Origin of the sequence: Proteiniborus sp. DW1 (assembly GCF_900095305.1) — a bacterium.
Classification (GTDB): Bacteria; Bacillota; Clostridia; order Tissierellales; family Proteiniboraceae; genus Proteiniborus.
Window position 1 is genome coordinate 1 of sequence record NZ_FMDO01000056.1, and the last position, 57,671, is coordinate 57,671.

48 protein-coding genes, 2 pseudogenes, 3 riboswitches and 1 other annotated feature (1 of these 54 running past the window's edge) are annotated in these 57,671 nt (G+C 32.7%); of the genes and pseudogenes, 7 read left to right on the forward strand and 43 right to left on the reverse strand.

Going from position 1 to position 57,671, the window contains the following annotated elements; genetic code table 11:
* Nucleotides 1-90: 90 nt before the first annotated feature.
* Complete coding sequence (locus DW1_RS13490; protein WP_074351310.1) at nucleotides 91-1,266, reverse strand: ABC transporter substrate-binding protein; 1,176 nt, start codon at nucleotides 1,264-1,266, stop codon at nucleotides 91-93.
* Nucleotides 1,267-1,399: 133 nt separating this feature from the next.
* Nucleotides 1,400-1,628, reverse strand: a binding site (T-box leader).
* 432 nt (nucleotides 1,629-2,060) lie between these two features.
* Here DW1_RS13490 and DW1_RS13495 point away from each other — a divergent pair.
* Complete coding sequence (locus DW1_RS13495; protein WP_074351315.1) at nucleotides 2,061-3,626, forward strand: FAD-dependent oxidoreductase; 1,566 nt, start codon at nucleotides 2,061-2,063, stop codon at nucleotides 3,624-3,626.
* Nucleotides 3,627-3,822: 196 nt separating this feature from the next.
* Here the strand turns inward: DW1_RS13495 and DW1_RS13500 are convergent, their stop codons facing one another.
* The 3 genes from DW1_RS13500 to eam form a co-directional block, all read right to left on the reverse strand.
* Nucleotides 3,823-5,466: a cobalamin-dependent protein gene (locus tag DW1_RS13500; protein WP_074351317.1), complete on the reverse strand. Its 1,644-nt coding sequence runs from the start codon at nucleotides 5,464-5,466 to the stop codon at nucleotides 3,823-3,825.
* Complete coding sequence (locus tag DW1_RS13505; RefSeq protein ID WP_074351319.1) at nucleotides 5,466-6,584, reverse strand: NAD/NADP-dependent octopine/nopaline dehydrogenase family protein; 1,119 nt, start codon at nucleotides 6,582-6,584, stop codon at nucleotides 5,466-5,468. Before DW1_RS13505 ends, DW1_RS13500 begins: the two co-directional genes overlap by 1 nt.
* Before the next feature lie 99 nt (nucleotides 6,585-6,683).
* A riboswitch (cyclic di-AMP (ydaO/yuaA leader) is annotated at nucleotides 6,684-6,810 on the reverse strand.
* Nucleotides 6,811-6,976: 166 nt separating this feature from the next.
* The gene (gene eam / locus DW1_RS13510) at nucleotides 6,977-8,239 is read right to left on the reverse strand and encodes a glutamate 2,3-aminomutase (protein ID WP_074351320.1); all 1,263 of its coding nucleotides are present in this window, start codon (nucleotides 8,237-8,239) and stop codon (nucleotides 6,977-6,979) included.
* A 275-nt stretch (nucleotides 8,240-8,514) separates the two neighbouring features.
* A riboswitch (cyclic di-AMP (ydaO/yuaA leader) is annotated at nucleotides 8,515-8,640 on the reverse strand.
* A 264-nt stretch (nucleotides 8,641-8,904) separates the two neighbouring features.
* On the opposite strand from eam, the gene megL reads away from it, so the two are divergent.
* Entirely contained in the window at nucleotides 8,905-10,107 is a 1,203-nt protein-coding gene (megL, locus tag DW1_RS13515) for a methionine gamma-lyase (RefSeq protein WP_074351322.1), read from the forward strand.
* Nucleotides 10,108-10,291: 184 nt separating this feature from the next.
* Here megL and DW1_RS13520 read toward each other — a convergent pair whose 3' ends face one another.
* The 3 genes from DW1_RS13520 to DW1_RS13530 all read right to left on the reverse strand — a co-directional run bounded on the left by DW1_RS13520 (nucleotide 10,292) and on the right by DW1_RS13530 (nucleotide 12,155).
* The gene (locus DW1_RS13520; RefSeq protein ID WP_074351324.1) at nucleotides 10,292-11,149 is read right to left on the reverse strand and encodes a helix-turn-helix domain-containing protein; all 858 of its coding nucleotides are present in this window, start codon (nucleotides 11,147-11,149) and stop codon (nucleotides 10,292-10,294) included.
* 82 nt (nucleotides 11,150-11,231) lie between these two features.
* Nucleotides 11,232-11,738 carry a DUF6591 domain-containing protein gene (locus DW1_RS13525; RefSeq protein ID WP_074351326.1) on the reverse strand — a complete coding sequence of 169 codons (507 nt, stop codon included), beginning with the start codon at nucleotides 11,736-11,738 and terminating at the stop codon, nucleotides 11,232-11,234.
* Between the two features lie 63 nt (nucleotides 11,739-11,801).
* Nucleotides 11,802-12,155 (reverse strand): magnetosome magnetite crystal formation protein family, encoded by a 354-nt coding sequence (locus DW1_RS13530; protein ID WP_074351328.1) that lies wholly within the window; start codon nucleotides 12,153-12,155, stop codon nucleotides 11,802-11,804.
* Nucleotides 12,156-12,441: 286 nt separating this feature from the next.
* Here DW1_RS13530 and DW1_RS13535 point away from each other — a divergent pair, with 286 nt between their 5' ends.
* Both DW1_RS13535 and DW1_RS13540 read left to right on the forward strand, forming a co-directional pair.
* Nucleotides 12,442-13,839, forward strand: coding sequence for an ABC transporter substrate-binding protein (locus DW1_RS13535; protein WP_074351329.1), 1,398 nt, complete (start codon nucleotides 12,442-12,444; stop codon nucleotides 13,837-13,839).
* Nucleotides 13,840-13,864: 25 nt separating this feature from the next.
* Complete coding sequence (locus tag DW1_RS13540; protein WP_074351331.1) at nucleotides 13,865-15,490, forward strand: LuxR family transcriptional regulator; 1,626 nt, start codon at nucleotides 13,865-13,867, stop codon at nucleotides 15,488-15,490.
* Between the two features lie 165 nt (nucleotides 15,491-15,655).
* On the opposite strand, the gene DW1_RS13545 is transcribed toward DW1_RS13540, so the two are convergent.
* The 9 genes from DW1_RS13545 to DW1_RS13585 all read right to left on the reverse strand — a co-directional run bounded on the left by DW1_RS13545 (nucleotide 15,656) and on the right by DW1_RS13585 (nucleotide 26,607).
* Nucleotides 15,656-16,807 carry a double-cubane-cluster-containing anaerobic reductase gene (locus tag DW1_RS13545; RefSeq protein WP_074351333.1) on the reverse strand — a complete coding sequence of 384 codons (1,152 nt, stop codon included), beginning with the start codon at nucleotides 16,805-16,807 and terminating at the stop codon, nucleotides 15,656-15,658.
* A gap of 244 nt (nucleotides 16,808-17,051) precedes the next feature.
* Entirely contained in the window at nucleotides 17,052-17,996 is a 945-nt protein-coding gene (locus DW1_RS13550) for a magnesium transporter CorA family protein (RefSeq protein WP_074351334.1), read from the reverse strand.
* 81 nt (nucleotides 17,997-18,077) lie between these two features.
* Nucleotides 18,078-19,190, reverse strand: coding sequence for an ATP-NAD kinase family protein (locus tag DW1_RS13555; RefSeq protein WP_074351336.1), 1,113 nt, complete (start codon nucleotides 19,188-19,190; stop codon nucleotides 18,078-18,080).
* A 417-nt stretch (nucleotides 19,191-19,607) separates the two neighbouring features.
* Nucleotides 19,608-21,449 carry an ABC transporter ATP-binding protein gene (locus DW1_RS13560; protein ID WP_074351338.1) on the reverse strand — a complete coding sequence of 614 codons (1,842 nt, stop codon included), beginning with the start codon at nucleotides 21,447-21,449 and terminating at the stop codon, nucleotides 19,608-19,610.
* Nucleotides 21,446-23,698, reverse strand: coding sequence for an ABC transporter ATP-binding protein (locus tag DW1_RS13565; protein ID WP_074351339.1), 2,253 nt, complete (start codon nucleotides 23,696-23,698; stop codon nucleotides 21,446-21,448). The genes DW1_RS13560 and DW1_RS13565 overlap by 4 nt, the downstream gene beginning before the upstream one ends.
* Nucleotides 23,699-23,923: 225 nt before the next feature.
* Nucleotides 23,924-24,367, reverse strand: a complete 444-nt coding sequence (locus tag DW1_RS13570) for a MarR family winged helix-turn-helix transcriptional regulator (protein WP_074351341.1) — start codon at nucleotides 24,365-24,367, stop codon at nucleotides 23,924-23,926.
* A 318-nt stretch (nucleotides 24,368-24,685) separates the two neighbouring features.
* Entirely contained in the window at nucleotides 24,686-24,889 is a 204-nt protein-coding gene (locus DW1_RS13575; RefSeq protein WP_074351342.1) for a hypothetical protein, read from the reverse strand.
* A 185-nt stretch (nucleotides 24,890-25,074) separates the two neighbouring features.
* A complete protein-coding gene (locus tag DW1_RS13580) occupies nucleotides 25,075-25,980 on the reverse strand; it encodes a peptidylprolyl isomerase (RefSeq protein WP_074351344.1) in 906 nt (301 codons plus the stop codon).
* 234 nt (nucleotides 25,981-26,214) lie between these two features.
* Nucleotides 26,215-26,607 (reverse strand): hypothetical protein, encoded by a 393-nt coding sequence (locus tag DW1_RS13585; protein WP_074351345.1) that lies wholly within the window; start codon nucleotides 26,605-26,607, stop codon nucleotides 26,215-26,217.
* 333 nt (nucleotides 26,608-26,940) lie between these two features.
* Here DW1_RS13585 and DW1_RS13590 point away from each other — a divergent pair, with 333 nt between their 5' ends.
* Nucleotides 26,941-28,110, forward strand: coding sequence for an amino acid kinase family protein (locus tag DW1_RS13590; RefSeq protein WP_074351347.1), 1,170 nt, complete (start codon nucleotides 26,941-26,943; stop codon nucleotides 28,108-28,110).
* 121 nt (nucleotides 28,111-28,231) lie between these two features.
* Here the strand turns inward: DW1_RS13590 and DW1_RS13595 are convergent, their stop codons facing one another.
* A complete protein-coding gene (locus tag DW1_RS13595; protein ID WP_074351349.1) occupies nucleotides 28,232-29,137 on the reverse strand; it encodes a DMT family transporter in 906 nt (301 codons plus the stop codon).
* 165 nt (nucleotides 29,138-29,302) lie between these two features.
* On the opposite strand from DW1_RS13595, the gene DW1_RS13600 reads away from it, so the two are divergent.
* Nucleotides 29,303-29,863: a cupin domain-containing protein gene (locus tag DW1_RS13600; protein WP_074351350.1), complete on the forward strand. Its 561-nt coding sequence runs from the start codon at nucleotides 29,303-29,305 to the stop codon at nucleotides 29,861-29,863.
* A 121-nt stretch (nucleotides 29,864-29,984) separates the two neighbouring features.
* On the opposite strand, the gene DW1_RS13605 is transcribed toward DW1_RS13600, so the two are convergent.
* From DW1_RS13605 to DW1_RS13725, 26 genes and pseudogenes are all read right to left on the reverse strand, one after another.
* Nucleotides 29,985-31,814, reverse strand: coding sequence for an ABC transporter ATP-binding protein (locus tag DW1_RS13605; protein ID WP_074351352.1), 1,830 nt, complete (start codon nucleotides 31,812-31,814; stop codon nucleotides 29,985-29,987).
* Nucleotides 31,811-33,535: an ABC transporter ATP-binding protein gene (locus DW1_RS13610; protein ID WP_242942502.1), complete on the reverse strand. Its 1,725-nt coding sequence runs from the start codon at nucleotides 33,533-33,535 to the stop codon at nucleotides 31,811-31,813. Before DW1_RS13610 ends, DW1_RS13605 begins: the two co-directional genes overlap by 4 nt.
* Before the next feature lie 11 nt (nucleotides 33,536-33,546).
* Entirely contained in the window at nucleotides 33,547-34,002 is a 456-nt protein-coding gene (locus tag DW1_RS13615; protein ID WP_074351353.1) for a MarR family winged helix-turn-helix transcriptional regulator, read from the reverse strand.
* A gap of 274 nt (nucleotides 34,003-34,276) precedes the next feature.
* The gene (locus tag DW1_RS13620) at nucleotides 34,277-35,257 is read right to left on the reverse strand and encodes a D-alanyl-D-alanine carboxypeptidase family protein (protein WP_074351438.1); all 981 of its coding nucleotides are present in this window, start codon (nucleotides 35,255-35,257) and stop codon (nucleotides 34,277-34,279) included.
* 262 nt (nucleotides 35,258-35,519) lie between these two features.
* Nucleotides 35,520-36,497 (reverse strand): lysylphosphatidylglycerol synthase transmembrane domain-containing protein, encoded by a 978-nt coding sequence (locus tag DW1_RS13625; protein WP_074351355.1) that lies wholly within the window; start codon nucleotides 36,495-36,497, stop codon nucleotides 35,520-35,522.
* Nucleotides 36,494-37,075 carry a class I SAM-dependent methyltransferase gene (locus DW1_RS13630; protein WP_074351357.1) on the reverse strand — a complete coding sequence of 194 codons (582 nt, stop codon included), beginning with the start codon at nucleotides 37,073-37,075 and terminating at the stop codon, nucleotides 36,494-36,496. The genes DW1_RS13625 and DW1_RS13630 overlap by 4 nt, the downstream gene beginning before the upstream one ends.
* 13 nt (nucleotides 37,076-37,088) lie before the next feature.
* On the reverse strand, nucleotides 37,089-38,183 hold the full coding sequence (locus tag DW1_RS13635) for a nucleoside recognition domain-containing protein (protein WP_074351359.1): 1,095 nt from the start codon (nucleotides 38,181-38,183) through the stop codon (nucleotides 37,089-37,091).
* A gap of 26 nt (nucleotides 38,184-38,209) precedes the next feature.
* The gene (locus DW1_RS13640) at nucleotides 38,210-38,878 is read right to left on the reverse strand and encodes a FeoB small GTPase domain-containing protein (protein ID WP_074351361.1); all 669 of its coding nucleotides are present in this window, start codon (nucleotides 38,876-38,878) and stop codon (nucleotides 38,210-38,212) included.
* Between the two features lie 5 nt (nucleotides 38,879-38,883).
* The gene (locus tag DW1_RS13645; protein WP_083605683.1) at nucleotides 38,884-39,135 is read right to left on the reverse strand and encodes a FeoA family protein; all 252 of its coding nucleotides are present in this window, start codon (nucleotides 39,133-39,135) and stop codon (nucleotides 38,884-38,886) included.
* Between the two features lie 163 nt (nucleotides 39,136-39,298).
* Nucleotides 39,299-40,378 carry an MFS transporter gene (locus DW1_RS15960; RefSeq protein WP_347499853.1) on the reverse strand — a complete coding sequence of 360 codons (1,080 nt, stop codon included), beginning with the start codon at nucleotides 40,376-40,378 and terminating at the stop codon, nucleotides 39,299-39,301.
* 123 nt (nucleotides 40,379-40,501) lie between these two features.
* Nucleotides 40,502-40,744 (reverse strand): annotated as a pseudogene (locus DW1_RS15965) (PucR family transcriptional regulator ligand-binding domain-containing protein); the annotation flags it as partial.
* A 121-nt stretch (nucleotides 40,745-40,865) separates the two neighbouring features.
* The gene (locus DW1_RS13655; protein WP_074351365.1) at nucleotides 40,866-41,837 is read right to left on the reverse strand and encodes a linear amide C-N hydrolase; all 972 of its coding nucleotides are present in this window, start codon (nucleotides 41,835-41,837) and stop codon (nucleotides 40,866-40,868) included.
* A gap of 352 nt (nucleotides 41,838-42,189) precedes the next feature.
* The gene (locus DW1_RS13660; protein ID WP_074351367.1) at nucleotides 42,190-42,714 is read right to left on the reverse strand and encodes an HDIG domain-containing metalloprotein; all 525 of its coding nucleotides are present in this window, start codon (nucleotides 42,712-42,714) and stop codon (nucleotides 42,190-42,192) included.
* Nucleotides 42,662-43,387: a putative ABC transporter permease gene (locus DW1_RS13665; RefSeq protein WP_074351369.1), complete on the reverse strand. Its 726-nt coding sequence runs from the start codon at nucleotides 43,385-43,387 to the stop codon at nucleotides 42,662-42,664. The genes DW1_RS13660 and DW1_RS13665 overlap by 53 nt, the downstream gene beginning before the upstream one ends.
* An 87-nt stretch (nucleotides 43,388-43,474) precedes the next feature.
* Complete coding sequence (locus DW1_RS13670; RefSeq protein WP_074351370.1) at nucleotides 43,475-44,050, reverse strand: TetR/AcrR family transcriptional regulator; 576 nt, start codon at nucleotides 44,048-44,050, stop codon at nucleotides 43,475-43,477.
* 461 nt (nucleotides 44,051-44,511) lie between these two features.
* A complete protein-coding gene (locus tag DW1_RS13675) occupies nucleotides 44,512-45,531 on the reverse strand; it encodes a hypothetical protein (protein WP_074351371.1) in 1,020 nt (339 codons plus the stop codon).
* A gap of 197 nt (nucleotides 45,532-45,728) precedes the next feature.
* A pseudogene (locus tag DW1_RS13680) lies at nucleotides 45,729-47,102 on the reverse strand (aldehyde dehydrogenase); the annotation flags it as partial.
* Nucleotides 47,103-47,302: 200 nt separating this feature from the next.
* A complete protein-coding gene (locus tag DW1_RS13685) occupies nucleotides 47,303-47,989 on the reverse strand; it encodes an NAD(P)H-dependent oxidoreductase (RefSeq protein WP_083605684.1) in 687 nt (228 codons plus the stop codon).
* Nucleotides 47,990-48,414: 425 nt separating this feature from the next.
* Nucleotides 48,415-49,146, reverse strand: coding sequence for a thiamine phosphate synthase (locus DW1_RS13690; RefSeq protein ID WP_074351373.1), 732 nt, complete (start codon nucleotides 49,144-49,146; stop codon nucleotides 48,415-48,417).
* Nucleotides 49,147-49,332: 186 nt separating this feature from the next.
* On the reverse strand, nucleotides 49,333-50,169 hold the full coding sequence (thiM, locus tag DW1_RS13695; protein ID WP_074351374.1) for a hydroxyethylthiazole kinase: 837 nt from the start codon (nucleotides 50,167-50,169) through the stop codon (nucleotides 49,333-49,335).
* Between the two features lie 187 nt (nucleotides 50,170-50,356).
* Nucleotides 50,357-50,455, reverse strand: a riboswitch (TPP riboswitch).
* A 341-nt stretch (nucleotides 50,456-50,796) separates the two neighbouring features.
* Nucleotides 50,797-51,468, reverse strand: a complete 672-nt coding sequence (locus tag DW1_RS13700) for an ABC transporter ATP-binding protein (protein ID WP_242942503.1) — start codon at nucleotides 51,466-51,468, stop codon at nucleotides 50,797-50,799.
* A gap of 23 nt (nucleotides 51,469-51,491) precedes the next feature.
* Nucleotides 51,492-52,697 carry an ABC transporter permease gene (locus tag DW1_RS13705; protein ID WP_159433596.1) on the reverse strand — a complete coding sequence of 402 codons (1,206 nt, stop codon included), beginning with the start codon at nucleotides 52,695-52,697 and terminating at the stop codon, nucleotides 51,492-51,494.
* A gap of 2 nt (nucleotides 52,698-52,699) precedes the next feature.
* Nucleotides 52,700-53,164 carry a DUF4418 family protein gene (locus DW1_RS13710; protein WP_074351377.1) on the reverse strand — a complete coding sequence of 155 codons (465 nt, stop codon included), beginning with the start codon at nucleotides 53,162-53,164 and terminating at the stop codon, nucleotides 52,700-52,702.
* 99 nt (nucleotides 53,165-53,263) lie between these two features.
* The gene (locus DW1_RS13715) at nucleotides 53,264-54,319 is read right to left on the reverse strand and encodes an ABC transporter substrate-binding protein (protein WP_074351378.1); all 1,056 of its coding nucleotides are present in this window, start codon (nucleotides 54,317-54,319) and stop codon (nucleotides 53,264-53,266) included.
* A gap of 11 nt (nucleotides 54,320-54,330) precedes the next feature.
* Nucleotides 54,331-55,095, reverse strand: a complete 765-nt coding sequence (locus tag DW1_RS13720; protein ID WP_242942504.1) for an ABC transporter ATP-binding protein — start codon at nucleotides 55,093-55,095, stop codon at nucleotides 54,331-54,333.
* Complete coding sequence (locus tag DW1_RS13725) at nucleotides 55,095-56,105, reverse strand: ABC transporter permease (protein WP_074351380.1); 1,011 nt, start codon at nucleotides 56,103-56,105, stop codon at nucleotides 55,095-55,097. The genes DW1_RS13720 and DW1_RS13725 overlap by 1 nt, the downstream gene beginning before the upstream one ends.
* 689 nt (nucleotides 56,106-56,794) lie before the next feature.
* On the opposite strand from DW1_RS13725, the gene DW1_RS13730 reads away from it, so the two are divergent.
* Nucleotides 56,795-57,671 carry the 5' portion of an MATE family efflux transporter gene (locus DW1_RS13730; protein ID WP_242942505.1) on the forward strand. It continues 443 nt past the right edge of the window, so only the first 877 of its 1,320 coding nucleotides appear in the window; the start codon lies at nucleotides 56,795-56,797; its stop codon lies beyond the right edge, outside the window.

The following is a 57,671-nucleotide window of genomic DNA, read 5'->3' on the forward strand; positions in this document are numbered from 1 at the left end:
ATAATGGTTCAGCAATAGTTTAACTATTGCTGAACTATCGTTACTATATGCTTTCACCACTGTAGACATAATTCTCAATTTTCAATCAATTCATTGTGGATCTAATTTCTTTAAGAAGGTCGGTTGTCCTTCCTTTACTTCTATAATAGTTACTGATTTTACCGGATTATGACTTCCATCTATGGATATACTTCCTGTCACACCAGTGAAATTCTTGGTTGAAGCTAGGGCCTCTCTTAGCTTTTCAGGGTTAACTTCTCCAGTTCTCTCTAATGCATCTGCTAAAAAATATGCTAAATCATATCCTAAAGCATTGAATGCATCAGGGTCCTTGTCATATTTTGCTTTAAATGCTTCCTTGAATTTGACTACATTTTCTGAATCGTCCATTGGAGAATAATGACTTGAATAATAAACATTATTTAATGAGTCCTTACCTGCTATCTCTAATAGTTTCGGAGATTCATATCCGTCACCACCAAGTATAGGTATATTAATCCCTAATTCTCTTGCCTGCCTAATAATAAGTCCTACTTCCTCATAATATCCTGGCACAAATAATACTTCTGGATTTTTTCCTTTTATATTTGTTAAAACAGCTTTAAAGTCTGTATCCTTTGCTTGATAAGCTTCTTCGCTTATGACCACTCCTCCAAGCCCTGTAAAAGTTTCATTAAATGCTTTTGATAGTCCTTGAGCATAGTCACTAGTTGTATCAGCTAGAATAGCTGCTTTTTTATAGCCTAGATCAGTATAAGCAAACTCTGCCATCATAATTCCTTGGAAAGAGTCATTGAAGCATGTTTTAAAGACATAGTCTTTTACCTTCCCATGACTATCAACTGTAACATCATCCGAAGTTGCTGAAGGAGAAATTATTGGTATTTTATTTTGCATTGCAGCTGGGATTGCAGCCTTAGTACTTCCAGATGTATCTGAACCTAGTATAGCTACAACTTTATCTCTAGTGGCTAATTTTGTAGAAACATTAGCTGATTCTGTGTCTTCAGACTTGTTGTCATACTTAGCTAGTTCTATTTGTTTCCCTAAAACTCCACCATTCTTATTTATCTCTTCAAAAGCTAGTTCAATACCTTCTACAGAACCTTGACCATATGTTGCTGCAGCACCAGAAAGTCCGAAGTTCAAACCTACCTTTATTGTATTTCCACTCTCTGCTTTACTATTTACTCCTCCAGAGGAACATCCCGCAATAAGGCTTAATGCAAGAAATAATGAAAGTACTACTGTCAATTTTTTATTCATTTTAACCACCTCTACTCTTATTATTTTTAGAAATAATTTTCCTCGCTTATAATCTCAACTTCATCTTGGCTCATTTAACATTCCTCCCCCTTGAAAAAACTGTATAAATAAAGCCTCTGCACGTATATATACATGCAGAGGCAATTCATGCGGTACCACTCTACTTTATAATTATCTCACGATAATTAACTCAACAGGTTCAATTAAACCTTAGCCTTCTAACGGGGCTTACCGCTATAGCTTACTGATTTCAGCTATATAACTCCGAAGTGATGTTCCCTATGAAATCTATGCTAGCTCTCAGCTACCCTAGCTCTCTGTAATAGATTTTTATATAGTTCACTCTTCATCATTGTTTTTTGCATTATTATTAATTTCATTGTTCTTTTGCATTTAATATTGAATAATATAACATGTAAAAAAACTATTGTCAACATAATTTTTGCAATATTCTTTAAACAACATTTCAAAATATTAACTATTTCAAAAATTAACTTGAATTTTTTGTATTAACTCTAAATATTAACTAGCATAATTTGCTTATTTTAAAGTTATTTATTGCATTTTTTATACTTCGGCAAACCTTTTCCCTTGTTGGTTTTGCAATAAGCAAATTATTCTATTGCAATTTTCTCACAATTATTTGATTTCATTTTATACCTCTCAAAATTTTACTTAACTAAAATTTATAGCATCTAAAACTCTAATAAAAATAGAAGTTTGCTGAATAATTTATACTGTGTTGTCAGAAAATAGATTTGAAGAAAACTATATCTATTTTTTGGAGGAATAATATGAATATAGACAATTATACAAGTTTTAGAGAACTTCCTAAATCTTATTGGAAATCATCTACTGAAGATACAAATTATCCTACTCTAACAAAGGATTTAAATGTAGATGTAGCCATAATTGGGGGCGGATTAGTAGGTATCCAGTGTGCTTATTTTTTAAAAAAAGAAGGGCTAAAGATTGCTGTCCTTGAAGCAAGGCGCATAGCTACTGGTACTACAGAATATACTACTGCTAAAATTACATCTCAACATGAATTAATCTATAATAAGCTAAAAATCCAGATGGGAGAAGAACTTGCAAGACAATATGCAGAAGCTAATGAATATGCTATACAGGAGTATAAAAAAATAGCAGAAGAAAATAATATCCAATGTGATTATATATCTCAATCTGCATTTGTATATACTATGCAAGATAACTACATCCAGCAAATTAGCGATGAAGTCAAAGCAGCTTCAAGTTTAGGAATTAAAGCATCATATGTAGAAGAAATACCTTTTCCCATGCCTATAAAGGCTGCAGTACGTTTTGATAACCAAGCCCAATTTCACCCACTTAAATACATCCTTGCTTTAGCAAAAACTATTCCTAGTAATGACTGTCACATTTTTGAACAAAGTAGGGCAATTACTCTTGATGAAGGTGATAACTACATAATAACTACTGCAAAGGGAAACAAAGTAACTGCAAAAAAGGTAATCATTGCATCTCATTATCCCTTCTACAATAAAAAAGGAATGTACTACTCTAGAATTTATCAAGAAAGGTCCTATGTACTTGCTGTAAAAGCAAAAGAAAAATATCCAGGGGGAATGTATATAAATGCTGAAGATCCTGCTCGTTCACTTAGACATCAACCTTATGAAAATGGTGAACTTATATTAGTTGGTGGTGACCATCACAAGACAGGACAAGGTAAGGATACATTTAAGCACTATGAGACACTAGTTAGCTTTGCAAAAGATATCTTCACTATAGAAGATATTCCTTTTAGGTGGTCTACTCAGGATTGTATGACATTAGATGGAATCCCCTATGTAGGACACTATGCTTCTGACACACCTAATCTTTACATTGCTACAGGTTTTCAAAAGTGGGGTATGACAAATAGTATGGTCTCTGCAATGCTCATTCGAGATTTAATCGTGAAAGGTGAAAGTCCTTGGCAGGATGTATACAATCCTTCTCGTAAAACTATTTTAGCTTCTGCAAAGAATTTTGTTGTAGAAAATCTAAATGTAGCAGAACAACTCATAGATGGTAAGCTTTCTCCTCTCCCTACTGACATAGACGTTAAACCTGGTGAAGGAAAAGTTTGCATGATTGATGGAAAGCGAGCTGGAGTATATAAAGATGAAGAAGGTAATTTACACTTGGTAAATACTACTTGTACACATATGGGCTGTGAATTAAACTGGAATTCTGCTGAAAGAACTTGGGATTGTCCTTGTCATGGTTCTAGGTTTTCATATGACGGGGAGATAGTTGCAGGCCCCGCCACAAAACCACTAAGCTTTTCTAATGATGTAAATACTTTAAAGAAGCTCCTTCAGGAAGATTTTTAAATAAGATATTAAACTATGTAAAAATCACTATTTTATCATTCTAGACGTAGTGAAGAATCTCATGTTATAACAATAGTTAAATAATAATAAGCAGTAGTTAAACAATCATTAAACTATTGTTTAACTACTGCCAACTATTGCTTAACGAGATCCTTCGCTAACGCTCAGGATGACATACGTCAAAAGTGTAGTTAATTTAAAAAATGGCATTAGAGTTTCTTAGGATAGCTTCTACTCTCTCCTTCTCAGGTATTATTCTAGTATTTTCTTCGTCGTAGGCATACAATGCGCCACTTACCATTCTTGTTTTTAATTCTCCTTTTGCTGTACCTATACCTTTTAGCTGAGGAGCATCTAATATTCCTAGTTCAACTGCTTTTACTAATGTATCTGGGTCTATTAAAGGGTCTTCCACTTTAAAATTAAGTATTCTTATGCTATCTATGATAAGCTTTGCTTCTTCTATTAGCTCATTTTTTCTTCTTTGAACATTTGCATCCTTAGTTAAGTTTATAGAACCTAAAAACTCGTTTTTGATTATTCCTCTGACTATTTTACAGGATTCTATAACATCCTCTGCCTCTGCTGCATGATGTGCTTCACAGAAGCCCACTACATGATATATATGAGGCTTTATAGCCATAGCTAAATATGCAGATGCAGCCAATTGCCCCTTTGCTTGACTTAAATCTGCTGGGAAGCTGGCTAAGCCTGCTCTAGCTTGACGATATACTCTAAAATTCTCATCAATTAAGCTTTCTATTAGCTCTATCTTAGCTAACATTTTACCTAAGTCGTTCTCAGCCGAAATATGAGCTGGCACATTAAACATAAATTGTGCTATGTAATCCCTTACCCCCATTTTTTTCGCATTATATGCAGCTAAATATGCAGCAGCAACTCCTATAGCATCATGGGCATCTCTTAGACTCCAATGATGAGGATCATTTACTTCTACTGGTATGTTTCTTTCTCCATGCCAAGCCATTACCTGTTGATTTTCTATTATGGCATCTCTTAGGGTTCTTGGCCCCCTTTTATCTAGCTCTGAGTACCAGAAAAGAGGCACTGCACACCAAGCATTGTTTATGGTATCCTTTAAAACCTCTGCAAATTTAATTATGTTCTTAGTTCCACTATAAGACCTTAATAGGGGATAATTCCCTCTTTGAGCTGCAGAATATAACTTCCTCAAATCCTCACAAGTTCTTACAGGCACTCCCCCAGCTCCTCTTAAGTTCTCATCCATATTTTCCTGATCAAAGAAAAACTCTTGTGCATTTTGATCTGGGGCAATGGATATTATATCTAGCACCCTAGCTTCAGCAATCTTTTCTATGGCTTCTATAGTCTTCTCTATAGAAGTAAGTCCTAAATGATGTCTCAGTACAGGATATGGATACTTAGCCTTTATTCTATCTATGAGATTTTTAGGATACACTTCTTCTTCTTGATTTTCTTGACCTTTAATATAAGCTATTACCTCATCAATATCCTCAGTACCATAAAATATCTTATGAAATATATTATATTTCTCTGCCACTAAGGCTGTTGGCTCCGTGCCTCCAAATAGCCAAGTTATGGCCTTAAGCTCCTTTTTTTCTTCGATATTTTTCTTCAACTCTTCAAGTATCTTATGAAGCGGTTCTGGTGAAAGCCTATATGATAGTCCTACAATGTCAGGCTTCTTTTCTTCAATAATCTTAATAATCTCTTCAACGCTTATTCCTATACCTACAAATTCTGTTTTATAGTTTTCCTTTTCTGCTAAACTTAAAAAATTCATTGTCCCTGCTACATGAACACAATTTCCAAGTGTTAATCCTATAATTTTCTTCATTAAACCACCTCTTCCAACCTTCTCTTAACTATTGTTCCTCTTCTCGCTAGCATATGCATTTCAGCAATAGTTAGACCTTCTAAGCCAAGCCTATCTGCTGTTCTACCTTCTAATCTAAAATCAATATTTGTCATTAATTGAGCCACGTTGATTATAGAAGATATGGCCGGAGTTTTCATGCCTAAGCTATGGGCAATAGACTCTAATGGCACAAGACTGTAGGGAACATCTTCATAAATATATCTAATATGTAAACCCTGAGGTGCTTGCAATCCTTTATATGCAGGGTTGCTCTGAACTGCCTCAAAAATACTGTCACCCTTTGCTCCATATGTCTCCCTTAACCATTCAGTAGCAGACAATGTCTCTACCTGAAGCATTCTTCCTAACTCCATTCTCTCTCTATCTATTTTCTCAAGAAAATTACCTATTGATGGTGTTATCCCCTCAGTATAGTATTCAAAAGGTGCCCCTCTTTCAATATGTCCACTATTTAAAAGTGTTGGTGCTGGATGAAATATTGCTCCATAGTTGTTGATACTAGTTTCTAAAACATCCTTGGCTGGAATGAACTGCGGGTATGCTTCATTGATAAGTTCTAAAACATAATTAGTTTTTATAGCTGGTATAGCTGCTAAGGTTACTTCCTTTTTAGATTTAAAAATATGTGCATGATTATATTTAGTAGCTCTACAAGCATAAATGAAAGTTTGAGCTTCTGCTACTATAATATTGTTCTTCTTTCTTTCTCTTAATAGAGTTTCATATACCTCTAGAGCCCCTCCAGTCCGTCCAGGATTTAATACTATTATCTGCCCATCTTTTAAATAAGGAGCCATTTCCTTAGCTATATCATAATGTCCCATAGCCGGTATGGTTACCATTATTATGTCAACATCTTTAACCGCCTCTTCAATGTTGTTTGTAACTTTATTTAGTACTCCGTATCCATTTTCTTCGCCTGTAAGGTAAATGGTTTGTTCCTTCATTAAAGGGAATATCTTTTCTAATGTTCTATTATACAGGTTTACCTTATATCCAATCATCGCAAGGTAGCCTGCCATTGCAATTCCTCCATTGCCTGCCCCAATAATACAATACCTAAGACTCCTATCCATATACCCATCCTCCCAAAATCAAATTTCCGAATTATGTTAACTAAAATTTTGGGGTCAAAAAAAACCATGGGGTTCCATAGTTTTTACATCAGTATACTATACTGCCCCCTTATACGCTTACGAGGTTAGCTGTCGGGTTAGGGCTAAAGGGTAGCCCCTCCTAAATAGGATTCACCCCTAAAAATTGGTTCCCCCGCTTCTTAAGAGAATTCAGCGATTCTATATTTATTTTAGTCATAATTATTATGAAAATTATAACATATACTTCCATCCTTTACAATAGAAATATTTTTATCTATTTATAAATTATATTATTTTCATGTCCAAAAAATTAATACTATTTTTTAATTAGATAAATAGGAAACTAAGTATTTTCGCTAACCTTTATACTTTTAAATAAAATCCCTTATATTTTGAGTCGGATAATTCTCATATCTTACCACTTTACCTTCCCAAGTTCTAAACATGATATAGTCTTTTCCTCTGGAAACTAGATACTGTGGCAATAAAGGTGTTTTTCCTTTTCCTTTTGGTGCATTTACTATATATGTTGGTATAGCCATACCTGAAGTATATCCTCTTAAATACTCCATTATCTCTAATCCATCATCTACAGAAGTATTAAAATGCGAAGTTCCTATAACATGCTTAGCATGGAAAATATAATAAGGCTTTACCCTGATTTTAAGTAATTCCTGATTCAACCTTCTCATAACAAACTTGTCGTTATTTATTCCATTTAGCAATACTGCCTGGTTTCCAAGTGGAATTCCAGCATTGGCTAGCTTTTCACATGCCGCCTTTGATTCCTCAGTTATTTCTTTAGGATGATTAAAGTGAGTATTTATATATACTGGATGATATTTTTTAATTATATTTACCAAGTCATCTGTAATTCTCTGAGGCATAGTAACAGGAACTCTAGAGCCAATCCTGATATAGTCAACATGAGGTATGGAACTGATTTCCTTTAGTATCCAATCTAACCTATTATCCGGTAATGTAAGCGGGTCTCCTCCAGTAATAAGCACATCTCGAATTTCTTTATTGTCTCTTATATATTTAATAGATTCCTCAATCATCTCAGTGGATGAATGTTCATCTTTTTGTCCAATATTTCTTCTTCTTTGACAATGTCTACAATACATTGCACATTCATTTGTTACATTTAATATTAGCCTATCTGGATATCTTCTAGTTAAACATCCTGCTGGGTTAGTGTATTCTTCCGCCATGGGGTCAGCATCTCCTGAACTCTCCATCACTTCCATAATTGAAGGAATACAAAGTAGTCTTATGGGATCATACTTATCATCCTTGTCTATCAAACTTGCATAATATGGTGATATAGCCCACCTATATTTTTCCCCAATTTTTCTAATATTGGATTTTTCCTTTTCGCTTAGGTTTATAATTTTACTTAATGTATCTACATCACTTATTCTATTGGTAAGTTGCCACCTATAGTCATTCCAGTCCTCATCAGTTCCATTTAGTAATCCTAATATCTTGAGCTTTGCCTCCTTATATTCTTCTGATAAGTTTAAGCCAACTGGAATACTATCCTTAATATCTAAATAATCCTGAATTTTAGATTTTAACTCCTCTGCTCTTTTTAATGAAATTTGTTTTTTCCTGTTCAAAGTTTCTTTCATCAAATACGCTCCTTTCACTTTTAATATCTTTATTATCTTGTAACATAACAAAAAATAGGAAATGAATCCTAGGTATATAAATCAACACATCCTCATTAATAATTGAAAAGTTAGGATAAGAGTAAGGATATAAAATAGTTGAATCGATAACAACTTTCATGATATGCATAGATTGGACTTTAGAAATGTTATCAAAATCTATGTTGCTATATTATGTAAACTGCTTTTTTCAATAAAAAAACCACGAGGCTTCATGGTTTCTATACAAGTAAAATTACTGCCCCTTTCTACGCTTACGAGGTTAGCTGCCGGATTAGGACTAAAGGGTAGCCCCTCCTAAATAGGATTCACCCCAGAAATTGGTTCCCCCGCTTCTTAAGAGAATTCAGCATTATTTTTTATATTATCATAATAAAATTTGTCTATAATTATACCACAAGACATTGAAAAATGCAAATTTATTTTCTAACTCTTACTTGGTACTTCTCCCAGTAATTTTAAATTTTTCTTAATCTTTAAAGGGTTTTTACTAGACAAATTGAATATTATCAATGTAGCTTTAATACAAAATAGTAGTGACTTAATCTCTTTTTTGTTGTTCCTATTTTAGATTTTATTAGTTCCTATAATAGCAATACATAACTATATTTAGGGGGGCATATATTATGGAAAGAAAAAAATTGGAGTCTATGGGGTTTGGAACCAAAGCTATACATGGAGGTCATAAAACTGATGCTGCTACTGGTGCACTAGTAACTCCTATTTATCAAACCTCAACCTTTGTATTTGATACTGCCGAACAAGGGGGAAGAAGATTTGCTTTAGAGGAAGAGGGCTACATCTATACTAGGTTAGGTAATCCTACAAACTCTCAAGTTGAAGAAAAGGTTGCTATATTAGAAGGTGCAGAAGCTTGCGTATCCACTGGCTCTGGTATGGGAGCAGTATCTTCAACTTTATGGACAACATTAAAAGCTGGGGACCATATAGTAGCTGCTGAAACTCTATATGGATGTACTTTTGCCTATATAAATCATGGGCTTACTAGATTTGGTGTGGAGGTTTCTTTTGTAGATACTAGTGATCCTGAAAATGTGCGAAAAGCTATGAAGGAAAATACAAGAGTAGTATATTTAGAAACACCTGCAAATCCAACACTGCTTATTACAGACATTAAAGCAATATCTGATATAGCCCATGAAAAAGAAGACTGTATAGTAATAGTAGACAACACCTTTGCCACACCTTATATCCAAAGACCTATAGAGCTTGGAGCTGACGTTGTTCTTCACTCTGCTACAAAATATCTAAATGGTCATGGAGATGTAATAGCAGGTTTCGTAGCAGGAAAGCAAGAATTTATAAATGAAGTACGTCTCTTTGGGATAAAAGATATGACTGGCTCATGCTTAAGCCCCTTTGATGCATTCTTAATTATGAGAGGCATGAAGACTCTTGAGATAAGAATGGAAAAACACTGCCAAAACGCTATGGAAATTGCTAAATTCCTTGAAAGTCATCCAGCAGTTAAGAAAGTTTACTATCCAGGACTAGAAAGCTTTGAACAATATGAATTAGCTAAAAAACAAATGAAATTACCAGGAGCAATTATTGCCTTTGAGTTAAATGGTGGGATAGAAGAAGGTAAAAAAGTTATCAATAATACTCACCTTTGCAAAACAGCTGTAAGCTTAGGAGATACAGAAACACTAATACAACATCCTGCTTCTATGACTCACTCTCCTTATACGCCTGAAGAAAGAGCAGCTGCTGGTATTAGTGAAGGCCTGGTTAGATTATCCGTAGGTCTTGAAACTTGCAGTGATATAATAAATGACTTAAAAAATGCTTTAGATATGATATTATAAATTTATGATAGAGGATGTTGCTTAACTAAATAAAAAGAGATTCTTCCCTTACGTCTAGTGTGACAGCTTGCAAAGCACGTCATTCTGAAAACGCAAGTCCGAAGAATCTCTTGATTTTTTATATAAAACTATATATTGTATATAATGCAATTGCCCCTTATATTAAAATCTATTTAGATTTTTGTCATAGCTGTTTTCTATAGAGTGAGGGACTTATACCAATTCTTTTTCTAAACACCGTGCTAAAATGACTTTGACTGATAAAGCCACATAATTGGGCTATTTCATTTAATGAATACTGCTTACCCTCAATTAACTTTATAGCTTCTTCAATCTTCTTATCTAGTATATATTCATGTGGAGTTTTTCCAGTTTCCTGCTTAAATATTCTAATAAAGTGATACGGACTTAGATTACATACTTTACACAAGTCCTCAATACTAATATTGCTGTTGTAATATTCCTCGATAAATTCTATAGCTTTGTTTATATGAGGCTTATCTGAATAAACTTTCTTGCTGATTTTACTTGTTATGTTACTATCTATTTCCCTAAGTAACTGTACCGCAATCTGAATACTAAGGCTATCTAACATCAATGTAAAATTAGATAATTTGTTAGTTGCCTCATATATAAACTCTTCTATAGAATTCATAAGTCTTCTACTTACTACATAATTATCTAAGATAAATTGCACATCTGTCTTACCACAGGCATTGTATGCAATTTCCTGCATGAATTTTTTATTAACAACTATTGCTATATATTCTTTTGTGGGGACATCCTCAGTGACTAAAATTGGCTGACCAGGATTCAGTACCATAGCCCTGTTCGCCTTAAATTCATAAACCCTATTTCCTATTTTTGTCGGAGGAGGAGTAACTGTTGGGATTGAAATATGATAATTATTGAAGCAGGATTCTACGTTTGTAATAAATTTATCTGGTTTAGCAATGGATATATTATTGCTTGCGTATATTTTTAAGTCTGAAGTATATTCATCAGGTAACTTCTTAAATAATATATCGTCTAACTTTAACATAGTAACTCCTCCAGTAAATAATTATTAAATTCTATCAACAGTAGAGATCGCATTTAAACATTGCTTTTACCGTTCATAACCTCTATTCATTAACCTGAACACTTATATTAATACTTTTATCTTCCACACTGTATATTACTTGCACATAAGCATTTTCATCTAGTGTTGCATAGTAGCTTTTGGTTGAGTTGTCAGAAAACTCAGAGATGTCATTCTCAAAACCTTTATCCTTTAGCTCTTCTATATACTCTTTAAAGACCTTTTCATCTATTCCTTCTATGCTAATCATAGATAGGTTGTTAGAACTAATTACCGATGTTATATTGCCCTTTTTAAGCTTTGGTAAAAGATTAGCAGCTTTCCCTTCTGGCCATTCAGAACCACCAAAAGTAACTTCTTGCCCATCTTCTTTTATTGTTAGTCCTCCTTTATCAAAATCTATATCAGCCTTGCCACCTGTAATTTTACTTACTACTCCTTCTGTTATTTTTTCCGATATCTTTTCATCTACTTTTTTTCTAATGCCACAGGCTCCTAGAGTAAATAGGATAACAAGTACAAGTATTATTGCTAGGATTCTCTTAACCATTTCTTCCCTTCCTTTCTCAGTTATATTTATAAGCTATACAAATCTGAAATTATACAGGATTTATTACTTCAATATCTTATATTTACCTATAATAGGAAGTTCCTTTACCTTTCCACCAAGCCCATTAACAAGACCTATAATAGCAAATATGAATACTACTACAGTAAAAATGGGCAATAACAACCACCCAATAATTGGTATTAAACTTAAAATAATGCTACCTGCAAAACTTACAATCAATAATATTAACCCTTGATTAGCATGATATTTTGCAAACTTAGAATCTGGGCAAGCTAATAAAGGTAAGAAGAAGATAATATAAGCAAGTCCTGCCATTACCTTGTTTTTTTCAATATCCTCTTGTTCAAAGACTGGAACTGTATCCTTGGTTTGATTGTAATTATTTTGTTCTGTCATTTTAATACCTCCTCATTTTTTCAGTTTATTATATTTTCACTCTTAGTTTACATATTTTCCACTAAAAAAGTAATCACTCTAGGGGTGATTTTAGGCTAGAAACCGCATCATCTCTTGAGTGATTTTTAAATAATGGGGTTGGTCTATTCCATAAGCGCCTATATTGGTAAGTTAACCTTTATATGTTATAATAAGGTTATTACTAAGTATTTTATTAATAGCAATATTCCATATCATAACTTTGATACAAATAATACTTTGAAATAATTTTAATTAGGGGTGTAATATGAAAAAGTTATTATTTGTCTTTATAATTTTATTTTCTATACTTATGATAGTATTAACTGGCTGCAATGAAAGTACAAAAGTGAGCTCGAAAAACCCAATAACTCTAGATCTTTGGCATAATTATGGTGGTCAGCTAAAAGAAACTATGGATTATATGATTGATGAGTTTAACGAAACAATAGGTGCTGAAAAAGGCATCATAATAAATATCACGTCCATCTCAGGAAGTTCAACGCTTCACGAGAAGCTTGTTATGGCTGCAAATGATGAACCTGGAGCACCATCTCTTCCTGACATAACCTCTGCCTACCCTAGAACAGCTCTAGTACTGGCAAAGAAAGGACTTCTTGCTGATCTTAATAAGCAATTTACTTCTGAAGAACTTTCTAAATATATACCAGAATTTATACAGGAAGGGCAAATACAAGATGATGGTCTCTACGTTTTCCCAACTGCTAAGTCTACGGAAGTTTTATTTGTCAATACTTTTTTGTTTGATAAATTCGCAAATGATACTGGTGTTAAGCTAGAGGACTTACAAACATTTGAAGGAATTATAAGAGTAGCTAATCTTTATTATGACTGGACCGATAGAAAAACACCAGATATTGAAAATGACGGTAAGACTTTTTTCATGGCAGATTCCCTTTTCAATTACTCTCTAATAGGGTGCAAACAACTAGGTGGAAATTTTATTGAAGGCAATTCATTTAATCTTACTTCTAATCAATACAATAAGATATGGGAAAATTATTTTGAGCCTGCTGTTTTAGGGCAGGTAGCTATATTTGATGGATATGCAACTGATTTGGCTAAAACAGGGGATATAGTTTGTTCAATAGGATCAACTGCAGGTGTATCTTTTTTCCCTACTACAGTTACATACTCAGATAATACTTCAGAGCCAGTCAAACTTGTTATATTACCGTACCCTATATTTGAAGGCGGTCAAAAAATAGCTATACAACGTGGTGCCGGCATGAGCGTAATTAAGTCAACAGAAGAAAAGGAATATGCAGCAGGTATTTTCTTAAAATGGTTTACAAGTCCTGAAAATAATATTCGCTTTATATCATCAACTGGGTATCTCCCTGTTACAAAAGAAGCTTTTGGTGAAATAATGTCAAAAGAAATAAATAATATACCAAATGAAAATGTTAAAAAACTACTTATGACTTCTAAGCAGATGCAAAAAGAATATACATTTTATATCCCTCCACTATTTGATGGAGTTGATGAATTACAGAAGCAATATGAGAATAAATTAAGGGAAGCCGCAACAAAAGGTAAGCAAGCCTACATTGAACTTCTGATAAACAATGAGTCAGAAACAGCATATAAAGCTGTCTCTAAGAACATGTATAATGATTTTATTAACTGCTTTCCTATAAGATAGAATCTAGAAAGAAGGAATGTTTTAGTTGAAGGGAATATTATCTAGTAAAGAAAAAATTAATATATTAAAGCATAAGCTCCAGAAATCTGCCGAGCTTGGTATACCTATGGGCCAGAGACTTTTTCTATTTTTGATAGTTCTTGTGTTCACTATTATTCTTGGAGTTATTGGAATTCTTATGATAACAGGAACACTTACTGCTGGATTAGTAGAAAGTGAAGAACTTGTTGAAAATGAATTGATACATGCTTATAAAGAAATTAGACAACAATATGGTCAGTTTTCAACTCATGCTATAAATTTTTCAAGGGAATTATCTAGAAGTATTGAAAAAAAAGCAGATGATTTAGGCATATCTTTATCAAACTTACAAGAGCACCCTGAAGCTCTAGAAGAAATCATATCTAATGAGCTTGAACAAGCCTTGTTTTTTCTACAAATATCTAAGGGTAGCGGTGTATTCTTTATTCTAAATGCTACCGTCAATCCTAATCTTGACAATTCACATGATTCAAGAGCAGGATTATATATAAAGAATATGGAGCCTAACATAATTAATTCCTCTTCACCAACTATAATAGTATTACGTGGCTTTCCAAGTATTAGTCGAAACAATTTCCTTTCACTCCATGCTCAGTGGAAAATGGAATTCGACATTAGTAATGCTCCATATTATTATGAACCTATGGTTGAAGCTAATTTACATAAAGGGCTTCCTATGTCTAGGTTATATTACTGGAGTAGTTCATTTGTGTTTCCTAATACTAGCGAGGAAGTAATGCTTTGTTCTGTGCCTTTAATAGACTCAAAGGGTAATGTCTTTGGTGTAGGTGGACTTGAGGTAAGCTCTATGCTTTTTAAGCTAACCCACGCTCCAAATAACCGTGATTTTAAGCGCTTATTCTGTGTTCTGTCACCAGTAAAAAATGAATCCATAGACTTCGATAAGTCTTTGATTGCTGGTAGTTTTTCAGCTAGAGTAATATCAAGAAATGAAAGTATGCTTAGGATAGTTGAAAACAAGAATTCTTTTTATTCATATAAGCAGAATGAAGGTAACTCATATTGGGGAACCCATATGCCTATAAAATTATATCCAGAGGACTCTGTTTTTCATGATGAAAACTGGGTAGTTGCACTTATGATGCCAAATGAAGATATTGTAGCCTCTGTAGCTCAGCTTAATTTGATGCTATTCTCTTTATTAGTTTTGCTTTTTGTGCTGGGTATATTTGCTTCATTTTTCCTAAGCAAAAGATTTATTAAGCCCATTTCTGAGGGTTTGGACATCATAAAATCCTCACATCTAAGTGAGGCACCTAAAACTAAAATTCCCGAGATAGACGATATAATTGATTTCCTTTCTAATAATAGAGAATCAATTGAAAATACAGCTACTGAGGTTTTTTCATTTTCAATACTGGATGAATTTATAGAAAACACTAAGAAACTCTCTCCTGCAGAACGCTCTGTTTTTGACCTCTATGTAAAAGGTCACACAGCAAAAGAAATAGCCGAAATACTCTATATAAGTATAAACACAGTAAAGACTCATAGCAAACGTATTTATAGTAAGCTTAATGTCTCTTCAAGAGATGAACTTCTCTTATATATCAGTATGTTAAAGGAAGTAGGAAAGGAATTTGAATAGCGTAAGAGGCACACTACTCCACATTTAAAATTACTGCCCATAATATTCATTTTAATACATTAATTGGAATATTATGGGCGAAGTAAAAATGTAAACTATTTAATTGATATTAATACAATCTAAAACTAGTTCTATTATTAGCTTATCTATAATAATCGAAGTAGCTTAGGGCATCATTTCTAAAAATGTTCCAATTCTTGTTCCAATCTGTCCCATATCGCTTTGAGAATAATCCGTTTCTATACTTATATAGGGTTTATTCTTCTTTTCAGTTATAAATCTCTTTATGGAGTAGCTCTCAACATTATAAGTATGACATGCCTGAAGTATTACCTCCACAACCCCATCTATTTTATATTCATCAATTACTTTTGAGAGCAAATCTAGCCTATCCTGATTAGGCGACATTACTGAACAAGGTATACTCAAGTATTTTTCTGCTATTGCATCTATAGGATCTTTGCTTTCATCTACCTTTGTATATGTAGCCTTTACTCCGCCACAGTTTTCATAGCATACTACTACTCCACCATTATCCTCTATGGCTTTAATAACCTTTTCAGATGCTCCACCTATAGGGCAACCTGTTACTAATATCCTTGGTGCATTTTCAGATATAGTTCTCTTGCCTGATTCATATTCTTTTCTAATATTTGCTGTAAGCTCTCTTAGATTATTTATATTTTCTTTTATATCCATCTTAAACTGCGAACCATAAAGAACTTTCTGCATTTCTAATCCACTCATTGGTGGTGGACATAATTTGCCTAACTCATAAAACTCTTCTTTTGCTCTTCTTTCTTCGTTTACAACTTTTATTGCTTCTTTCAACTTTTCTGTGGTAATCTCTACTCCAAACTCACTCTCTATGCGTTCCTTTAGTTTTATCACTTCATTCTTCCATAGTCTTAGTGACTCTTCATCTTTATTATTCTGTGGAAGCTGCATTACATGAACATGCTTTATTTCACCAAGTAATTCATACATTTTTTTCTTTCCATCACAGGTAGTTTCTCCAACTATTAAATCTGAAAAATAAAAATAAGGACACTTATCAGTTATAGCAAACCCATAGCTCGATTTAATTAAAGGACAAAGATTTCTAGGCAAATCACGTTCCGCATCTTGTATAGGTTCTTCACTAGTGCCACAAAGACTTACAGATATAGCTCCTGCTGCTTCCATTATTTCCTTAGGAGTATAAGTACAAAATGTACCAACTATCTTTTTCCCCTGTTCTTTGTAGCCTTTTACTTTAATAAATCCTTCCTGTCTAGCTTCATCATATTCATTAAACAATTTAGGTAAATCGTGCATCCACTAAACCTCCTATATCTTCTCTATTATATTTGTTAGCTTCTAGCTTATTAGACCTGTATGACATAGCTACTTCCTTTATATTTGTTACTGATTTAACAACACACTAAAAATATAACACATTTATGTCAATTCTTATTATTGTAAATATCTATAATTAAATCTATATTTATAGGTATCTCTATGCGGGCATTAAAATAGCTGTTTAAAAAAACAGCTATTTTAAAATTATTCTATGGGTTTTTCATAACCACTTTTTCTTTCTCATAAAAATATATAAGCCAAAACTTACAACAATCATAATTCCAATAACTATTGGATAACCGTATTTCCATTGTAACTCAGGTATATTTGTGAAATTCATTCCATATATGCCTGTTATTACAGTTAATGGTGCAAAAAATGTAGCTATAATTGTTAATCGCTCACTTATTCTATTTCTCTCTGTAGATATTGTACTATCATATAGATATTGAAGATTGTTAATCCTCTCCGCTAAATCTGTTATAAAATCATATAGCTTATTTAAGCGTATATCTATATTCTTGAAGTATTTAATATACCCCGTTGCAATAAACTCATTTTCATTAACTACTATTTGATCTCCTATGTATAATAGAGGACGAAGGCTTCTTTTCATTGTATTGACTACTAAGCGGTAATGATTAATCCTTGCTAGCTTTTCTTGATTCGCCTCTTGTATAATCAAATGCTCTAATATTTGTATCTTACTTTCCATTTCTTCAAGTGTTGAAAACAGATCAGTCAATAGCCTATCAAATATTATATAATATGCTCTACTAAGTCTGCCTTCTATCTTATATGACTTTTCAAGCTTTTGAAATATACTTTCCATTATGTCTTTTCTGAGGACACTTTCCTGGTCTAATACCAATATAAGATAGTTTTCCCCAAAATATATATTAAGCTCTTCAAATACTAAATTTTCTTCTATTAAGTAAAAATAATTCAAGTTTATATAGTCATAATTATCGTAAATTTCCATTTTAACATAATCATCAAAATGGATACACTCTTCAATAGTTTCTGGGGCAAAGTCAAATATATTCTGAATTTCAAGTATTTCTTTTCCTGAGCATACTATGAAATAAATGTTGTCTTTATTATACCAATTCTCAGTAAGTTCCTGTTCCTCAATAACTTCATTAGTAAGATTGAATATATTCATATTATATCTCCTTATCTAGCTACTACATAAGGGACTTTCAGTGAATCCACAGTTTTGGAATAAATTTTTTCTTTTTTGCTATTATAAACCTTCTACTCTTTCAACTGACTCCATATAATGAGAAATAAGTACCTTTATATATCCATTAAACATTTTATTTACTTCTTCATTGCCTGTATCTACTAAGAGAGGTCGCCCTTTTAATGACATAAGTTTGTTTTTAGTCGCAATAACACGTATATTCTCTTTTCCTACTTTCCTTATAACCTCTGCACTAATTTGCTGATTTCCTCTTCCAAATATATAGCCTTGACCACCTATAACAGTAACTATTATTTTAGCCTTATTTCCTTCGATAATATCTAGGATTTGCTTTTCGTTCACATCAGATGCAACTAACTCTTTATTTTTTACAATATCTATTCCTAATAGGGTATTAGGTAGTCCTAGTCTTTCCATTATAGGTCTAGTAGATGTTCCAGAACCAATTATATAATATACATCAGGTTCCATATCCTCAACGATTTTTTCTGCAATGCCTTCTAGTGCATCTTCCTCAGAACCTATACCACTAGACTTACTTGTTTGAACTAGTTCAGGCTCTAGAGGTATTCTCATATATCCATATAACCTTGCAGTCACTATGCCTTCTCTAAATGCTTCTTCATCTATATCCATTACTTCTACTTCTTTAGTCTTCATGTCTTCATTTTGAAAATATTTTAAAACAATTTCCCCTGCTGCTTTAGGATGACTTGCATATACTGCTGAATGAATCTTAACTCCTGCTGGAATCCCAATAACAGGTACCTGTGTGCCTATTGCATTGTAGATGTTACGTGCTGTACCATCTCCTCCAGCAAAAAGTATTATATCTACTCCCTCAGCTAACATTTTTTTCGCTGCCTCTTCTGTATCTTCAGGCCCAAAACTATCTTTCTTTTCACTTAGAACTATTGGTTCAAATCCTAACTCTAGTGCTTCTTCTTCTCCCATACTACCAGGATAAGTGAATATCTCAAGCTTATCTTTAATTGGCAGCAAGGATTCTAAGGCTTTTTTTGCCTTGATTGGAGATTCAGGTATAGCTCCTAGACTGAGGGCCTTTTCTAATACTTCCTTACCGTCAGTACCCTTAAGTCCTACTCTTCCTCCCATTCCTGCAATGGGATTGACTATAAATCCTAGCTTCATAAAATTCACCTCTTTTAAATATTTTTCAAAACTTTTCTCTATTTTATTAACCTATACCTTTATTACAGTTTCATCATAACTCTTACAGAAACTTAACCTTAGTATATTATAGTACCTACAGTTTTTCAATCTGCCCCCTTCTTTTATTATGCCGTTTTTTGATGAAAATCCTATATGCCTAAGCCCATAAAAAATAAATTATTATAACTCTAAAAGTTATTATCATTTATCTTCTTAGTCCATGAGACATAGCTACTGAACCAATAACAAAAAGTCATCAGTAAAAATATAGATATAAAATTCAAATGACCTATTAGTCTACACTTCTATTTCATCTCTAAAAATAACACTCTCTGAAGGTAATATAATTATACCCTCAAAGAGTGCTTCTTATTTAAAGCTTTATTTTATATATTATTAGGCTGCAAACTGACTGTTATAAAGCTCTGCGTAAAAACCATTTTTAGCCATAAGTTCTTCATGACTTCCTTGTTCTATTATATCTCCATCTCTCATAACTAAAATTAAATCTGCATCTCTTATAGTCGAAAGCCTATGAGCTATAATAAATGATGTTCTTCCCTTCATTAAGTTTTCCATAGCTTTTTGTATCAATATTTCTGTTCTAGTATCTACAGAAGATGTAGCTTCATCTAATATGAGAATCCTAGGATCAGAGAGAATCGCTCTAGCTATTGTTAAAAGCTGCTTCTGTCCTTGAGAAATATTGTTAGCTTCCTCGTTAATAATCATATTATATCCTTCTGGCAAGGTATGAATAAACCTGTCTGCATGAGCAGATTTAGCAGCTTTTATTACTTCCTCATCTGTTGCATCTAATCTTCCGTATCTTATGTTATCCATTATACTACCTGAGAAAAGCCATGTGTCTTGAAGAACCATACCAAAATTATCTCTTAGATCTTCTCTTGTAAATTTACTGATATCATGACCATCTATTAAAATTCTTCCTTCATTCAATTCATAAAATCTCATTAATAGTTTAACTATGGTAGTCTTTCCTGCTCCAGTAGGTCCTACTATAGCAACCTTTTGCCCTGGCTTTATGTCTGCCGAGAAGTTATTTATTATTATTTTGTCCTTGGTATATCCAAACTTAATGTTTTCAAAAGTTACTCTTCCCTCTACATTTTCTAGTTTAACAGGAACTTCAGCTTCCTTAATTTCTTCCTCTTCTTCTAAAAACTCAAATACCCTCTCAGCCGCAGCAACTGTTGACTGAAGAACATTACTGATTTGAGCTACCTGTGTTATTGGTTGAGTAAAGCTTTTTATATATTGAATGAATGAAAGTATGTCTCCCACTTCTATAGTCTTCTTAATAGCATACCAGCCACCTAAGATTGAAACAACAACATATCCTAAATTCCCTATAAAGGTCATTATAGGCATCATCATACCAGAAAGAAACTGCGCCTTCCAAGCAGAATTGTAGAGTTCTCCATTTATCTTCTTAAACTCCTCTATTACCTCTTCTTCTGCATTAAAGGCCTTCATTATATTGTGTCCACTGTAGACTTCCTCTATATGACCATTAACTCGTCCAAGAGACTCCTGTTGAGTCTTGAAAAATTTCTGTGATCTTTTAACTACCCCTAAGACCAAAACCATTGAAATAGGCAATATTAAAATCGCAGCAAGAGTCATCTGCCAGCTTATAGAAATCATCATTATCAGAACTCCTACAAAAGTAACAGCAGAAGTTATTATCTGACTCATACTTTGATTTAAAGTCTGACTAATAGTATCTACATCATTTGTAACTCTTGATAATACATCTCCATGAGATACTGAATCAAAGTATTTAAGCGGAAGTCTATTTATCTTTTCAGTTATTTCCTTTCTTAGATTATATGATACCTTCTGTGAAACTCCAGCAACTATAACTCCTTGTATAAAGGAAAAGAGTGATGATGCTACATATAGTCCTATTAGGAGAAGAATTATATTTAATATATACTGAAAGTCAATTCCTCCACCAGTAGCTCCTGATACTTTAGATACTAGACCTTCAAATATTTTAGTTGTTGCTTTACCAAGAATTTTAGGTGCCCTAATGGTAAAGATTGTACTTCCTATGGCAAATAGCATTACTATAATTAGTTTTAGTCTATAGGGCTTAAGGTATCTGAGAAGCTTAGAGAAAGTTCCTTTAAAATCTTTAGGCTTCTCGCCTCCACCCATCATATGACCATGACCTCTTCCTTGTTGTGGTCTCTTTACATTGTTTGTGCTCATATGGCAAGTTCCTCCTCTGATAGTTGTGACAGAGCTATTTGCTTATATACGCTACAGTTCTTTAAAAGCTCCTTGTGTCTACCCATACCTACTATTTTTCCTTCATCTAGAACTATAATGTTTTCAGCATTCATTATAGTACTTATTCTCTGTGCAACTATTAGTACAGTTCTATCCTTTATTTCTTTACTTATAGCCTTCCTTAAAGCTGCATCTGTTTTAAAGTCAAGTGCTGAGAAGCTATCATCAAAAATAAGAAGTTCTGGTTCCTTAGCTAAGGCTCTAGCAATTGATAGTCTTTGTCTTTGACCACCTGATACATTGACTCCTCCCTGAGCTATTTCAGTTAAAATTCCCTTTTCTTTTTGGTCTATAAATTCTTTAGCTTGGGCTATTTCTATAGCCTTTAAAACACTTTCATCTGTAACATTAGCATTTTTACCATACTTTATATTGCTTTCTATAGTTCCTGTAAATAAAACTCCCTTCTGTGGTACATATCCTATTCTTTCTCTCAAGTCATGAAGCCTTATATCTCTTATATCTATTCCATCTAATAGTATTTGACCTTCTGTTACATCGTAAAATCTTGGAATCAAGTTAATAAGAGTAGACTTACCACTTCCTGTACTTCCGATAAATGCTGTAGTTTCTCCAGGTTTTGCAGTAAAAGTTATGTTTTCAAGAACATTTGCTTCAGCTCCTGGATATTTAAAACTAACATTCTTGAACTCCAATAATCCCTTAGCGTCCTTTCCAAATTCCTTAGGATTAATAGGCTCTTCTATTGAAAGCTCCTTGTTCAATATTTCTGATATCCTTCCAGCTGATACAGAAGCTCTTGGCAGTAATATTGATACTACTGATATCATAAGGAATGACATGATTATCTGCATTGCATACTGCATAAATGCCATCATATCTCCAACTTGTATTACTCCTTTGTCTATTTCATGAGCACCTATCCATACGATTAATAATGTAACTCCATTCATAATTAACATCATAGTTGGCATCATCATAGCCATTGTTCTAGATATAAATAGGTTGGTTTTAGTTAAATCTTTATTTGCATTGTCAAATTTCTTTTCTTCATATTTCTGAGTATTAAAAGCTCTGATTACCAGCATTCCAGTAAGAGATTCTCTCATTACTTGATTTATCTTGTCAACTAGCTTTTGTAGTTTTTTGAATCTAGGCATAGCTACTGCAAATAATACTATAATTAATGTAAGTATAGCAACAACTCCTACTGCAACTATCCATGCCATAGATGTATTTGTCCTTAGAGTTCTAATAACCCCACCTACCCCTAATATAGGTGCATAGAACACCATTCTCAACATCATTATCATAAACATCTGCACTTGTTGTATATCATTTGTAGTTCTAGTTATTAAAGATGCTGTTGAAAAATCATCAAATTCTCCATTTGAAAAGGCAGTTACTTTCTTGAAAACCTTAAATCTCAGGTTTCTTCCAAGTCCAGATGAAACCCTTGAAGATAAAAGCCCCACCAATATTGCTGCTAACATACTTAAAAGTGAAATAATTAGCATCACTCCGCCTATATAGAATATATAGTTATACTGAATCTTGCTAATATCTATCCCCATGTCTTCATATTGGGTTTTAATGTAGTTAATTGCAGACTGATTAATTATTGACTCAGGCAAACCTTCAAATTGCTTATTTATTTCAGTCATCATTACATCAAATTGCTCCTTTGGAGCGTTTTTTATTATCATGAAAAGATCTGTTCCTTCAGGTAAGTTAGCAAAATGACTACTTCCCATATCCTCTGCTGATACACCTTGTGGAACTCCTTTTTCAATACCTGCTACAGTTAGTAGTGCTTTACCGAAAAAGGAATTGATTTTTTCTATATCTTCTTTGTTTTTTGTATTTAACATATATACAGCTTCTTTTTCCAATGAAGGATACTTTTTAACAAAATCCTTGTGTTCTTTTTCTGTTAAACTATCCCCATTTGCATTTATTAACTTATAGCTACTGTCTACAAGATTTCTTTCTTCATCATTTAAAAATAATCTGATTTTTTCCATTTCTGTATCTTTAATTACCTTTGGTACTGCATTTTCTATTCCATTTTGCTGAATCCCTACATTAACTATATTTGACATATAGTCAGGAAGAGCAAGCTCTGTACTAGCTTGAAGGAAAAGTAATCCTATAATGATTAGTATCGATATAGTAAATGGCTTGAACTCTTTGAATAATTTAAGCATAGTGCCCTCCTTTTTTTGACAACAGAAAATCCTATTTTAATTTTTTTATATAACAGGACCTTCTGTCAGTAAATTTTTTTGTCAATGATTTTTTGCAAATTACTAAAATCTTTGATTTCGTGCAATTAGCTTTATAACGACTAACAAAATATTAGTTTTTCAATAAATGCTTTATTTTTTTGGATCTGAAATATCTCTTTTTTTAACCTTTGCCCTACAACAAAGTTATTCCTTATCATTTACTGCAGCTAGATTAGCCCTCATTTGCATAAATAGCCTTCTTAAAATTATTTTTTCCTCTACTGTAAAGTTTCCGAAGCACTCTTCCTCAAGCTTTTGGGTTATTTTTATTGCCTTATTACAGGTTTCTCTACCTTCATCTGTAATATATACCCTAGTAACTCTTTGGTCCTCAGTATCCTGGTATCGTCTTATTAAGTTTGCCTTCTCCATCCTCCTAAGCATTACTGTTACAGTAGAAGGTTTTACATCTAACTTAGTCGCTATCTCACTTTGACTTAAGCCATCCTCTTTATTCAGAACAAATAATAAGTGCGGCTGCCCTGGATATACTCCAATTTCGTCAAAAAGTACATGAGTGCGATAAAAATGAAGTTTAAGTATTTCTAAAAAAATATAATATAGAGAATCTTTATGAAAATATTCCATAATAACCTCCTAATTTAATTAGTCGACTAAACATATTTTAAATAATATCACTATAATAGATATTAGTCAATATTTCTCTAAAATATAATTACACCTTCATATTGTTATCAAAATAAGTTTTAGTTAGCCGACTAAATAAAATCTTGTATATGAATATACAAAAAAACTTTGTTTAAACTCGCTTAAAGAAAGCCTCTTTATATAAGGAACATAAAAATAGGACCTTACTATTGAGCATAAAAATAAAAAAGTTAATCTAGATAATTATCTAAATTAACTTTTTTGACTGCTTAATTAATGCTAATGTCTTCTTTTGTATTAAAATAATCCTTTTATTATAATAGTTAGCCCTAAAATTGCTAAGGGAACACCAAGAATTGCACCAATCACAGTTAAGCTTAATACTATACCTAAAATTATAAAAACAACACCTAAAATAATAGCTACTAATCTTCCAGTTATTTTTATAATGCCTTCCACTAGTTTGGCTAACGCAATGAAGGGAAGTAATAATATTTTCATCTGACCGCCTCCATATCTACTTAAAATATGCAAATTATTATGCAAATTATATAATACTACTCTATTTTTATTATAATTATACCATAATCAGGTACTCAAATTATTCTAGTTACAAACATTAAAAATACCTACAGAAGGCGTTTATTGATTCACCAGCTATAGGTATTTTTAATGTTCTCTAAAATTTATTTATTCTCTTTAAGATAATTAGTTATTTCATATTCGTTAAGTTTTTCTTGATACCATTCTTGATATGCTTGAGGAATTTTACTATCAAGGAGCATATCTTTTATCTTATCCTTGCTTTCTTCATAATTAGCTTCCTTGGCTTCTTTTTTATCTTCTACTTTAATTATATGGTATCCAAAATCAGACTTAACAGGCTCACTGATTGCATCTATTTCTAATGAAAAAGCTGCCTCTTCAAAGCTTGGAACCATTTGTCCTCTTCCAAAATAGCCTAAATCTCCACCAGATACTTTACTACCTTCATCTGTTGAATATTCCTTAGCTAATTCTGCAAAATCTTCACCAGTTGATAGCTTTTCCTTGATTTCTTTAGCTTCTTCTTCTGTCTCAACTAAGATGTGACTAGCTTTTACTTGCTCTTTTTGTTCAAATTCTTCCTTGTTTGCTTCAAAGTATTCCTGCATTTCTTCTTCTGAAATTGAAATACTAGGTTCAAGGAGTCTTTTAATCTGCGTATTAGTAGTAATATTCTTCTTTATATCATCTAATGAATATCCATAATACTGCATAGCTTGATTAAATACTTCTTCTCCACCATAATTAGATATTATTTCATCAATTTCTGCCTGAATCTCTTCTTCTGAAATGCTGATTTTTTGCTTCTCTGCTTCAATAGTTATAATTTTTTCTGAAATCAATGCATCTAATACTCGATCACCGTTTTCTGCAACTAAGTATTCATATAGCTCGTCCTTAGTAATGACATGGTCATTTATCTTAGCTACAATTTCTCCATCTGCTGCCTGCTTACTTTGACAACCTGTCATGCTGAAAACAAGCACTAACGAAACTACTAATAATATGCTCTTCCAGTTTTTTTTGCTTACCAATTTTTTAGTCATAATTACCTCCAAAGTTTAAATTTACAGAAAGGAATTTTTACAATACAAATTATTAAATTTCCCATCCATATAATATACTTATTTTATATCATAAAAACATTAAAAAGTCTTGCCTTATCTATTCTACAATAAAATTGTGAACTAATTGTGAAAAAACTATAAATTATTTATAATTTATAAATTATATACTGAGAAATCCTCATTTAGTTTTGGCTTAAGAATTCGCTATTTATATTAAGTTCTTTTTATAATTGAACTTTTACATTTGGGACAGGTTATTCTAATCTTGCCTTTCCCTTTAGGAACTCTAAGCTGTTGATTACATTGAGGACACCTATAAAAACGATGTGTCTTATGTTCCTTAAAACGTTTTAAAAGCGTATTTATCCTTGCTCTTATAGGACTTAACCATTGTAAAAATCTCATGTTTTCTTGATACCTTTTATCAATATTTCTTGACAAAATTCTCATGTACGATAGGGCTAAGACTAAAATTCCAAGTACATTGATAATATCTAAACCTGTAATTGAACTTATTATTAACAGTATCAATGTCAGTATTAACATAGCTTTTGATAGCTGATCTACGCCATATCGACCTATCATCATTCTTTGAAGCCAATTCATTCCATTTACTCCTCCTATAAGTCTATTATAAATGTCTTATATATTAAAATACTAATTATTATGTTATATTTTATCACATACTTTGTCAATTTGCTTGCAACTTAACAAAAGTCATATTTTCGATAATATAGCCATTAGATTGCCTATATATTATCTAAGTGTTTTTAGAACATTATACGGTGGGTTTAATATAATGATAGTAATTAATTTAATAAAACACTCTAAAAAATAATAGTTAGTAGATAAGCAAGTGAGAACCTTTGTCTACTAATGTTATTTGTGAAGATGAAAATAGAGTTTTAATAAAAAATAAAATTAGTATAGGATGGTAATATGGAAAAGATTGTTCTTAAATTCGGCGGAACCTCATTAAGGGATGAAAAATCAAGAGCTGCTCTACTTAATCATGTAAAAAAGTATAAAAATAATGGTTATCAAATCATTGTTGTTGTTTCAGCTATGGGTAGAGCAGGCGAGCCTTATGCTACTGACTCATTGATTAGTCTCTTAGCTAATATTAGTGAAGCTATGGATCCAAAGAAAAAAGACCTTATAATGTCCTGTGGAGAAATTATATCTAGTGCTGTCATTGCACATCTGTTTGATGTTAATGGCATACCAGCAGAAGCCCTTACAGGCTTTCAAGCAGGGATTTATACTAATAAAACTTTTAATGATAGTGATATTTTACACATTGATACATCCAAAATAACACGTTGCCTAGATGATGGAAAAGTAGTTGTTGTAGCTGGCTTTCAAGGTATAACAGAAGACATGGAAATAACTACCTTAGGTCGAGGCGGAAGTGATATTACAGCTGTTGCATTAGGTGGGTATTTGAATGCTAAGATAGTTGATATATTTACTGATGTTCCCGGTGTAGCAGTAATAGATCCTCATATAATTTCATATACAAGTTATCAGAAAAAAATTTCTTATTCAAATATGTATAAGCTGGCTTGTAATGGTACAAAAGTCATTCATCCAAGGGCAGTGTCTACAGCTGAAAAGTTTAATATACCTATTTGTGTACGCTCTACCTTTTGTGAAAATTCAGGAACACTTATCTTTAATTATGAAAATCAAAACGAAAGCATAATAGGGATTTCAATAGACAAAGACTATACATATAGTAAAATAGAAAAAACACAGGAAAATAATATAACTTTCCCTAACAATACTTCAATATTGCACAAAGATAAAGAAGATTTTATAAGCTTATATTATAGTAATAATAATTTCATAAAAAATATTGAAGAGAGTATGGCTACCATATACAAATATCCTGTCACTAAGATAATGATGCTTTACAACTCTAGACTTAGAGATACTATTAAAACTGACTTAGAAAATAGTTTTTCAGAAGTTAAATTATCTCCATTAGACATTTTCTGGTTTGATGATAATGTAACACTATTTGTACACAATAATGATATAAGTGTATTTGCTGAAGTTCTTTACAAGATTTATAATGGCTATAGTTCACATTTATCTAATATATAATTAGTTTATTATAGTTGTCCTCCTATTAAGGGTTCATCACTTAATCTAATATATAAATAAAAATAGGATTATTGGTATGAAATCAATCTGTGAATGACAATACCAATAATCCTATTTTTTTCTATTCAAACATCCCAAGTATAAATATACCTATCATAACAACAGCAATTACTGCATATTGCTTAAATGTTAACTTCTCCTTAAGGAAAATCCTTCCTAATATAACCGAAACTATACTATAAGACGCAATCATTGGTGCTACCACAACTGAGTTTGTATCTAGTGCATAAACATAGAAAAACTGTCCTGCTGTTTCAAATATTGCAGCCAATGCCTTATCCTTTTCTTTAAAAATCTCAAATTTTTGTTTTTTAATAGCCACAATATAAATTAGAGCTAGAATTCCACAGATAAGAAATGTTAATTCATATGAGATTAGAGCTTCTTCTGGACTCATAAGATTACTAAGGTAAACATCATCTAAAAAGGTTCCTAGTGCATCTATTACTGCATAGAGTATGGGGAATATAAGTGCTACTGCACCTAATTTGTATTTCCTATCTATAAATATTTTATTCTGCTTCGCTTCTTCCTCAGCTAACTTTCTTTGAATAATAGAAATTGCAATAAGACCAAGCGTTATCATTGACACTCCAACAAGCTGCATTGCATTCATTGTTTTGCCTAAAACTATAAAGGCGAGTATTCCTGCTATGGCTCCTGAAGTATTACTTACAGGTGAGTTAATGGAAACCTCAAGATATCTGAGTCCCACATATCCTAAAGCCATTGATAATATATACATGGAAGAAACGGGCAGATATTTTATAATGTTAAATACATCAAACTGCCAATCCATCTTGTTTAGTTCAAATACAGCTTGTATTCCCATAACCAAACCAACCATAATGACTATCCTTAGATGACTGTATCTATCCTTAGGGTCAGTACCCTTTTTATAAAAAAGATCAGCTGTTCCCCAAAAAAGTATTGTAAATACTGCGGCTATGTACCATGAAAAAATCATAATTTCCTCCTTGTTATAAATTTAGGTTTAGCAATATTATTTTAGAGGCATTCTTGCACATTGTCAACAAAAAAAGAATTATTACCATGAAATACATATCCTATTAAAGCACATCTCCTAAAATTCAGCATAAGATAAAATATAACCAAGAAAGGTGGGAGCAATATGAACAATTATTATAGTCCCTATCCATGCCCTTATTACAATAGTACACAAATGTATGCTTCTAATATATATAATCCTTACGGCATATATCCATACCCTAACTGGTCATACTTCCCCGTGTATAACCCTAACCTCTGGAATCACATTATAAACTTGAGAGATTATGGCCCAGAGCCTTTTGTAGTAAATATTGAAGAAGCTACTGAACAAAATACTAATTTCCGTCTAGCATTATGGACAGGTAAGCATTTACAGTTAACCTTAATGAGTATTGGTGTTGGAGAGGACATAGGTTTAGAAATGCATCCTAACGTTGATCAATTTATACGCATTGAAGAGGGTGAGGGTATTGTTAGAATGGGTGATAGAAGAGACAACTTAGACTTTCAAGCAAGGGTTTATGATGATTTCGTAATCATAATACCTGCTGGCAAATGGCACAATCTAATCAATACTGGTCGTAAACCAATAAAACTATATTCAATTTATGCACCACCAGAGCATCCACATGGAACAATCCATGAGACTAAAAAGGATGCTGAGGAGGACCATAACCATTAATGCTACAATAATACCTTTTATGAATTCTTTTGATTAGCCTTCTATACAGCTAGTTTTTATAGAAGGCTTTTTCAACCCTTTACTAGTATATCAAAATATATATCTTGAATAACTGTGCCCTTTATTCTAATTCTACTACTCCAGTATTTAATGCATAGTAGCGTCCCTTTTGCTTCATTAACTCGTCATGACTACCACGTTCTATAATTTCTCCATGCTCTAACACCATTATAGCATTAGAATCACGTACTGTAGATAGTCTGTGTGCAATGACAAAAGTAGTTCTCCCCTCCATTAATTTATCCATACCTTCTGAGATTAGTTTCTCTGTTCTTGTATCTATAGAAGATGTTGCCTCATCAAGTATGAGTATAGCTGGATTAGCAACTGCTGCTCTGGCTATAGAAAGTAGCTGACGTTCTCCTTGAGATAAGTTTTGACCATCTACTGTAAGCATTGTGTCATAGCCTTGTGGCAGATTTTTTATAAAGTAATGGGCATTAGCAAGCTTAGCTGCTTCTTTTATTTCCTCGTCAGTAGCATCAAGTCTACCATATCTAATATTATCTGCAATAGTTCCTTCAAATAGATGAACATCCTGAAGTACTACACTCATTGTACTTCTCAAATCATACTTCTTAATACGTTTTATATCTATTCCGTCGTAAAGTATAGTTCCATCATTTATCTCATAAAATCTATTAATTAAATTTGTAATAGTAGTTTTACCTGCACCAGTGGAGCCTACAAGTGCAATTTTTTGTCCAGGCTTTGCATAAAGGCTAATGTTCTTTAAAACTGTTTTTTCTGGTAAATAGCCGAAGTCTACATCTTTAAAGCTAATAAATCCTCTAAGCGGTACTTCCTCGTATTCACCGTTTTCCTTTGGAACTCTCCAAAACATCTTATTTTCTTTTTCATCCTTTACAAGCACAACATCTCCTTTGTCAACTTCCACACCTTCATCTAGTACATTAAATATTCTTTCAGCACCTGCTAAGGCTGCAAAAAGAGTATTTAATTGATTAGATACTTGTGTCATTGGTCTTGAGATTGTTCTTGTATATTGTAAGAATGATGCTATATTACCTATACTCATTCTTTTCGTTATTACTAGTAAAGCTCCCACCATGGATACTAAAGCATAAAGTACATAGGATAAGTTCCCCATAATAGGCATTATCATAGAACCATAAGTAGATGCCTGAGTACTAGCTATACGTAGGTCCTCATTTCTTCCTTTAAAATTTTCTATAGCTCGATTTTCGTAATTAAAAACTTTAACTACCTTTTGGCCTGACATCATCTCTTCTATATATCCATTCATATCTGCTAAAGCTGCCTGTTGAATTCTGAAATTCTTAGCTGATTTTTTACCAACATATTTCATAGAATATAGCATAACTATAAGCATAACTATCACTACTACTGTAAGTATTGGACTAAGGAGCAGCATCATAGCAAAGGTACCTATTACTGTTACTATTGATATTAAAATCTGTGATACACCTTGTTCCAGAGATTGGGTTAGCATATCAACATCATTAGTAAATGTAGACATCAGTTCCCCGTGGGAATGGGTATCAAAATATGAAATAGGTAGCTTTTCCATATGTGAAAACATATCTTCACGGATTTTATGAACAGTTCTTTGTGATAGTCTTACCATGTATAGGTTTCCTAAATATTGACCAAGGGCAATAAATACAACAATCCCGCCCATAATAATAAGATATCTTACAAATAGAGTCATATCATTTCCTTCAACCAATGTGTCAATAATAGGGCTTAACATACCATTAGCTGCTATCTCTGCAATTGAACCAAGAATAATAAAGAATATTCCTCCAAAAAATATTGCTTTGTTATATTTAAAGTAGCCAAATAGCCTAACTAAAGTCTTCATTGGATTATTGGGACGTAGCTGTCGATGGCCGTTTTGTTTTTTCATTCTCCGACCACTCCTTTCTGCTGTGATTCGTATATCTCCCTATAGATAGGTGATATTTTCAATAAAGTTTTATGGTCTCCGAATGATTCTATTTCCCCTTCATGCATTACAATTATTCTGTCAGCATGTTGAATAGAAGAAATTCTTTGAGCAATTATAATTGTAGTTACGTGACCTAACTCTTCTCTAAAAGCCTGCTGAATTTTTGCATCTGTAGTCATATCTACAGCACTTGTAGAGTCGTCAAGTATTATAATCTTAGGTGACTTTAGCAAAGCCCTAGCAATGGTAAGTCTCTGCTTCTGACCACCAGAGAAGTTGTCGCCGCCCTGTTCAACTCTATGGTCTAAGCCATCCTCATACTTTGAAACAAATTCCCAAGCCTGTGCTTGTTTAAGTACATTTATTATTTGCTCATCTGTAGCATCTTCACTTCCCCATTGCATATTTTCACGAATGGTGCCTGAGAACAATGTATTTTTCTGCAGAACAAATGCTACTTGATCACGAAGTGCTTTAATATCATATTTTCTAACGTCTATACCTCCAACAGTAATTGAGCCTTCTGTTACATCATATAACCTAGGTATCAACTGAACTAATGTAGATTTAGAAGAACCAGTAGAACCAATAACGCCAAGAATTTCACCAGATTTTACACTAAAGTTAATATGATTTAATACATTTTCTTTGCTTCCTGGATAGCGGAAACTAACATTATGGAAACTAATAGAACCATCTTCTAATTTCTCCACAGGCTGATCAATTTCCTTAATCTCTGATTCAGTATTAAATACCTCAGAAATTCTGCTTACTGAAGCTGAGCCTCTTAATAATTGCATGAAAAACATTGAAATCATCATAAGTGACACCAGAACTTGAGTAATATATGTTATGAAGGATATTAACTCTCCACCACCCATTGTTCCTACAGTCACCTGCTTTCCACCAAACCATAGTATTGCTATGATTGTAGAATATATTATTAAATTTAAAGCAGGCATAAGTAAAATGATTAGTGAAATTGCTTGAAGTGCTGTATTTCTCAAAAAGTCATTTCTAGCTTTAAATTTTTCTTCCTCATGTTTTTGTCTATTAAAAGACTTTACAACTCTTATGCCAGTTAAGTTTTCTTGTATGATACTATTTACTCTGTCTACACTAGTCTGTAATTTTAGAAATAGCGGTCTAGCTTTATACAATATTATACTAATAATTATACCTGTAATTGGTATTGCCACTAGAAATACTCTTGTCAATGACGGATTTATTGTTCTAGCCATAATAAGAGCAAATATCATCATAAAGGGAGCCCTTACAGCCATACGCAAACTCATCATAGTAACCTGACCTATAGTATTACAATCATTAGTTAATCTTGTTATAAGAGAAGATACTGAGAACTTATCAAGATTCGCAAAGGAAAACCCTTGAACTCTCTTAAAAGCCTCTTGTCTGATTTCAGCAGCAAATCCATATCCTGCTCTAGCTCCAGCAAAAGAGCTAAGTACACCAAAAGTCATGGCAAGTATCGCAGATATTATCATTATAATACCTATTTTCACTATATACTGAATATCCTGATTTACTATTCCAACATCTACTATTCGTGACATAAGATAAGGAATAATTATATCAGCTAAAACTTCTAGTATCATTAATATAGGGCTAAGAATTGCAAAGACTAAATATTTTTTCATAAATGGCAATAAATTTTTCAAATATATCTCTCCTACTCTATTATGTCATCTAAGTCATTATGAATATCCATATTTGTTAAATTATGATTTAACTTTGCTAAGACTTCATTAAGCTTTGACAACTCTTCTTGGCTAAAGCCTTTAAACATGTCCTGATATATTTTAACTACATAATCCCTATAGTCATCTATCATGGACTTTCCTAATTCTGTTACAACCAGTCTGTTATATCTCATATCTGATTCCAGAGGAACTTGTTCAATCATTTTAAGATTTATTAATCTTTTAACTGCACCACTCATGGCCCCTTCAGTAAACCTCATTATTTTTGCTAATTCTTTTTGACTTGCATCAGGTTTCTTATCAATAAGCATAGTTAAAAATAAAAGACCAAAGGTTAGTCCATATTCATCAACTTTATGTTGCAGTATCTGAGTTATCTTTTGATAAGTCTCTCGTAATTGCATTGCTACATCGGTTTCAATCATATTTTACCTCCATTACTTTAATGCTAAACTATTTCTACAATACTTTAATGCTAAACTATTATTTATATCTTGTCAATAAGTGTTTTAAAACTTCTTTATGGATAAAAAAATGGTTTTGTAAGAAGAGTTTTATAAGAAGTAATTGATAATGCTTTTATTAGTATCAGCAATTACAACTCTCTTATATAATGGCTTACATAATGAAACCCTGTTTATTTTATTGTAAATTAAGTTAGCCCCAGCTTATCTTACAATTAAGAATATAAAGAATTTATTATTTTCCTATGCTGTTGTATACATTCAATGCATCAGTAATATTATACTGTTCAGTATATTGGTTGCCTTTAGCACCAACTGTAATCAGAATATATTCTTTTTTATCCACTTTGGCAAGACTGGCGAGACATAGACCAGCCTTATCTGTAAACCCTGTTTTTCCCCCTAAAATTTCACCAGTCACAATACTTTGATCGTTGAGTTTGAGTTTTTCAAACATAGTACTATAAAAGGTTATCCCGTCAGGGTGTTTATTGGTAGGTTGTGTGGAATAACGGGATGACGTAAAAACATCACGATAAGTATCATTTTGCAATGCATAGCTTAGAAGAATAGCCAAATCTTCAACTGTTGTATAGTGATTTTTATCGTGAAGTCCAGTCGTATTTTTAAAATTAGTATTGGTCATACCTAGTTCTGCTGCTTTTTGATTCATCATTCTCACAAAAGCTTGCTCAGAACCAGCTACTTGATGTGCAAGCCCTATGCAAGATTCTGCGCCACTAGGAAGCAAAGCTCCGTATATTAGGTCAATGGCTCTTACTTTCTCACCTGGCTGGAATCCTGCCATTGATGCATTAGCTTCGTAGAGCCCCTGAAACATAGAATCGGTAAGTTCGATCTCTTCCTTCAAATCAGTCAAATTTTCTATTGCAATAATGGCTGTCATCATTTTTGTCAATGAAGCTGGATAAACCCTCCCTTCAATATTTTTTTGCATCAGAATAGTTTGATCTTTTAAACTTAGTAGAATTGCATTAGGACTATAAAGATTATCTGAAGATATAGAAACAGATATATCAGGTTCTGTGTCTAGCACAGGAATCTGTACTATATTATCACCATGCTTATTCTCAGACTTATGCTGGTTTTCAGGAGAAATGACAGATTTATAAACAAAAATAGCAATGACAACCACTATTGTTAATGTTATAAAACTGCGTAATCTTGTCTTTTTCCTTTTTAATTTTCGTGACATAGTTCGTGACATAATATAACATCTCCTTATTCTGTGATAATATTATTTAACCACAGATCAGGAACTTATGTTTGAATTCTAACTTACAAGTTTATTAAAACTTTCTTACTTTTTTCTAACGAAAAAGAGTTTGGAGTTTTGCCAAAATAAAAACCAACCTAGATAATGGTGTGCTGTCAATATCATTTGTTTATGTGACAATTAACATATCATTATCCAAATTGGTTGCTAATTTTATTTTATTTATATTTAAGTAAATTCTTCACTTTTGTAGATTCAATCTTTTTCTTTCTCCTACTTTCCATATACCAGTATATAGAAGACTTATAATTATAACAAACCAAAAAGTGATAAAGCGAAAAAGCACTGTTATAGCCAAGGCTTCATTTAACTGAATACCCATAACTATCAATAAGCTTGTCATAGTCGCTTCAAAGCTACCAATTCCACCAGGAAGTAATGGTATCATTCCTACCATATATGATATGAAAGTAACTTCTGTCAAAAAAATTGGTTCATAGTTAGTTGTAAATAAATGTACCAATAAAATCATTTTAATAGGAAATAGTATCCAAATGGTTAAAGACAAAAAGAATTGCTTATATAGTTCTCCCTTAATATTTTTTAAAAGCTCAATATTGAATAATAAAGTTATCATATATCCTTGTAAAGTGCTTGTCCACTTATGCTTAGGCACCCTATTTATGATTCTTTTCTCTAGCCATGATGTACATGTAAAAATCAAAACTAATATGCCTATAAAAGCCATGAGAAAAAAGTAGACCATAACTTTTACAACTATGGTCTCCAAAAGTTGGACTTTACCGGATATATGTACAAAGGCAAATAAGTTTATTAAAAAAAAGCTTGAAAAACTAACCATTTTTTGAATGGTTACCAATGTAGCTGCCTCTTGTCCTGTATAATTTAGCTCATTTTTTAATAGTAAGGCTCGTGTCACTTCTCCACCAATTTTAACACCAGGGGTAACACACTCAATAATCATACCTCTTGCATTGACATATAACATCTTAAAAAAATCATGTCTTCCTCCCATAATCTTGCCAATTCTACACCATTGATAATTAACTAGTAGCTGGCTTATTACTTGTAAGAATAGTAATGCTATAAAAGCTAAAGGAGACACATGTTTAACACTTATAATAAAACTACTAATATCAAACTTCCAGAACATCACTAATAAAAGAATGGAGAGCAGTATTATCCCCACTTTTTTCATGTTATATACTCCCCTCCAGATTTAATAAACAATGCAGTGCTTTCAATATTCCTCCAATTATGGACAGCCTTTCCACAGGAATTCTGAAGAATAGAACAGTCACTAAGGGAATAAAATTTCCTCAATGTTTTCTTTGGTAAACGTACTAAAATCTTTGCACCCATGCGACACTCTTTCTTTAAGTGGCAGAAAACCTGCTCCATTGGGCTTACTTGAACTGCCATATGGATTACGCTATAATCTTCTGGTGAAACATACTTTCCATCGCTATGAAGAACCTCTATGGAATCTGCATATCCTAAGTTCTTTATTAATTCTTTTGACCTGCATACGCAGCAAATATCATTATCAATTATTGTTACATGAGCTCCAGTGTATTCATGTATCAAAATTCCACTTATAGGACATTGACCTCCTCCAATACAGAGTATCCTGTCAGTTGGTTGAATATTAGCCAAAGCCACCTCATCTCTTACAAGATTTTTATAATATAATGATATAGTCCGGTAAATTGAGGCATTCCTTGCAGCTAATCCTTCTAGAATCTTGGTTATTCTGGGTATAAGCTTCTTAACCACATCAAACCACCCTTTACATAATTAAATGTGCAATTTGATTAATAAGTCCAGCAACTATAAAGGCACTAACAGTAGTGGAAAGACCAATAGCAACCGCAACTTTAGCATTAAATTCTTTAGAAAGAATACCAAATACAGATAAGCATGGTAGATACAATAATGCTACAGTTCCACCTACAAAAGCTTGTAATGCTGTCAATCCTTCAATAGCTAATAATGGGGCAACCGCCATCTCCCTACGGACAACCCCTAATATCAATGCAATAACTGCTTCCTTAGGTAGTCCAAGCCAGCCACTTACTAAAGGCTCTAGATATACAGCAATAAATGCTAATAAGCCTGTTTCTTTTAACACAGCTGCAATTACAATTGAAATTAACATTGGAACCTCAGCTTCTAATAAGAAATGCTTCATACGTATCTTAAGTTTTGTTAAATAAGCTTTTCCATTAGGCATTAATAAATTAGGAATCTCAATAACCATAGGATCTACATTACCTTTTAATACTCGTCCCAAAATAGAAGATACTGTTATCATAATAACTAAGGATAACAATATCATCAATACTAACAGTATTGGTGAAAATCCTGCAAATAAGCTAATGAGAGCACCAGTTTGTGAAATACATGGCACAGCAAAACACACAGAAGTAGCTATAATTAAACGCTCTTTTTTAGTTGTTGCCGTTCTTGAGCCAATAATAGCTGGTACAGCACAACCATATCCCATCAAAATAGTAATCATGCTACCACCTTGTATTCCCATCTTGCGCATTATGCTATCAAATAATACACTTAAGCGAGGTAAAAAACCAGAGTCTTCCAAAAATGAAAATACAATATAAAATAAAAGCACATATGGAAGAATCAGCGAAATAATCCATTCAAATCCTATTACAAAAATACCATACTCACCAATAAGAACATTCAATAAAATACCTTCTGGTATTATTGAAGCAAATATCATTTTGAAAAATGGAACTAATACTTTATTTACTAATGGCAACAATAAGGTTGCACGTAATGCTTTACCGCCTCCTACTATAGCACCTAAAGATAGTATAATTACTAATAAGGCTATGGGAATTCCTGGCCAAGGCTTTAGCATATTATTACCTAGTCTATCTAGGAAACTCAGTTTGCCGTCCGTTTTTTTCTAACTCGTGCAGTTATTTCTCTTGCCCTATCCCAAGCATCTATTTCTTTTCCGCTACATCCTGGACAAGATGAGCAATTAGTACAAGTATTCTTAGTTTGATTGTTTTCAGTTTGACTTAAAACTTTTTGCAATTCCTCTATTAATTCTTTAAGGCCTTCACCCTTTACAGCTACTGTAGGAATTACAGGGGCACCCAATTCTTGTGCTAGCAAAGCCACATTAATCTCTGAGCCATGTCTCTTAGCAACATCTACTAAATTCAATGCATATACAATAGGCACATTATATTGTTGAAGCTCAAGACCTAACTTTATATTTCTCTCCAAATTTGTAGCATCAAGAACACACAAAACAGCTACTGGATTACTGTTCATAAAGCGTACAGCAACAGCTTCAGCTTCTGATGTAGCCTCCATAGAATATGTACCAGGAACATCAATTAGAGTATAGACTTCATTCCCTAGTTTAATTGTCCCCTCTGTATAGCTTACTGTTGTTCCTGCAAAATTAGAGCTAACTACATGAACACCAGTCAAATTAGAAAAAAATACGCTTTTGCCAACATTTGGGTTGCCCATTAAAAGAATTTTATTTGGCTTTTCATAAACCTTTACATCTTCCTTCACTTCATGACAGCTAGACATACTATCTATCCCCTTACCATTATCTTTTCTGCTATGTCTTTACCAACAGCAATTTCACTAGATTCTACCATAAGTAGGACAGGACCTCCCATTCTATGGGTCATCTTCTTACGAACAATTGCATTTTTCACAATGCCTAAGCTTTTTAAAATACCAAGTTCTGGTGCACTTGTGATAACGTATTGAAAATCATCTTTAGCATAATAAATGCTATCCGCTGATTTTTTAGAATTCTTATTTTTTCTCTTTCCTATCACTTGACCTCTCCCCTTATCCTTTTAAATTACTATAATATGTTAATCTAAAAATAATTTTTAATTGTGAAGTTAGCTATGGCTAATTCATATATATTTTTTCACAAAGTTAATTGATTGTCAATATATTTTGAGAATAATTTTCATTATCTTTACATTGTATGTATTAGCTTAATAGAATATAACTATTCACACAAAAAATAAAAATCATGAGGTTGTCTTCTGCAGATATGCCGCTCAGTTCTGTTGCCATTCTATTAGTACTACAATACCTCTTAGATTGAATTTTTAGTAAACATAAAAACACAACGGATACCCCAAGTCCAACTAGAAGTCTGCCTATATATGCCATTGGTATATTAACAGCAAATGAAAATATTCCTGACCCAATAAAAGCGACTATACAGCCAGTTACAACCGTTTTCTTAGGTCCTAAATAGTCAGCTAGAATACCTGATGGGATTTGCATTATAGTATATGCATAAAAGTACATAGCACCTAAGTTTGCAATTTGAGTTGCATTCATTCCAAAAGCTTTTACGAGATCGTCAGTGATAACTCCAACCATTACAGTGAATTCAAAGTTCTTCAAAATAGCATCCCTTATCTCATCTCCTGTTTTCTGTAACTGGCCACCTAACATCTTTATATTCTTAATATCTGGCTGCAGAAGGAATACTATACTGTCACTGAATGTTGCATAAATAGCATCATTGAAGTAGGCTTTTAATATGTACGTAGTATATTTGAAAATTCTTTCTCTAATATCCTCAAGGTTATCATTTACGTTTTTATTTTCAAGCTTCAAATACTTCTCTTTGAAATTATCTATATCTACAACCATTACACAAATATCATTTGTAAAATCCCAGCCAAATATGTTTGACCTATTTTTTACCTCTTCTTCATATTTAATATTATTCATTATTAGGTCTAGTACAAATTCATTTTTATGCCTGTCTTCTATTTGCATACTTGATATCTTTTTCTGAACATCCAAGATAAGAGCTGTATTTGCATGAGTCAAAATATTATAATCATCACTTGAAAAATCAGTATCTTTTTTATTTAAGCAAATTATGTATCCGTAAATTTCTTTATTTAATCCAATTGTATAATATAGATGTGTTTCTAAAATATCTTTAAGCTCTAAGCTCATTATCTCTTTAGAAATGTCAACTGGGTTTTTTGAATAATATGCCTTTTGAAAATGAAGATCATAATATAATATATCCTTATTTAGCATTTCTGATAGAGTATTTACTATGGTCTGAGTATCTTCGTTGTTTATTACTAGATTTGTAAATGTCTTATGAATTTCTTCTGAGAATCTTAACCTTTCAGACTGATGATCAATTATTTGCAATAAAGTCGGGTTGATTACTTCTATAAAAGCTAGGTGCATAGGAACTTCAACTATTGGAAAGTTAAGCTCATTAGCAAGCTTTATAACATCATCTGGTAATTTGTCAAAAAACCTCTTAAGCTTTATAAACAACCCTGCAACGCCTGATTTATACAAGTTCATTATTATATTGCTAAACTCATCAATATTTATCATTAAAATATATCCACTTGTTAAAACCATTTCCCCGCCTTTTGCCCAAAGAAAAGGATCAGGTGCACAACCTCTGTTTGCTTAAAAAAACAACCTTTGAAAACAGTCTAAAAACCATTTTCAAAGGTTGTTGTTCTTGGTTTCTCTTCGCTACTTATTAAAGTTTAGTACTTAATTAATGCTTTTCAGAATATGAAGATATACTTTTTATCTTGAAACTTTCTGTAGTGAATTCCAAATCTAAGAAAAATGCCTGCCTCTTATCTTCTTCTTTTATATCGTCAAATCCCAATTGATAAACCATTGGATTAGTGTTAGATTTTACTGTTAATAGCTTATGCTTTGTGTCATAAGAACAAATATATCTAGTATAAGTGTTGTAATTATACCTTTTATTTCTCACAAATCCATTTGGCATGACCATTGCTGACAAAATATTATAGCAATTGGAAAGTGCCTCTTTATAATTATTGGATTCAATATTCATTCTAGTTAAATAAAATGCTTTAATAAATCTTGAAACAGGATCATATCCACCTGGCAAATCTTTGGCCGAGTTAAAAGCTTCAAGATTTTCTATATCTATAAGTTTATTGAGTCTTCTAATATGGGATTCAAACCCTGGAGAATTAGTCATTACATCATATGAATTTTCATAATAAAGTAGTTTTCCTCCTTTAGGTTCAATAACAATACACCTCTTAGTAGAGTCAGCAAACATAAAATGGAAATCTGGACATATTACATTTTCTCCTCTATGATCTTTAGTAGATATGTGGATATTTGGCAAATCCCCAACGAGTTCATCCACAGATTCATAATTTGCAAGAGCATAGGTAAAATAGTCTAGGCTAGAGATATTCACTTTTTCAGGTTCTAATTTATTAGAATAAAGGTTAAATCCTGAAAACTCGTTTGTAATTCCTATTAATCCATATTCATTTACTCCATCCTTCAATGGGTCTTGATTTTCAAAGCATATTCCTAGTGTCTTATATTTCGAATATAGTGAATTGCCCATTAAATCATTGCAAAAATTATAATTTCTAGGTAAATAGATTGCGTTATAATTTAAAGGAATCTCAAAATCCATAGTCCTCCCCATAACACAACCATCATCATAATTTATCTTTATACCTGTACACATATTATCACTCTCATTATCTATTGTTTTTATTTCCTCAACACTTTCATCTTTTAGTATGCCCTATGCACTTCTTTAAATATATTTATCTTTAAATAGTCTTAGTTCATTAGTGGTATCTTAATATATTAACACATAATCAAATTATACCATAAGTATCTCTCAATGATCTAATATTAAGAAGGAAACAGCTCTAAGTATAGTGATTTTTTGTGTTTCCATATATAGTGCAATATATTAGTCTTCTCAACATATTATTAATTATCGTAAATTAAGAAAGAAAACAATGAGAGAAATTACAAGTATTTAAAAAAATACTAGATAAAGCATTGATTTAATAGTCAAAAATGCCACTTTAATAAATGTCAAATATCTGTTTTAGTTTTCTAACGTGCTCCCGGCTTACAAGCCTAGCAACTTCCATAGATGCACAGTATTTATCTACCATAAGCACTACAAAAGTTTCCTTATATCTTGGTAAACTTATAGTTAATGGCCACATATGCTTTTTAATAATATCCTTTTCTATACCGTTTAAGGAGAAATATTTTTTTGCATTTTGCAGCGCAATTTTAGGATGAATAAATCCATGTAGTCCTTTATATGGTTTCCCGATATGCCAATCATATAGAAAAAAATCATGAAGCAATCCACCTCTAGCTGCAGAGCGATAGTCAAATCCTAATTTCTTACATATTTTATAGCTTAAATAAGACACATAAAGACAGTGGTCAAGACAGCTTACATTTCCATGTTGCAGATAATATTTCATTAACCCTATAATCTCATGACTAATCAAATCAACTATGCAATCTCTGTATTCTTTCTCAATTATTAATTCTGTTTTTAATTTCAACTTTGATTTTATTAATTCTACCATTTAAAATATCCCTCACGTCGCGATTTAAAATACCTGCATTTAAGATTAATAGACGAGGAAATGCAAGAAAAATTCTTTTGTATTTTATTATTATCTCCTTATACTTACCCATAGGCATATCTGAATGATATATAATTGCTTTTCTTAAATCTAATGTACCAATTACTGACTTAATGGTATCTATCAGGAAGTATATAACTAAAAAAGCTGCAATATACTTCTTGTTTGACAAAGGTATTAAATGAACAAACTGCTCAGTAGTGGGATGTATCACCTGTATTAATAAAAATGCTAGTATGCCCCATAAAAGAGAGTAGCTCAAGCAAATATACCCTTTAAAATTCATAATATTATTACTATAGTCCCACCATTTTGAATTAAACACTTTCTCTAATAAAAATCCAGTAATAAATTCTAAAACAGTAACTAATAAAGTAGAAAAGAGTAAGGTTATAAATAATGACATAAAATGATTCTCAAATATAATTGAAGTCCAATTTGAAGACTGAATAATCAAAATTGCACCGAATCCATAGATTGGCACAAATGGACCTATCAGAAATCCTCTATTAATAAATTTTCTTTGAGTTATACTTGCAAATGTTGTTTCCATCACCCATCCTATAAATGAATATACTGCGAAATATAATATTAGATCTAAAAACATATTCATAGCTTTACCCCCTATTCTTATCAGCTCTTATGTCAGATCCAATTCTTCTTAACCTTTCTTTTCATCTTCTCTTTTTGATTATGAAATTTACTCAAATAGTGTTTGCATAGCATTTAAGGCTTTTGGCAATTCTTCATCTTGATCAAGCAAAACCTGGATTCCTGTGCCAAATATCGAACCTAATATTAGTCGAGACATAGATTTTGTTGAATATCCTTTTAGTTCTTTCAATTGAAGATTTTTTAGGATATATTTTTCTATCATATCTGATAAATCTTTAAATAAATCACTTAGCAAATTACTAAAAGCAGGTGACCAAAGAGCCAAGCCTGTAAAATCATATAATAGCCTAAAGAGTCCAGGATTGTACTTTAGCATTTTTTTAAAGTATTTAATTAATGATTTTGCTCTTTCCCTAGGTGAGTCTTCCTCTTTTAGAGATTCTTCAATCTCATGTAGATATTTGTCAATCATCATTCTTACTACTTCTTTAAACAGCCCCTCTTTGTTCTTAAAATAATAATTTAGCTGACTTAGTACAACACCAGCCTCGTCTGCAATATCCCTCATTGAAACATTAGCATATCCTCTAGTGGATATGCATTCAGAAGCAGCTAACAGTATTCTTTCAGATTGACTTTGTCTATTGTTTTCAGAACTCACAACATCATCCCCTTTTGCAATTCGGTCGTACGACCGATTTTAATATAAAAATAATACTCTTTTTTGTTTTTGTCAAGTATTATTTATTATGATCAACTCTCATATCTAGTAAATTAATCACCTATCACAAAAGGTATCTCACACTTATTATGTTGACTTGTTAAATATTCTATCAATACCATTCCTATATTGCTTTCTTCTATATATAACTATTATTTTACCCTTCTTAACAATATTCCCTAAACTTAATAGTCTAGGGAAGACAAAGAGCCTCTATTTTTTACTAAAACCTTTGTTGACCTGCTACTTTTTATCAGGTTTCCTTTGAGTTGCAAGCTACTTAAGACTTTACTTTGTAAGCAGTGCTACTACTTGCACATGACTTAAGAAGTACAATAATGGTATCACTTAGGCCTAATTGCCCTTAGTAGCAGGAAGACTAAAGTATTTTAGAATATATCTCATAAACTTTCTGAATAATATAATATTAGTAAGCTTCTAAATGTCAAATCACATATCCGCCTTTTTCTAGACTTCCAGTCTTTTTCTAAGGCTAAGCCAATATAGGTACCCCATTTTGTAAAATAATAATGGCTCAATTTTTTATCAAATACTCCCTCATTTTCTATTAAAAGATTGCTAAGAAAATTAACTTGTTCTTTAAGCTCTGTAATATGCTTTACTACACCAAGCCTTGATAATAATTCCATTCTATGAAACCATATCATCCAGTCATTATCTTTTAGGGTACTAATACACGGATTAAAATCATGCATACAGAATGATGCAGGAGCAATTAGTTGATGTCCTTTTAATACTAGTATGTCCGGAATAGGCGATAATTTTATTAGATGTCTTATTGAGGAAGCAATCATTTCTTCATTTTCTCTATTTCTCCAACTCTTTGTAAATGCTAGTAGTCTAAGGTCGTATATGCTTGGCCATATTACCCCATCCCTAAAAACTAATTTATTCTTATATTGTTTTGTAATATCATCAATCTTATCTACAGTAAGTACAAACTTAAACTTATCTAATGAAGATTCTATTTGCTTCTTAATAAATCCTCTATTTTCTACACCAGCATAAGCAAATATAGTTGCTCTAATCAATTGGGATCCCCCGAAGCCTTTTTCATCTAATATTTTCCCTACATTAAATAAGCAGCCCTTGTCAAATGTTTCTTCTCTTTTTTCTAGCTCATTTAGCATTTTAATGATTTGTGGATGCTTTAATGATAAGCCCTTTTCTGATAATACCCTTATTGCAGTTTCAACTCCATTTTCACTATGAAAATCCTCATCTATCCATCCTTCAGAGTTTTGCTTCTCTAAAAACTCCATTACTAGCTTGTCTTCTAATATTTGCTTTTGCAAACTATTTTCTTCATGTAAACACATTTCATTAAAAACTTCTTTTCTTACCCTATATATTATAGAAGGGCAAGCATTAGCTAGTAAAAAATCAGTTGTTTTTTTCATCCTTTTTCCTCCTATATTCAATACTCCAAGCATTTCTTAAAGATTTAATAAAGCTTTTAACATCTTAAAATGACTTAATTCAATGAATTTCCATATTCATACAAACATAAGCTTTACAGCGAGAACTAATAGCCTAGTGGAGTTTAATATTGAAGTATCTAGCATCCAAGATAATATACCAGCAAATTACAATTTGTCTATCTTAAAAAGTATTTTATCTTTTTAAGACCATTCTTGACATTTGGATATCTCAATGGAATATCAAAACGAGTTGTCTGTTTAAGAATACTCTTCTTATGAGAAAAAGTATCGAAGCTTCCTTTCCCATGATAAGCTCCTATCCCGCTGTTTCCTACTCCTCCAAATGGTAAATATGGAGACACTAAATGATAAATCGTATCATTGATACAACCGCCACCAAAAGAAATACTTTTCAGAACTTTTTGTTCCACAATAGAACTTTCTGTAAACAGATATAGGGCCAATGGATTAGGATGATTATGAATCCCATTAATAACATCAGAAATATGGCTATACTCAAGAATTGGAAGGATTGGCCCAAATATTTCTTCCTGCATTATGGTATCCTCCCAAGTAATGTCTGTTAGAACTGTCGGTTCAATCACTAAATTCGCCTTATCACTTTCCCCACCAATTGAGATTTTTCCCTCATTCAGAAAAGTATTCAACCTGTCAAAGTGTTTTTGACTTACAATATGGGTATAATTTAGATTATTTATTGGACACTCTCCATAAAGTTCTCTAATAGCCTCCTTTAACTCCTTTAAAAACTCATCTCGAATATTATGATGTAGGTAGACATAATCCGGTGCTACACAGGTTTGACCCGCATTTAAAAACTTTCCCCAGGCAATCCGTTTAGCAGCTAGCTTAATCTTTGCATCTTCATGGACAATACATGGACTTTTCCCTCCAAGTTCTAATGTAATAGGAGTCAAGTGCTTTGCGGATGCCTCCATAACAATTTTCCCAACAGATACACCGCCGGTGAAGAAGATAGTATCATATTTCTCCTGTAAAAGCGCCTGACTTGTTTCAACACCGCCCTGAACTACTGCAATATATTCCTCTGGGTATAGTTCTCTAATTAGCTGTTCCAAAGCTTCAGAAGTTCTAGGAGTTAGCTCTGATGGTTTAAGTACAGCACAGTTTCCTGCAGCAATTGCTCCTATCAAAGGTGCGATTAAAAGTTGAAATGGGTAGTTCCAAGGAGCAATAATCAATGCTACTCCATAAGGTTCAGAATAAATGTAGCTTGACGAACCAAAAAGTGTAAGAGGTGTTTTTACTCGCTGAGGACTAGCCCATGACCGAATATGCCTTAAAGTAAAGCGAATCTCCTCTAAGATAACACCGATTTCCGTCGAATAAGCTTCAAATTCTGATTTATTTAAATCTATTTTTAAGGCATCAATAAACTTGTGTTCATTTCTCTTAATCCCATCCCTTAGTCTTTGCAATGCACTGATACGATAATCAATATCTTTTGTTTTTCCCGTACGAAAAAATTTTTTTTGATTGCTGACAAGAGCATGATAATTTTCCATGGTTACTCCTCCTACATGCTTTAATAACTAATCTTTTATTATTAAAAATTCTTTCGTTTTGTTTTGGCTATATAAATTACTTTTACAACATTCCCCACTTCTGATACTCAATTTCTTCTAGCAACCTCCAATGTTTTGCTGCTATAAAACCTTCTTATACGGCGCAATCATGCCTTCATTCATTTTGTTTCCTATTTTGACCTTTAGCAAGGATACTCGGAAATATTAACAATACGACTTTTATACTTTAGAACTGCTCTAAATCTGTCAATCATATCATTTAGCTGCTTATCGTCCTTAGCATAATCCGTAACTATAACTACATCTCCACCCTTTTCATCCTGACTGGAAGTAACAGCACTAACCGGAAGATACTTTGCAGTTACAGTATAATTTGGAATAGTTTCATATATATCATGCTCTATGCTCCAGCACACATATTCAAAAAACTTTTTCGCTTCTTTTCGTCCATTTTCAGTCAGGAGGTCATCCATATCCGCAGACAGCCCCTTAATATACTTCATACCAAGATCTTGGCAGTTATCCTGAATATACTTATGTGCAGTAACATCATAAAAATGCTTAGAAGTAGTGATCTGAGTAACAAATTTACCTGATAAATTGAGGCCAGATGTTTTTAGAAGTTCAATAAACCGATGCAGCTGACTTGGTGCAATGAAGGTGTAAACAGGATAAGAAAAAATAATTAGATCTACATCTGTTATTACGTCAGATACAGCTGAAAAGTCTTTTTCAAAGGATTTAATGTAGCGACCAACATGGAGAAAATGAAATTTATGCTCTGGAAAGTTCTTTTCCAGATACAATGAAGTTTGCAATGTAATACTATAGTCACCCTTAGGACTTCCGTTCAAAACTAAAACTTTCATACTTTGCCACCCATGCTTTCTTTTACTTTGATAATTTTCTAAAACTGTACAATTTAATGAAATATCTTTAAACTGTCACTCTTATCATTTTTTGACTATATAGATAAGTAATCGCTAATAATAAAACAATGATAAAGTGGCAATTTAAACATATTCTAAATATAGAATATCATTAAAAAAGCAATTGTTAAATACTAACTTTAATTTATATTTTATGTAATCTATCTCATCATAAATTTACATATTTCCTAGCCTTTAAATATGAAAAAACAAGGATTTATCTACTCACTTTATCTATCTTTGCTCTAAAAGGCTCTCTTGATATATTTCAATAATTTTATATCAGCTCTATAAGAAATGTTGGGGGACATGATATATTTACTTTAACATTTTATTTTTTACATACTTAATCAAAGATTGCTCCTTCACCTGTTTTTGCTTAAATCTTTATGTCCAACTGAAGCATAGAGTTTCCATGTTCTTACCAGATTAGCAGCTGCCTGTTTTGGATCGTCAGCCTCAGACACAGCAGACACAACAAAGAATCCACTAACTCCTGTCTGTGCAAGAGGAGGTATATCAACAAGTTTAACACCACCACCGACTACCACCGGAATTGGGCTGAGTTTAGCAATCTTTGAAATTTCGTCAAAACTTCTGGTGATCACTTTTCCATCTAAGTCAAGGCCACAATCTGGCTTTGTTCTTGTTTTATGCAAAGGTCCGACGCCTAAATAGTCAATCAGAGAAACATCCACTGTCCTAATATACTCAAATATTTCATGAGTTCTAGCTGATAAACCAATAATTGAATCTTCGCCTAAGTATTCTCGACAAACTTCCACTGGAATATCTGCTTGTCCAACATGGATTCCATCAACCCTTATCCCCTGTTTTCTCGCCGCCAAAATAACGTCCAAACGGTCATCTACCAGCAAGGTTACCTCTTCAGATTTACCAGCATGAGCAATTACCTCCGAGGCTTGACGGGTAAATTCAATCATTTCCTGAGCAGTGGCAATCTTCGAACGGATTTGTACACATGTAAATCCGGCTTCAACCGCATCCTTAATGATTGTCGCAACAGGTCGACCTTTCGTATTCTCAGGACCCACAACCAAATATGCTGATATATCTAATTTTTTTCTGATGCACATTATTCTTCCCTCCCTAGTTATCGTAGACTCTTCTTCCTACTTGTCTCCCACTTTTGTAAGCATAAAATTGTATGATAAGGTAAATCCGAATCACGAGACTTATTATATGATTTCTGCTATTCTAATTACATATTATTCACCTATATCGAAAGGTGCTATAGCAACAACAATTAGAGCGTTTGTAGATTAAACCTCCTCAATTTCAAATGGATTGTTAGCAATGTCCTCTGCACTTGCTTTATACAGTTCGTCGAGAAAATGAATCTGAAAACTTCCGGGCCCGTCCACATTTTTTTCAGCTCGGCTTCCCGCTAAATTGAACACCGCAGTACCAGTAAGTGCCGCAATAAACGGCGATGCAGCAGTTGCATATACTGCTATAACTCCACCCAATGAACAACCTGCCCCAGTTATTTTCTCCATAAAATGAGACCCTCCATGAGAAAAGACTATAACGGAACCATCGGTTATTAAGTCCGTTTTACCTGACACAGCAACAGCTCCACCTGTCCACTTGGCTAGCTCAACAGCCGCAATCTTTGCAGCGCTTACCGAATCTGTAGAATCAACACCACGAACATTGGATAGGTCTGTACCACCATCTAATCCCCATAAACCAGCCAATGCTAGAATTTCCGAAGCATTTCCTCTGATTACAGTAGGCTTGTACTCTTTTAACTGCCTTAACAGCTGAGTTCTAAGGGAACCAATACCTACTGCTACCGGATCCAGTACCCATGGCTTCCCAGCTTCATGCAATACTTTTGTAGTATAAGGTAAAGTCTGCTCATAAACCGGTAGAAGTGTACCAACATTTATATAAGTGGCTTCACCAGCCTTCGCTATAAATTCACCCTCATCAGGTAAGTAAACCATAGCAGCTGATCCTCCCACAGCAAGCTGCGCGTTAGCGACAAAATTAATTGTTACCGTATTTGTAATGGACCCTACCAGCGGATTTGTTCTTCTTACAGTTTCAATTGTCTGAATCATACTGTTTTGAATGTCCTTTTTTTTAATCATTTAATACTCTCCCCTTTATTGATATTATCACACTACCGCTAAGCCTCAGATTTTATCTTCCCAATTCATATGAGTTCTCCCTCAACATGTTCAGTTTTTAATAAAAAAAAAAGTGCTCTCCATTGGTAAGGAAAGCACTTATTAACATAATATAATAACTATAATATAATAATTATAATAATAATATTATTGATAATAAATTGCTTCCCTACACCAGTATTAACTGACAGGTTCAAAGGGTCAGGTTTTACCTTCTCAACTCAAATGAGTCCCCCCACAATTTCATTTATACGGTATCACTTATAACCTTTTGTGTCAAGTCCCATCTAAATTAAAGAGACTTAATCCTTTCGAGGTTAAGTCTCTTTTACAGTTACGATTTTTGCCAGAAAATCTAAGCAAACTTTCAACTCATTTTAATGTATTCATAACACGCCAAATATCCATTGTCATAAGTAAATTCCTTTATGGACTCAGTAGCGTCGTTAAACTCAGTCTTACAGTCGGTAACGGCTTAATTAAGGACTATAGATCTAGAAGCTGGATTTAATAATTCCTTAGGATACAACTTTGCTTTCTCATAGTTTGTTTTTTTACGTTCAGAGACAATTTTTTCGAAATGATTATTTAAAAATTTGATGCAAGTAATGCCGAATCGCCTCTTGTAAGTTTACCTTCCTCCATTATATACACAGAATTCCCATATTTTATTGTATCTAGCTCATGTGTTACCAATAAAATAGATACTCCTTTTTTTGCAATCTCAGAAAACAGTTCCATAATCTCTATCGTAGTTTTAACATCTAAGTCGCTTGTAGGTTCATCTGCAATTAACATAACAGGGTCGTTAATCAAAGCCCTTGCTATAAAAACTCTACGTAACTCTCCACCAGATAGATGTTTCGGAAACATCTCAGATAAATGAGAAATTCCCAATTGTTCTAGTAAACTTAGTGCTTTTGATGTAGGGTCACCCTCATTTTTATATAAATAAAACGGAAGGCGAACATTATCAAGTACTGTTAAATTTCCTAAAGCAGTATTTCCTTGTGGCACATACCCAATTTTTGAATTCCGATATAGTGAGATACTTTTATCGCTTAGAGCTAAAATATCCTGTCCATCAACATTAATGCTGCCTGAGGTTGGTTTTATTAGTCCTGCAATCATATTTAGCAATGTACTTTTTCCACTTCCTGAGCGTCCAATAATACTAACAAACTCTTCCTTGTCTATTGATAGGCTAACATTATCTACTGCAGAAAAACTTGTACTTCCCCGCATATATTTCTTTGTCAAATTTTTTATTGTCAGTACCATGACTATTCACCCTCTCTCATTGTAAGATAGGTTTCAGCTTTGCTAATCTTAAGCGCTCCATGGATAGAAGCTAAAAGCCCAACTAAAACAGATAATATTAAACTCAATGCTATAATAGCTAAAATACTACTATTCTGTGGCTGTAAATAAGGCAGTTGTAATTTGCTACTAATTAAATCACTAAAAGGGAATATAATCAAAGAGGTTAGTATGAGCCCTATAATCCCTCCAACAATACTCACTAAGACTGACTCTGTTAAAACAACTTCTACAAGCTTTTTTCTAGTAGCACCTAGTATCCTAAGAATGGCAAATTCTTTCTTCCTCTCATTCAAAGTTACAGAGAATACAATTAAAATAACTAGTATCCCTAATACCCAAATAACTGCAGTAATTAAATGGATATATGATTCTAAGCTTCTCAAGCTATCACCTATATTTGATACTATATGTTGAGATATAATAGTATCTACATTAGATACTTTTTGTTTAATCTCCCTTGCAATTAACCTACTATCATAAGCTGGGGCAATCTTGATAAATATAGCTGAAACAGATTCTCCTACATTTTCATCAGTAGAAATACTAACACCTACTTCTTTAGCATCTATAATTAATTGCTTCATTGTATCCTTGGTCACATAAACAGATCCATCAAGTCCTGTTCCTGTCCTTTTAAGATTTGCAATAATAGGATAATACTTATTAAAAAACATTAAAGTGTTATCCACAAGGGGCAAGACAGCACTACCTATTATCATCTCACCATCCTTAATTGGGTTATTATACACCTTAGTAATCCATGGCTGTATTAAAAAATCCGTCTCTGGATCAAAAGCAATTATAGGAATTACTGAAGAACAACATGCAGAAGAAAGAGGTGTCATATAAAATTGAGTTGTAACCTTATCGACCCCCTCTATCTTTTCAATTTCCTCAGCAATATCTGCACTGAAATAAAAATTGCTTGGTTCCGCTTTTAATAAAATATCCTCAACATTAGAGTCATTTCCTTCAGGTACAACCATGATATCTGCTCCAAGTCTACTTTGTAAGCTATAGAGCCCATTTTCTAGACTAGCAGCAAGAATTGATCCTCCAAAAAAAACTGATGTTAGTATTGCAACTACAGCCAAAAGACAAACCGTTCTGAATGGCTTTTGTTTTAAGTTGTTTATTGATAATTTAAAAGTTGTTAAAGGCTTCAATATCATACACTCATCAAATCCTTTTTACTTAATCTATAGAGATAAAATGTATTTAATACACCCATAGCAATCACTAAACCACTAAGTATCGTTAATGCTGGAAGTGTTCCTATTAAGCACATCATACCTGCTTTTTTACAAACACCAATCAATGTCTTTGGAATCAAAAAAGCTAGCACTCCATTTAATGCAGCTGCAATACTTAGTCCAATTCTAACTTGATTAGATCCTAAAATAAAATGTAGCACCCCCAAAATTGCAATTAAAATACCTATTCCCAATTCTGCACGTGCAGTCCAGAAGCATCTCATTTTAGGTTGCATAACACCTTCTTGAATTTCTTTACCTATTTCCCTTCCGGTTTCTTCCACCTGCATGCCACAAACAGGGAATATTATAATAGGTCCAAATGCAATTAGTAACCCTAAAATCATTAGAATAATACCGTTTAAAAGTCTGTTCTTCACGCTATCACCTTTCTCAACTAATACTCTTTAACACTTGTAATATAAAAGTATTTAAAGCTAATCCTCGCAATAAAGTAAGGATTAGCCTCTATATTTTAATTATCTTTTCATTAATGGATTCCAAACATGATTTAATGTTTCTTGAGTATCTAAACTACTATCGATTAACCCAAAAGTCTTATAGTCATCAATTATATTTGTTAAAGCTATTTCAGTATTTTCATCACTTATAGTCCAATCATATGAAGAAATCATTCTAACAGCTTTGTCAAAGTCTCCTGATGCCCAGTTGTTATCAAATAAAATTTGTGTTGCTTCTTCTAAATTATCACTAATCCAAAATCTAGCTTCTTGTACTGCTTTAGTTAACTTCTTAGCAGTAATCGGATTTTCTTTAACGAAATCTCTATTCAAGGCATATACACAACAAGGTTCAGTCTTGAAGTCTTCATCATATGTTAATGATCTTATAATCTTCAATGTACCATCATTAACAAATTGCTCGGCAAATTGGTCAGATAAAACAACCCCTTGAACTTCTCCATTTTGCATAGATAAAATACTTGCAGAGGATTCTACTTGTTTAAAATTAACTTCATTTGGATTTATATTATCATGGTTAAAAAATCTTAGTGCAATATTATGATCAGAGCTACCTATTCCAGCTGGTATTGCAACAGTTTTACCGATTAAATCAGAAGTATTATTTATTTCATCATTATTTAAAACATATAACGATTTACAACCTGATTGAATTCCAGTAGTAAATATCATGTTTACACCATTTACAGCAGGAACTAAAAGCTGTGCTATATGGCTAGAAGTCATTTGAATTTGATTAGTCCCTACAGCATCGATAAATTGTTGAACATTAACTATTTCAACATCAAGGCCTTCTTTTTCATAAAATCCTAAAGCTTCAGCTATACCTGAAGAGCCTTCACATAATCCTCCACTATAACCAACCTTAATAGTTTTTCCATACATAGGTTCTTTCTTCCAAAGCTCTTCTTCTGATAGTTCTTCAGTTGCTCCACCTGTAGTATCTCCTACTTGTACATCTTTTTTTGGTTCTTGTCCAGTATTACTACTACAACCTGCAAGTACTCCTAGTAATAAGACAAATATTAATAATAATGAAATCTTATTTTTCATTTTTCTGCCTCCTATTTAAAGTTTAAACTTGTCATAATTTCTTTTCTATATTCTATAAATTTATCGCTCATCCTATTTCTCGGATATGGTAAATCAATCTCAATTATTTTCTTTATTTTTCCTGGTCTTGGTGCCATAGTAACTACTCTAGTACTCATATATATAGCCTCATCAACATCGTGAGTTACCATAATCATTATATGCTTGTTTGATCTCCACATATTTAAAAGCTCATCTTGCATATTCATCCTTGTAAATGCATCTAAAGCACCAAGGGGTTCATCTAATAGAAAAACTTCTGGTTCATTAATCATAGTTCTGATTAATGAAACCCTTTGTGCCATACCACCTGATAATTGATGAGGATATGAGTCCCTGAAATCATTGAGCCCAACCATATCAATAAGTCTATCAACTTGATCTTTTTTTGCCCCATATTTTCCTAATATTTTTAAACTAAATGTTACATTTTCCTCTACAGTTAGCCACGGAAAAAGGGTTGGATCTTGAAAAACCATACCTCTATTAGGACTTGTCCCTTCTATAGGCTTGCCTTTAAGTTCAATATTTCCCTGTGTTGTAGGAATGAGTCCAGCTATAAGTCTCAGTATAGTAGATTTACCGCAACCAGATGGGCCCACAATACTTATAAATTCACCATCTTTAATCTCTAGGTTTATATCTTCCAAAGCAACTGTAATACCTTTACTTTCGTTTGCAGACAAGAAGGACTTAGATACGTTTTTAAGTTCCAAGGTAATTTTTTCTCTATCCACTAATTCACCTCCTGCCATTTAAGTACTGTTTTCCTTATTTTTGTAAGTACCCAATTAACAGCTATAAAAATTACACAAATTATAATGATAGCTGCATACATCTTTGAAAACTCTGCCCACGACTTCTGCCAATTTATATACCAGCCTAGCCCTGATTCTACGCCCAACATCTCAGCTACAAGTAAAGCCGTACATGCAGAACTCATCCCTTGAGTTAAGCCTTGAAAAATATTTGGCAATGCAGCTGGAAGAGCTATCTTAGTTACCAAATCAGTATCCTTTGCACCTAAAGTTTTTGCCGCAGCAAAAAAAGACTTATCTACATTATGAATACCTGTCATTGTTGATAAGGTAACTGAGAACCATACTCCTAATGCAATAATAAATACAGCACCTTTAAACAGACTTGCAGCTATGACCATAACAATTGGTATCCAAGTCGTTGAAGGTATAGGTCCAAGTAGTTTTAAGAAAGGAGATATCCAATAATTTGCTTTTTTGCTATATCCGCATAATATGCCTGTTACAAGACCAACTCCAGCCCCAATAAAATATCCTGTAAACAACAGGATTACAGAATTTTTTATGCAGTCTATCAAATAAACTCTATCTGACCATGCTGCATTAATAATTCTATCTACCCACGGAAAATATGGCAGTATTAAAATCCCAGTTTTTAAAGTCAGATAATCATATACTGTTAATAAAAAGAATATGAAAGAATATAATGGAGCTTTATACCTAACCTTTACAAAAACATTCTTCTTGAATAATCCTACAATGTAATAAATTAAGGCAATAAATGTTAATGACCCAATCAAATAAGTATAGGCATTAGTTGATTTATTCAAACCATGATTTGGTACCAACACATATTCTAAAATATGAATCGCCCCAAATATTACTGGTAAGAAAGATATTATATAATCAAGAATTATGTCTAGTTTTGTTTTTGGCTTTGATTCAAGCTCTATTATATCTTCTTTTGTCAACTTTTTTGTTGTCTGCAAAATATCAACTCCTTTACATTTATGCTCTATGAATATTCCTCCCTCCATCATTTTCTATTATTCAATGTAAAATAAGTATGTTAATTACATAACAAACATATTATACATAAATAGCTGTTAACAATCCAATTAGTCTTTTTTATAATTGATTGTCTATAATAAATATTTTCTATAACTAAGTTTGAAGGAAATAATCATACTTTAAATTTCTCTCAGTAGAATAAGTCGGGGGTGTTTTTATTTCTTTCCCATTTTCCAAAATATGACAACATCATCAACTCGTCCCTCAAGAGTCAGCCATGGAGATGTGTTACCACATGCACAAGGTTTATGGTGCATTACCACACGATCAGTGACCCATACCTGATGAATGGCTGTATATAATTATATAAATTCGTCAGAAGAATCTTATCAGACTGTACAAGGTTTGTTATTCTTATCAACAGATTCAACAATCAACCAATCGTCATTGATATGAAACTTTCTTCTTCATTCATTTTTTATATTTTTCACATAACATCATAGCTTTAAAAATACCAATTTTTTTCATTTCAATTTCTCCTTTGCAACTCCATATAACATAAAATCCATATACTCTCTTATATTTTCTCTTTTTGTACATGCTTGCATTTTCTCTTTCATTGGTCTATGATATAATAAACTTAATAAATGATAAGAAGGGAAAAACTTTGACAGAAGGAAAAATATCAAAAAAAATAATATTATTTGCATTTCCAATTTTTTTAGGTAATCTATTTCAGCAACTTTATAATGTAGTAGATTCCCTTGTAGTTGGTAATGTACTTGGTAAGGAAGCACTGGCTGCAGTAAGTTCTACAGGCAGCCTGATTTTTTTGATTGTAGGTTTCATAAGTGGTATATTTGTAGGAGCTAGTGTTATAATTTCTCGATACTTCGGTGCAAAAAACAAAGAACAACTCTCCCTTGCTGTTCATACCGCTATAGCTTTTGGATTTATTGCTGGAATAATAGTAACAATCATCGGAGTAGTATTCACTCCTTGGTTTTTAAAATTAATGGGAACTCCTGATGATGTCTTTGTAGATGCTGTAATATATCTACGTTTATATTTTGCTGGTGGAATTGGAATTGTCATGTACAATACTTGTATGGGAATATTTCAGGCAGTAGGTGACAGTAAACGGCCCCTTTACTATCTGATTATAGCTGCAATTATAAACATAGTGCTAGACATACTATTTGTAGCTGTGTTTGATTTTGGTGTAGGTAGTGTAGCTATTGCAACAGTTATTTCTCAATTTGTCAGTGCAATATTGGGCTTCATGAAGCTTACAAAGGTTGATGGCTATCACAAACTATACATAAAGAAAATAAAAATTGACGGCAACATACTTAAGAGCTTAATAAAAATGGGTTTTCCTACTGGTGTTCAAAACTCGGTAATTGCCTTTGCTAATGTCATAGTTCAGTCAAGTATTAACCAATTTGGATCAGTTGCTATGGCAGGTAGCGGCAGTTTCTCAAAACTTGAAGGCTTTGCATTTTTACCTATTACAAGCTTTAGTGTTGCATTAACTACATTTA

Coding starts and splice junctions, on each gene's coding strand:
- eam (WP_074351320.1), bottom strand. CDS start 8,239: ATGAAAGAAACTTTGAACAGGAAAAAACAAATTTCATTAAAAAGAGCA.
- DW1_RS13555 (WP_074351336.1), bottom strand. CDS start 19,190: ATGAAGCTAGGATTTATAGTCAATCCCATTGCAGGAATGGGAGGAAGA.
- DW1_RS13560 (WP_074351338.1), bottom strand. CDS start 21,449: ATGAGCACAAACAATGTAAAGAGACCACAACAAGGAAGAGGTCATGGT.
- DW1_RS13605 (WP_074351352.1), bottom strand. CDS start 31,814: ATGAAAAAACAAAACGGCCATCGACAGCTACGTCCCAATAATCCAATG.
- DW1_RS13500 (WP_074351317.1), bottom strand. CDS start 5,466: ATGAAGAAAATTATAGGATTAACACTTGGAAATTGTGTTCATGTAGCA.
- DW1_RS13640 (WP_074351361.1), bottom strand. CDS start 38,878: ATGTCTAGCTGTCATGAAGTGAAGGAAGATGTAAAGGTTTATGAAAAG.
- DW1_RS13520 (WP_074351324.1), bottom strand. CDS start 11,149: ATGTTAAAGTTAGACGATATATTATTTAAGAAGTTACCTGATGAATAT.
- DW1_RS13505 (WP_074351319.1), bottom strand. CDS start 6,584: ATGGATAGGAGTCTTAGGTATTGTATTATTGGGGCAGGCAATGGAGGA.
- DW1_RS13685 (WP_083605684.1), bottom strand. CDS start 47,989: ATGAAAGTTTTAGTTTTGAACGGAAGTCCTAAGGGTGACTATAGTATT.
- DW1_RS13715 (WP_074351378.1), bottom strand. CDS start 54,319: ATGAAAAATAAGATTTCATTATTATTAATATTTGTCTTATTACTAGGA.
- DW1_RS13625 (WP_074351355.1), bottom strand. CDS start 36,497: ATGAAAAAAGTGGGGATAATACTGCTCTCCATTCTTTTATTAGTGATG.
- DW1_RS13545 (WP_074351333.1), bottom strand. CDS start 16,807: ATGCACGATTTACCTAAATTGTTTAATGAATATGATGAAGCTAGACAG.
- DW1_RS13580 (WP_074351344.1), bottom strand. CDS start 25,980: ATGACTAAAAAATTGGTAAGCAAAAAAAACTGGAAGAGCATATTATTA.
- DW1_RS13665 (WP_074351369.1), bottom strand. CDS start 43,387: ATGAATATGTTTTTAGATCTAATATTATATTTCGCAGTATATTCATTT.
- DW1_RS13675 (WP_074351371.1), bottom strand. CDS start 45,531: ATGAAAAAAACAACTGATTTTTTACTAGCTAATGCTTGCCCTTCTATA.
- DW1_RS13575 (WP_074351342.1), bottom strand. CDS start 24,889: ATGAAAATATTATTACTTCCCTTCATTGCGTTAGCCAAACTAGTGGAA.
- thiM (WP_074351374.1), bottom strand. CDS start 50,169: ATGATTAAAAAAAAGGACATTCAAAACAGTATGATTCAGACAATTGAA.
- DW1_RS13570 (WP_074351341.1), bottom strand. CDS start 24,367: ATGGAATATTTTCATAAAGATTCTCTATATTATATTTTTTTAGAAATA.
- DW1_RS15960 (WP_347499853.1), bottom strand. CDS start 40,378: ATGCTAAATAAGGATATATTATATTATGATCTTCATTTTCAAAAGGCA.
- DW1_RS13600 (WP_074351350.1), top strand. CDS start 29,303: ATGAACAATTATTATAGTCCCTATCCATGCCCTTATTACAATAGTACA.
- DW1_RS13490 (WP_074351310.1), bottom strand. CDS start 1,266: ATGAATAAAAAATTGACAGTAGTACTTTCATTATTTCTTGCATTAAGC.
- DW1_RS13565 (WP_074351339.1), bottom strand. CDS start 23,698: ATGCTTAAATTATTCAAAGAGTTCAAGCCATTTACTATATCGATACTA.
- DW1_RS13635 (WP_074351359.1), bottom strand. CDS start 38,183: ATGCTAAAGCCTTGGCCAGGAATTCCCATAGCCTTATTAGTAATTATA.
- DW1_RS13590 (WP_074351347.1), top strand. CDS start 26,941: ATGGAAAAGATTGTTCTTAAATTCGGCGGAACCTCATTAAGGGATGAA.
- DW1_RS13535 (WP_074351329.1), top strand. CDS start 12,442: ATGAAAAAGTTATTATTTGTCTTTATAATTTTATTTTCTATACTTATG.
- DW1_RS13595 (WP_074351349.1), bottom strand. CDS start 29,137: ATGATTTTTTCATGGTACATAGCCGCAGTATTTACAATACTTTTTTGG.
- DW1_RS13660 (WP_074351367.1), bottom strand. CDS start 42,714: ATGGTAGAATTAATAAAATCAAAGTTGAAATTAAAAACAGAATTAATA.
- DW1_RS13615 (WP_074351353.1), bottom strand. CDS start 34,002: ATGATTGAAACCGATGTAGCAATGCAATTACGAGAGACTTATCAAAAG.
- DW1_RS13530 (WP_074351328.1), bottom strand. CDS start 12,155: ATGACAGAACAAAATAATTACAATCAAACCAAGGATACAGTTCCAGTC.
- DW1_RS13525 (WP_074351326.1), bottom strand. CDS start 11,738: ATGGTTAAGAGAATCCTAGCAATAATACTTGTACTTGTTATCCTATTT.
- DW1_RS13655 (WP_074351365.1), bottom strand. CDS start 41,837: ATGTGTACAGGTATAAAGATAAATTATGATGATGGTTGTGTTATGGGG.
- DW1_RS13690 (WP_074351373.1), bottom strand. CDS start 49,146: ATGTGCATCAGAAAAAAATTAGATATATCAGCATATTTGGTTGTGGGT.
- DW1_RS13495 (WP_074351315.1), top strand. CDS start 2,061: ATGAATATAGACAATTATACAAGTTTTAGAGAACTTCCTAAATCTTAT.
- DW1_RS13585 (WP_074351345.1), bottom strand. CDS start 26,607: ATGAATTGGCTTCAAAGAATGATGATAGGTCGATATGGCGTAGATCAG.
- megL (WP_074351322.1), top strand. CDS start 8,905: ATGGAAAGAAAAAAATTGGAGTCTATGGGGTTTGGAACCAAAGCTATA.
- DW1_RS13620 (WP_074351438.1), bottom strand. CDS start 35,257: ATGTCACGAAAATTAAAAAGGAAAAAGACAAGATTACGCAGTTTTATA.
- DW1_RS13550 (WP_074351334.1), bottom strand. CDS start 17,996: ATGAATATATTCAATCTTACTAATGAAGTTATTGAGGAACAGGAACTT.